Origin of the sequence: Bartonella sp. TT29SHDZB, from assembly GCF_042193395.1 — a bacterium.
Taxonomy (GTDB): domain Bacteria; phylum Pseudomonadota; class Alphaproteobacteria; order Rhizobiales; family Rhizobiaceae; genus Bartonella.
Map to the genome: position 1 here is coordinate 1 of NZ_JBHILQ010000003.1, position 57,671 is coordinate 57,671.

54 protein-coding genes and 4 pseudogenes (1 of these 58 running past the window's edge) are annotated in these 57,671 nt (G+C 36.9%); 49 read left to right on the forward strand and 9 right to left on the reverse strand.

The annotated features are described in order from the left end of the window. The 32 genes and pseudogenes from ACFIJJ_RS02360 to alaS form a co-directional block, all read left to right on the forward strand. Positions 1–63 (forward strand): annotated as a pseudogene (locus ACFIJJ_RS02360) (elongation factor Tu); the annotation flags it as partial. 61 nt (positions 64–124) lie between these two features. Continuing rightward, positions 125–433 (forward strand): 30S ribosomal protein S10, encoded by a 309-nt coding sequence (gene rpsJ / locus ACFIJJ_RS02365; RefSeq protein WP_005773267.1) that lies wholly within the window; start codon positions 125–127, stop codon positions 431–433. Between the two features lie 27 nt (positions 434–460). Continuing rightward, positions 461–1,198 carry a 50S ribosomal protein L3 gene (gene rplC / locus ACFIJJ_RS02370; protein WP_273791404.1) on the forward strand — a complete coding sequence of 246 codons (738 nt, stop codon included), beginning with the start codon at positions 461–463 and terminating at the stop codon, positions 1,196–1,198. A 2-nt stretch (positions 1,199–1,200) separates the two neighbouring features. Beyond that, on the forward strand, positions 1,201–1,821 hold the full coding sequence (rplD, locus tag ACFIJJ_RS02375) for a 50S ribosomal protein L4 (RefSeq protein WP_273791405.1): 621 nt from the start codon (positions 1,201–1,203) through the stop codon (positions 1,819–1,821). Then, positions 1,818–2,111, forward strand: a complete 294-nt coding sequence (locus ACFIJJ_RS02380) for a 50S ribosomal protein L23 (RefSeq protein WP_273723987.1) — start codon at positions 1,818–1,820, stop codon at positions 2,109–2,111. The genes rplD and ACFIJJ_RS02380 overlap by 4 nt, the downstream gene beginning before the upstream one ends. A 20-nt stretch (positions 2,112–2,131) precedes the next feature. Then, a complete protein-coding gene (rplB, locus tag ACFIJJ_RS02385) occupies positions 2,132–2,965 on the forward strand; it encodes a 50S ribosomal protein L2 (protein WP_375645804.1) in 834 nt (277 codons plus the stop codon). A 15-nt stretch (positions 2,966–2,980) separates the two neighbouring features. Then, positions 2,981–3,259: a 30S ribosomal protein S19 gene (gene rpsS, locus ACFIJJ_RS02390; RefSeq protein ID WP_004855734.1), complete on the forward strand. Its 279-nt coding sequence runs from the start codon at positions 2,981–2,983 to the stop codon at positions 3,257–3,259. A 2-nt stretch (positions 3,260–3,261) separates the two neighbouring features. Next, a complete protein-coding gene (gene rplV / locus ACFIJJ_RS02395; protein ID WP_375645805.1) occupies positions 3,262–3,651 on the forward strand; it encodes a 50S ribosomal protein L22 in 390 nt (129 codons plus the stop codon). Continuing rightward, positions 3,651–4,361: a 30S ribosomal protein S3 gene (gene rpsC, locus ACFIJJ_RS02400; RefSeq protein WP_273791408.1), complete on the forward strand. Its 711-nt coding sequence runs from the start codon at positions 3,651–3,653 to the stop codon at positions 4,359–4,361. The genes rplV and rpsC overlap by 1 nt, the downstream gene beginning before the upstream one ends. Positions 4,362–4,396: 35 nt before the next feature. Continuing rightward, positions 4,397–4,810, forward strand: a complete 414-nt coding sequence (rplP, locus tag ACFIJJ_RS02405) for a 50S ribosomal protein L16 (RefSeq protein ID WP_375645806.1) — start codon at positions 4,397–4,399, stop codon at positions 4,808–4,810. Between the two features lie 13 nt (positions 4,811–4,823). After that, positions 4,824–5,024, forward strand: coding sequence for a 50S ribosomal protein L29 (gene rpmC / locus ACFIJJ_RS02410; RefSeq protein ID WP_273791410.1), 201 nt, complete (start codon positions 4,824–4,826; stop codon positions 5,022–5,024). A gap of 11 nt (positions 5,025–5,035) precedes the next feature. Continuing rightward, positions 5,036–5,275: a 30S ribosomal protein S17 gene (gene rpsQ, locus ACFIJJ_RS02415; RefSeq protein WP_012231991.1), complete on the forward strand. Its 240-nt coding sequence runs from the start codon at positions 5,036–5,038 to the stop codon at positions 5,273–5,275. A gap of 144 nt (positions 5,276–5,419) precedes the next feature. Beyond that, complete coding sequence (gene rplN / locus ACFIJJ_RS02420) at positions 5,420–5,788, forward strand: 50S ribosomal protein L14 (RefSeq protein ID WP_004859184.1); 369 nt, start codon at positions 5,420–5,422, stop codon at positions 5,786–5,788. 12 nt (positions 5,789–5,800) lie between these two features. After that, positions 5,801–6,115: a 50S ribosomal protein L24 gene (gene rplX / locus ACFIJJ_RS02425; RefSeq protein WP_375645808.1), complete on the forward strand. Its 315-nt coding sequence runs from the start codon at positions 5,801–5,803 to the stop codon at positions 6,113–6,115. Next, positions 6,108–6,665 carry a 50S ribosomal protein L5 gene (gene rplE, locus ACFIJJ_RS02430; protein ID WP_375611477.1) on the forward strand — a complete coding sequence of 186 codons (558 nt, stop codon included), beginning with the start codon at positions 6,108–6,110 and terminating at the stop codon, positions 6,663–6,665. The genes rplX and rplE overlap by 8 nt, the downstream gene beginning before the upstream one ends. 24 nt (positions 6,666–6,689) lie before the next feature. Then, entirely contained in the window at positions 6,690–6,995 is a 306-nt protein-coding gene (rpsN, locus tag ACFIJJ_RS02435) for a 30S ribosomal protein S14 (protein WP_005773283.1), read from the forward strand. A 14-nt stretch (positions 6,996–7,009) separates the two neighbouring features. Continuing rightward, a complete protein-coding gene (gene rpsH, locus ACFIJJ_RS02440; RefSeq protein ID WP_015856577.1) occupies positions 7,010–7,408 on the forward strand; it encodes a 30S ribosomal protein S8 in 399 nt (132 codons plus the stop codon). A 39-nt stretch (positions 7,409–7,447) separates the two neighbouring features. After that, positions 7,448–7,981: a 50S ribosomal protein L6 gene (gene rplF / locus ACFIJJ_RS02445; protein ID WP_273791413.1), complete on the forward strand. Its 534-nt coding sequence runs from the start codon at positions 7,448–7,450 to the stop codon at positions 7,979–7,981. A gap of 12 nt (positions 7,982–7,993) precedes the next feature. Continuing rightward, on the forward strand, positions 7,994–8,356 hold the full coding sequence (rplR, locus tag ACFIJJ_RS02450) for a 50S ribosomal protein L18 (protein WP_375622342.1): 363 nt from the start codon (positions 7,994–7,996) through the stop codon (positions 8,354–8,356). 111 nt (positions 8,357–8,467) lie between these two features. Further along, positions 8,468–9,016 carry a 30S ribosomal protein S5 gene (gene rpsE / locus ACFIJJ_RS02455; protein ID WP_375622343.1) on the forward strand — a complete coding sequence of 183 codons (549 nt, stop codon included), beginning with the start codon at positions 8,468–8,470 and terminating at the stop codon, positions 9,014–9,016. Positions 9,017–9,047: 31 nt separating this feature from the next. Further along, the gene (rpmD, locus tag ACFIJJ_RS02460) at positions 9,048–9,254 is read left to right on the forward strand and encodes a 50S ribosomal protein L30 (RefSeq protein WP_375611481.1); all 207 of its coding nucleotides are present in this window, start codon (positions 9,048–9,050) and stop codon (positions 9,252–9,254) included. 20 nt (positions 9,255–9,274) lie between these two features. Beyond that, positions 9,275–9,742, forward strand: a complete 468-nt coding sequence (gene rplO, locus ACFIJJ_RS02465; RefSeq protein ID WP_375622344.1) for a 50S ribosomal protein L15 — start codon at positions 9,275–9,277, stop codon at positions 9,740–9,742. Between the two features lie 161 nt (positions 9,743–9,903). Continuing rightward, positions 9,904–11,250, forward strand: coding sequence for a preprotein translocase subunit SecY (gene secY / locus ACFIJJ_RS02470; protein WP_375622345.1), 1,347 nt, complete (start codon positions 9,904–9,906; stop codon positions 11,248–11,250). Beyond that, on the forward strand, positions 11,247–11,825 hold the full coding sequence (locus ACFIJJ_RS02475; protein ID WP_375622346.1) for an adenylate kinase: 579 nt from the start codon (positions 11,247–11,249) through the stop codon (positions 11,823–11,825). The genes secY and ACFIJJ_RS02475 overlap by 4 nt, the downstream gene beginning before the upstream one ends. A 180-nt stretch (positions 11,826–12,005) precedes the next feature. Next, a complete protein-coding gene (gene rpsM / locus ACFIJJ_RS02480; protein WP_375622347.1) occupies positions 12,006–12,374 on the forward strand; it encodes a 30S ribosomal protein S13 in 369 nt (122 codons plus the stop codon). A gap of 113 nt (positions 12,375–12,487) precedes the next feature. Then, positions 12,488–12,877 (forward strand): 30S ribosomal protein S11, encoded by a 390-nt coding sequence (gene rpsK, locus ACFIJJ_RS02485; RefSeq protein WP_007347762.1) that lies wholly within the window; start codon positions 12,488–12,490, stop codon positions 12,875–12,877. Positions 12,878–12,971: 94 nt separating this feature from the next. Continuing rightward, a complete protein-coding gene (locus ACFIJJ_RS02490) occupies positions 12,972–13,985 on the forward strand; it encodes a DNA-directed RNA polymerase subunit alpha (protein WP_375622348.1) in 1,014 nt (337 codons plus the stop codon). A gap of 24 nt (positions 13,986–14,009) precedes the next feature. After that, on the forward strand, positions 14,010–14,438 hold the full coding sequence (gene rplQ / locus ACFIJJ_RS02495; protein ID WP_375622349.1) for a 50S ribosomal protein L17: 429 nt from the start codon (positions 14,010–14,012) through the stop codon (positions 14,436–14,438). A 266-nt stretch (positions 14,439–14,704) separates the two neighbouring features. Continuing rightward, the gene (locus ACFIJJ_RS02500; protein ID WP_375622350.1) at positions 14,705–16,099 is read left to right on the forward strand and encodes a DegQ family serine endoprotease; all 1,395 of its coding nucleotides are present in this window, start codon (positions 14,705–14,707) and stop codon (positions 16,097–16,099) included. An 8-nt stretch (positions 16,100–16,107) separates the two neighbouring features. Beyond that, the gene (locus ACFIJJ_RS02505) at positions 16,108–17,433 is read left to right on the forward strand and encodes a replication-associated recombination protein A (protein ID WP_375622351.1); all 1,326 of its coding nucleotides are present in this window, start codon (positions 16,108–16,110) and stop codon (positions 17,431–17,433) included. A 987-nt stretch (positions 17,434–18,420) separates the two neighbouring features. After that, positions 18,421–19,464 carry a recombinase RecA gene (gene recA / locus ACFIJJ_RS02510; protein ID WP_375622352.1) on the forward strand — a complete coding sequence of 348 codons (1,044 nt, stop codon included), beginning with the start codon at positions 18,421–18,423 and terminating at the stop codon, positions 19,462–19,464. Positions 19,465–19,669: 205 nt separating this feature from the next. Beyond that, positions 19,670–22,336 (forward strand): alanine--tRNA ligase, encoded by a 2,667-nt coding sequence (gene alaS / locus ACFIJJ_RS02515; RefSeq protein ID WP_375645809.1) that lies wholly within the window; start codon positions 19,670–19,672, stop codon positions 22,334–22,336. A gap of 1,235 nt (positions 22,337–23,571) precedes the next feature. Here alaS and ACFIJJ_RS02520 read toward each other — a convergent pair. Continuing rightward, positions 23,572–25,353 (reverse strand): glucan ABC transporter ATP-binding protein/ permease, encoded by a 1,782-nt coding sequence (locus ACFIJJ_RS02520; protein ID WP_375645811.1) that lies wholly within the window; start codon positions 25,351–25,353, stop codon positions 23,572–23,574. Between the two features lie 196 nt (positions 25,354–25,549). On the opposite strand from ACFIJJ_RS02520, the gene ACFIJJ_RS02525 reads away from it, so the two are divergent. From ACFIJJ_RS02525 to ACFIJJ_RS02560, 8 genes are all read left to right on the forward strand, one after another. After that, on the forward strand, positions 25,550–26,533 hold the full coding sequence (locus tag ACFIJJ_RS02525) for an RluA family pseudouridine synthase (protein WP_375622355.1): 984 nt from the start codon (positions 25,550–25,552) through the stop codon (positions 26,531–26,533). Between the two features lie 794 nt (positions 26,534–27,327). After that, on the forward strand, positions 27,328–28,347 hold the full coding sequence (locus tag ACFIJJ_RS02530; protein WP_375622356.1) for an ATP-binding cassette domain-containing protein: 1,020 nt from the start codon (positions 27,328–27,330) through the stop codon (positions 28,345–28,347). Beyond that, positions 28,322–28,531, forward strand: coding sequence for a hypothetical protein (locus ACFIJJ_RS02535; protein WP_375645812.1), 210 nt, complete (start codon positions 28,322–28,324; stop codon positions 28,529–28,531). Before ACFIJJ_RS02530 ends, ACFIJJ_RS02535 begins: the two co-directional genes overlap by 26 nt. After that, positions 28,528–29,145 carry an ABC-2 family transporter protein gene (locus tag ACFIJJ_RS02540; RefSeq protein WP_375645813.1) on the forward strand — a complete coding sequence of 206 codons (618 nt, stop codon included), beginning with the start codon at positions 28,528–28,530 and terminating at the stop codon, positions 29,143–29,145. The genes ACFIJJ_RS02535 and ACFIJJ_RS02540 overlap by 4 nt, the downstream gene beginning before the upstream one ends. Further along, positions 29,129–29,917 (forward strand): ABC-2 family transporter protein, encoded by a 789-nt coding sequence (locus tag ACFIJJ_RS02545; RefSeq protein WP_273791430.1) that lies wholly within the window; start codon positions 29,129–29,131, stop codon positions 29,915–29,917. Before ACFIJJ_RS02540 ends, ACFIJJ_RS02545 begins: the two co-directional genes overlap by 17 nt. A 2,844-nt stretch (positions 29,918–32,761) precedes the next feature. Further along, positions 32,762–33,121: a hypothetical protein gene (locus tag ACFIJJ_RS02550; protein WP_375645815.1), complete on the forward strand. Its 360-nt coding sequence runs from the start codon at positions 32,762–32,764 to the stop codon at positions 33,119–33,121. Between the two features lie 912 nt (positions 33,122–34,033). Then, a complete protein-coding gene (locus ACFIJJ_RS02555; RefSeq protein WP_375622359.1) occupies positions 34,034–34,390 on the forward strand; it encodes a hypothetical protein in 357 nt (118 codons plus the stop codon). Between the two features lie 536 nt (positions 34,391–34,926). Beyond that, the gene (locus ACFIJJ_RS02560; RefSeq protein ID WP_273724078.1) at positions 34,927–35,292 is read left to right on the forward strand and encodes a response regulator; all 366 of its coding nucleotides are present in this window, start codon (positions 34,927–34,929) and stop codon (positions 35,290–35,292) included. Positions 35,293–35,595: 303 nt separating this feature from the next. On the opposite strand, the gene rpsI is transcribed toward ACFIJJ_RS02560, so the two are convergent. Continuing rightward, positions 35,596–36,081, reverse strand: a complete 486-nt coding sequence (rpsI, locus tag ACFIJJ_RS02565) for a 30S ribosomal protein S9 (protein ID WP_015856545.1) — start codon at positions 36,079–36,081, stop codon at positions 35,596–35,598. Between the two features lie 2 nt (positions 36,082–36,083). Beyond that, a complete protein-coding gene (gene rplM / locus ACFIJJ_RS02570; RefSeq protein WP_375642563.1) occupies positions 36,084–36,548 on the reverse strand; it encodes a 50S ribosomal protein L13 in 465 nt (154 codons plus the stop codon). 294 nt (positions 36,549–36,842) lie between these two features. On the opposite strand from rplM, the gene recJ reads away from it, so the two are divergent. Further along, entirely contained in the window at positions 36,843–38,627 is a 1,785-nt protein-coding gene (recJ, locus tag ACFIJJ_RS02575; protein WP_375645816.1) for a single-stranded-DNA-specific exonuclease RecJ, read from the forward strand. A 17-nt stretch (positions 38,628–38,644) separates the two neighbouring features. On the opposite strand, the gene parE is transcribed toward recJ, so the two are convergent. The 4 genes from parE to ACFIJJ_RS02595 form a co-directional block, all read right to left on the reverse strand. After that, positions 38,645–40,711 carry a DNA topoisomerase IV subunit B gene (parE, locus tag ACFIJJ_RS02580; protein ID WP_375622361.1) on the reverse strand — a complete coding sequence of 689 codons (2,067 nt, stop codon included), beginning with the start codon at positions 40,709–40,711 and terminating at the stop codon, positions 38,645–38,647. Between the two features lie 81 nt (positions 40,712–40,792). Further along, positions 40,793–41,530 (reverse strand): lipoyl(octanoyl) transferase LipB, encoded by a 738-nt coding sequence (gene lipB, locus ACFIJJ_RS02585; RefSeq protein WP_375622362.1) that lies wholly within the window; start codon positions 41,528–41,530, stop codon positions 40,793–40,795. A gap of 146 nt (positions 41,531–41,676) precedes the next feature. Beyond that, on the reverse strand, positions 41,677–42,528 hold the full coding sequence (locus ACFIJJ_RS02590) for a TPM domain-containing protein (protein ID WP_375645817.1): 852 nt from the start codon (positions 42,526–42,528) through the stop codon (positions 41,677–41,679). Next, positions 42,528–43,154, reverse strand: a complete 627-nt coding sequence (locus tag ACFIJJ_RS02595; RefSeq protein ID WP_375633780.1) for a LemA family protein — start codon at positions 43,152–43,154, stop codon at positions 42,528–42,530. Before ACFIJJ_RS02595 ends, ACFIJJ_RS02590 begins: the two co-directional genes overlap by 1 nt. 422 nt (positions 43,155–43,576) lie before the next feature. Here ACFIJJ_RS02595 and ACFIJJ_RS02600 point away from each other — a divergent pair. The 8 genes and pseudogenes from ACFIJJ_RS02600 to ACFIJJ_RS02635 all read left to right on the forward strand — a co-directional run bounded on the left by ACFIJJ_RS02600 (position 43,577) and on the right by ACFIJJ_RS02635 (position 56,132). Beyond that, positions 43,577–44,346, forward strand: a pseudogene (locus ACFIJJ_RS02600) (class I SAM-dependent methyltransferase). Positions 44,347–45,663: 1,317 nt separating this feature from the next. Next, positions 45,664–47,202, forward strand: coding sequence for a histidine ammonia-lyase (hutH, locus tag ACFIJJ_RS02605; RefSeq protein ID WP_375622366.1), 1,539 nt, complete (start codon positions 45,664–45,666; stop codon positions 47,200–47,202). 421 nt (positions 47,203–47,623) lie between these two features. Further along, complete coding sequence (locus ACFIJJ_RS02610) at positions 47,624–47,983, forward strand: hypothetical protein (RefSeq protein WP_375622367.1); 360 nt, start codon at positions 47,624–47,626, stop codon at positions 47,981–47,983. A 449-nt stretch (positions 47,984–48,432) separates the two neighbouring features. Beyond that, the gene (locus tag ACFIJJ_RS02615) at positions 48,433–49,809 is read left to right on the forward strand and encodes an amino acid permease (protein ID WP_375645819.1); all 1,377 of its coding nucleotides are present in this window, start codon (positions 48,433–48,435) and stop codon (positions 49,807–49,809) included. 1,045 nt (positions 49,810–50,854) lie between these two features. After that, positions 50,855–51,236, forward strand: a pseudogene (locus ACFIJJ_RS02620) (hypothetical protein). Between the two features lie 362 nt (positions 51,237–51,598). Next, positions 51,599–52,000, forward strand: a complete 402-nt coding sequence (locus ACFIJJ_RS02625; RefSeq protein ID WP_375645820.1) for a hypothetical protein — start codon at positions 51,599–51,601, stop codon at positions 51,998–52,000. A 167-nt stretch (positions 52,001–52,167) separates the two neighbouring features. Further along, a pseudogene (locus tag ACFIJJ_RS02630) lies at positions 52,168–52,638 on the forward strand (hypothetical protein). A 740-nt stretch (positions 52,639–53,378) separates the two neighbouring features. Then, positions 53,379–56,132, forward strand: a complete 2,754-nt coding sequence (locus ACFIJJ_RS02635; protein ID WP_375645821.1) for an autotransporter outer membrane beta-barrel domain-containing protein — start codon at positions 53,379–53,381, stop codon at positions 56,130–56,132. Between the two features lie 259 nt (positions 56,133–56,391). Here the strand turns inward: ACFIJJ_RS02635 and ACFIJJ_RS02640 are convergent, their stop codons facing one another. Both ACFIJJ_RS02640 and ACFIJJ_RS02645 read right to left on the reverse strand, forming a co-directional pair. After that, the gene (locus tag ACFIJJ_RS02640; RefSeq protein WP_375622371.1) at positions 56,392–57,654 is read right to left on the reverse strand and encodes an acetyl-CoA carboxylase biotin carboxylase subunit family protein; all 1,263 of its coding nucleotides are present in this window, start codon (positions 57,652–57,654) and stop codon (positions 56,392–56,394) included. Continuing rightward, on the reverse strand, positions 57,651–57,671 hold the 3' portion of the coding sequence (locus tag ACFIJJ_RS02645; protein ID WP_375622372.1) for a DMT family transporter. 927 nt of this gene lie beyond the right edge of the window; the window shows 21 of its 948 coding nt (coding positions 928–948); its start codon lies off the right edge, out of view; its stop codon occupies positions 57,651–57,653. Before ACFIJJ_RS02645 ends, ACFIJJ_RS02640 begins: the two co-directional genes overlap by 4 nt.

The following is a 57,671-nucleotide window of genomic DNA, read 5'->3' on the forward strand; positions in this document are numbered from 1 at the left end:
TTTGCTATTCGTGAAGGTGGTCGTACTGTTGGTGCCGGTATCGTCTCTAAGATCATTGAATAAATAATGCTTGTTGAGTGCTTTGATTATTGAAGGCACTTTGTATAACAGGGAAATAAAGAGCATGAACAGTCAAAATATTCGCATTCGCTTGAAAGCGTTTGATCATAGAATTCTTGATACGTCGACGCGTGAGATTGTATCGACTGCTAAACGTACCGGTGCAAATGTCCGTGGTCCCATTCCGCTTCCGACGCGGATTGAGAAGTTTACGGTCAATCGTGGACCGCATATCGATAAGAAGAGTCGTGAGCAGTTTGAGATGCGAACACATAAGCGTCTTCTTGACATTGTTGATCCAACGCCGCAAACAGTGGATGCGCTTATGAAGCTCGATCTTTCTGCTGGTGTGGATGTAGAAATTAAGCTCTGAGGTTTGAGGACGGAAGGAACAGACCCGATGCGTTCAGGTGTAATAGCACAGAAGCTGGGCATGACCCGTATTTATAATGATGCTGGTGAGCATGTGCCGGTGACGGTACTTCGTTTGGAGAATTGTCAAGTCGTTGCTCAGCGTACAGTTGAAAAGAATGGTTATACTGCTGTTCAATTAGGTGTAGGCTTTGCTAAGGTTAAAAATACTTCGCAAGCTCTTCGTGGACATTTTGCTAAGGCTTCTGTTGAGCCTAAAGCCAAAATAGCAGAGTTTCGTGTAAGTCCTGATAATCTTCTTGATGTTGGTACTGAGATTACAGTGGAACATTTTGTTCCAGGGCAAAGAGTTGATGTGACTGGTACCAGTATTGGTAAGGGGTTTGCTGGTGTTATGAAACGACATAACTTTGGTGGGCATCGTGCTTCCCATGGTAATTCGATCACACATCGTGCTCATGGTTCTACAGGACAGTGCCAAGATCCTGGTAAAGTTTTTAAAGGCAAAAAAATGGCTGGCCATATGGGGCAAGTGCGTGTAACAACACAGAATATTGAAGTTATTTCCACTGATAGTGAGCGTGGTTTAATTTTGGTGCGTGGTGCTGTTTCTGGTTCTAAAGGTTCTTGGATTTTGATACGGGATGCTGTGAAAAAGCGTCTTCCTGATAATGCTCCAAAGCCTGCCGGTATTCGCCGTCTTGTGAAGGAGAAAGCGGAAATGGTTACTCCGGTGACGGAAACCTCTGAAGTTGAGGGAGCCTAATAATGGATCTTGTAATTAAAACTCTTGATGGTAATGAAGCTGGTAAATTAAAGGTTTCTGAAGCTATTTTTGATCTTGTTCCGCGTGAGGATATTTTGCAACGTGTTGTTCGTTGGCAGCTTGCACGTCGTCAGCAGGGAAGTCATCAATCTCAAGGTCGTTCTGATGTGTCGCGAACAGGGGCAAAAATGTTTAAACAGAAAGGAACGGGACGTGCTCGACATTCATCTGCACGTGCACCGCAGTTTAGAGGTGGGGGTAAGGCACATGGACCAGTGGTTCGTAGCCATGCGCATGATCTTCCTAAAAAGATTCGTGCTCTTGGGTTGCGTCTTGCTTTATCTGCAAAATTAAAAGCAAAAGATTTAATTATTGTAGATGAGTTGACTGTTAAGGATGCTAAAACGAAAATGCTTGTTTCTCATTTTTCTAAGCTTGGATTTAATAACGCTCTCTTAATCGGTGGTAAAGAGATTGATATTAACTTTTTTCGTGCAGCCTCTAATATTCCGAATATTGACATTTTGCCTATTCAGGGAATTAATGTTTATGATATTTTGCGTCGCAGCAAACTTGTTTTATCAAAAGCAGCTGTTGAGGCTCTTGAGGAGCGTTTTAAATGACAGATCTTCGCCATTATGATATAATTATTAGTCCAGTTATTACTGAAAAGGCGACAATGATTTCTGAATATAATCAAGTTGCTTTTAATGTCGCGCCGAAAGCGACGAAGCCTGAAATTAAGGCTGCTATTGAAGCGCTTTTTAGCGTAAAAGTTAAAGCAGTTAACACGATAGTCCGTAAGGGTAAAGTGAAGCGTTTCAAAGGTATAGTTGGTCGGCAGAGTGATGTCAAAAAAGCGATCGTGACTCTGGCCAGTGGTCAGACTATCGACGTTTCGACAGGTCTTTAAGAGGCTCGGAGATAGGAATAATGGCACTTAAGCAATTTAATCCAACGACACCTGGGCAACGTCAGCTTGTTATTGTGGAACGTTCTTGTCTTTATAAGGGAAAACCTGTAAAGATGTTAACTGAAGGTTTATCTTCAAAGGGTGGACGTAATAATCGCGGTCGTGTTACTGCTCGTTTTCAGGGTGGTGGACATAAACGAAGTTATCGGTTTGTCGACTTTAAGCGTCTTAAACGTGATGTTTCAGCAAAGGTTGAGCGTTTAGAATACGATCCTAATCGTACCGCTTTTATTGCTTTAATCCGCTATGAGGATGGGCAATTGAGTTATATTCTTGCGCCACAGCGACTTGGTGTTGGTGATTCTGTTATGGCTGGTTTAAATGTGGATGTTAAACCGGGTAATGCTATGCCTCTTGCTAATATGCCTGTAGGTACAATTATTCATAATGTTGAGATGAAACCAGGAAAAGGCGGACAGATTGCACGTTCAGCAGGTGCTTATGCGCAGTTGGTTGGACGAGATCACGGTATGGCTATTCTTCGTTTAAATTCTGGTGAACAGCGTTTGGTTCCGAGTAGCTGTTTTGCAACTGTTGGCGCTGTTTCAAATCCTGATCATGGGAATATTAATGATGGTAAGGCAGGTCGGTCGCGTTGGCGTGGTAAACGACCACATGTTCGTGGTGTTGCTATGAACCCTGTTGATCATCCACATGGTGGTGGTGAAGGTCGTACATCGGGGGGGCGTCATCCAGTGTCTCCTTGGGGTAAGTCTACGAAAGGTAAGCGTACGCGCTCCAATAAAGCCACTGATAAGTTTATTATGCGTACGCGTCATCAACGCAAGAAATGAGAAAGGTAGTCTGAAGTGGTTCGTTCAGTTTGGAAAGGTCCGTTTGTTGACGGCTATCTTCTTGGTAAAGCAGAGAAGGTACGTGCAAGTGGGCGCAATGAAGTTATAAAAATATGGAGTCGTCGCTCTACTATTTTGCCGCAATTTGTTGGTTTAACTTTTGGTGTTTACAACGGTAATAAGCATATTCCTGTTTCTGTTTCTGAAGAGATGGTTGGGCATAAGTTTGGTGAGTTCGCTCCTACCCGGACTTATTATGGTCATGGTGCCGATAAAAAAGCGAAGAGGAAGTAGGAATGGGAAAAGCTAAAGTTTCGCGCCAGCTTAAAGATAATGAAGCAAGAGCTGTCACACGGACAATTCGTGTTAGTCCGCAGAAGCTTAATTTAGTTGCTGCAATGATTCGTGGTAAAAGAGTTAATGTCGCTCTGGCTGATTTGATGTTTTCACGCAAGCGTATTGCTGGTACTGTGAAAAAAACGCTTGAATCAGCAATTGCAAATGCAGAAAATAACCACGATCTTGATATTGATTCGCTTGTTGTGGCGGAAGCTTATGTTGGTAAGTCGATAGTGATGAAGCGCTTTCATGTTCGTGGTCGAGGGCGTGCGAGTAGAATTGAACGTCCGTTTTCGCATCTTACTGTTATTGTTCGTGAAGTTACCGAAAAAGTGGAGGCCGCGTAATGGGTCAGAAGATCAATCCAATAGGACTTCGTCTTGGTGTTAATCGGACTTGGGATTCTCGTTGGTATGCTGATAGTGGTGAATATGGGCGCCTTCTTCATGAAGACTTGAAAATTCGTTCATATGTGCTTGAGGAGCTTAAACAGGCGGCTATTTCTAAGGTCGTTATTGAGCGTCCTCATAAAAAGTGTCGTATTACGATTCATTCTGCACGTCCTGGTTTGATTATTGGTAAAAAAGGTGCTGATATCGAAAAGCTTCGTCGTAAACTCTCAGAAATGACGGATGCTGAAACTTCATTGAATATTGTGGAGATTCGTAAACCGGAGATTGATGCGACAATTATTGCGCAATCAATTGCTCAACAGTTAGAGCGTCGTGTTGCTTTTCGTCGTGCAATGAAGCGTGCTGTTCAGTCTGCTATGCGTCTTGGTGCGGAAGGTATTCGTATCAATTGTTCTGGCCGTCTTGGTGGTGCTGAAATTGCTCGTATGGAATGGTATCGTGAAGGTCGTGTTCCACTTCATACCTTGCGTTCTGATGTTGATTACGGTACAGCAGAAGCTAAGACCGCTTATGGTATTTGTGGTATTAAAGTTTGGGTCTTTAAGGGTGAGATTCTTGAGCATGATCCGATGGCTTCAGAACGTCGTGCTACGGAAGCTGATCAATCTGGTTCTTCATCGAATCGTCGCCGCGAAAATGCTTAGTTTTGAGATTGAACTAAAATTTGGAGTAGAGAACAATGTTGCAGCCAAAGCGCACAAAGTTCCGTAAACAGTTCAAAGGCCGTATTCACGGTTTTTCGAAGGGTGGTACGGATTTGAATTTCGGTGCCTACGGTTTGAAGGCTGTTGAGCCGGAGCGGGTTACGGCTCGTCAAATTGAAGCGGCGCGTCGTGCGATTACACGTTATATGAAGCGTTCTGGTCGTGTGTGGATTCGCATTTTTCCAGATCTTCCGGTTACATCTAAACCGACTGAAGTTCGTATGGGTAAAGGTAAGGGAAGTGTTGATTATTGGGCTGCGCGTGTTGCTCCTGGGCGTATCATGTTTGAGCTTGATGGTGTTCCGGAGGATGTTGCACGTGAAGCACTAAGATTGGGTGCTGCAAAGTTGCCTATAAAAACGCGTTTCATCCAGCGTATTGCTGAATAATTGAGGTTAAGCGATGAGAGCCACAGAATTACGGGCGCAAACGCTCGATCAAATGAAAGATGAATTGGCTAAGTTAAAGAAAGAGCAATTTAATTTGCGTTTTCAAAAAGCAACAGGTCAATTAGAAAAGACTGCGCGCGTTAGACAAGTTCGTCGTGATATTGCGCGTATTAAAACTTTTCTGCGTCAAAAGATAAGTGAAACTAAGGTTTAAGGAAATAAGAGATGCCTAAACGCGTTTTGCAGGGTGTTGTTATTAGCGACAAAAGTGATAAGACTGTTGTTGTCAAAGTTGAGCGCCGTTATTCTCATCCGCTTCTTAAGAAGACTGTTCGGCAGTCTAAAAATTACAAAGCGCATGACGAAAACAACCAATTCAAGATTGGGGATCAAGTTTCTATTCAAGAATCTAGACCAATTTCGAAAGATAAATGTTGGATTGTTGTAAAAGACAATGTAGCGTAATGAGTTGAGTTTATTGTTTTAGAATTTAACAGTGTTTTTATCATTGATAAATTTGAAAGCGATGACTTTATCGTTATTTGGCAGGCAAATCCGAGTGTGTAAAAGGTACAGTCGGATATATGTGTTAAGAGAAGGTGGCCAGTCATGATTCAGATGCAAACAAACCTCGATGTTGCTGATAATTCTGGAGCGCGTCGTGTCATGTGCATCAAAGTGTTAGGCGGTTCAAAGCGAAAATATGCTTCGGTCGGTGACATTATTGTTGTTTCGGTTAAGGATGCAATTCCTCGTGGCCGTGTTAAAAAAGGTGATGTTATGAAAGCTGTTGTGGTTCGTACTGCTAAGGATATTCGTCGCGCAGATGGTAGTGTCATTCGTTTTGATGGTAATGCTGCGGTTTTAGTGGATAATAAAAAAGAGCCGATCGGCACTCGTATCTTTGGACCTGTTCCTCGCGAATTGCGTGGTAGGAATCATATGAAGATCATCTCGCTTGCTCCTGAAGTTCTGTAAGGAGTGAATGTTATGCAGAAGATTCGAAAAGGTGATAAAGTTGTCGTTTTGTCCGGTAAGGATAAAGGATGTAGTGGTGAAGTAATTAAGGTTAGTCCAAAAGAGAACAAGGCTTTTGTTCGTGGGGTTAATATGATTAAACGTCATCAACGTCAAACGCAGAAGCAAGAAGCTGGAATTATTTCTAAAGAAGCTCCGATTCATCTGTCTAATTTGGCGATTGCTGATCCTAAAGATGGTAAGCCTACACGTGTAGGCTTTCGTATGAATGCAGATGGTAATAAGGTGCGTTTTGCCAAGCGTTCGGGAGAGTTGATTAATGGCTGAGGAAAGACAAATACCGCGTATGAAAGCGCATTATTTTGAAGTAATTCGTAAAGTGCTTCAAGAGAAGTTTAATTACAGAAATGCGATGCAAATTCCGAGGATTGATAAAGTTGTAATAAATATGGGGATAGGTGAAGCAACTGCTGATTCGAAGAAGCCTTCCCTTGCTGCTGAGGATTTGGGGCTAATAACGGGTCAGAAGGCTGTTGTTACGCGTGCACGTAATTCTATTGCAACCTTTAAGGTTCGTGAAGGAATGCCTCTTGGAGCTAAAGTTACATTGCGTAAAGATCGTATGTTTGAGTTTTTAGATCGTCTTGTTACGATTGCTCTTCCGCGGGTTCGTGACTTTCGTGGTTTAAATCCAAAGAGTTTTGATGGTCGTGGCAATTTTGCTATGGGTATTAAAGAACACATTGTGTTTCCAGAAATCAACTATGATAAAGTTGATCAAATTTGGGGCATGGATATTATTGTTTGTACGACAGCAAAAACGGATGATGAAGCTCGTGAGTTATTGCGTGCTTTTAATTTTCCTTTTCGTTCGTAACGGCAAACGTAGTGAGGTGAAATTATGGCCAAAGTAAGTGCCGTTGAAAAAAATAAGCGTCGTGAGGTGATGGTAAAACGTTATGCTGCCCGTCGTGCACGTTTGAAAGCAATAGTTATGGATCAGAAGGTTTCTCTTGAAGAACGTTTTAAAGCTTCTGTTCAGTTGGCAGAGTTGCCGCGTAATTCTTCGAAAGTTCGTATTCGTAATCGCTGTGAGGTTTCAGGTCGTCCGCGAGCTTATTATCGCAAATTAAAAATGTCGCGAATTGCGTTGCGTGAGCTTGGCTCTATTGGCCATATTCCTGGTATTGTAAAGTCTAGTTGGTAAGAGGAGATTATTTAATGTCTATGTCAGATCCTCTTGGTGATATGTTAACACGTATTCGTAATGCACTTGGTCGTAAAAAAGGTAAAGTAGTTACTCCAGCTTCGAAGCTTCGTGCGCACGTTCTTGATGTTCTTCAGTCGGAAGGTTATATTCGCGGATATAATCAAATTGATTTAGGTGATGGAAAAGCGGAGATTGAAATCGAATTGAAGTATTTTGAAGGGCTGGCTGCTATTCGTGAGATTTCACGTGTATCAAAGCCAGGGCGTCGTGTGTATGTTTCTGCTAAGTCACTTCCTCAGGTGGCAAATGGCCTTGGTATTTCGATTTTATCGACTCCTAAAGGCGTTATGGCAGATCATGAGGCGCGTGAACAGAATGTTGGTGGAGAACTCCTTTGTCGTGTTTTCTAAGTTATGTCAAGAAAACGGAAGAAAAAGTAGGTTAGAACAATGTCTCGTATTGGAAAGAAACCCATTTCAATTCCTTCTGGAGTTACTGCTACTGTTGAAGGTCAGCTGGTTAAGGCAAAAGGTCCAAAAGGTGAGCTGAGTTACGTCGTCAATGATGAAGTCTTAGTCAAACTTGAGGAAAATATCATATCAGTTATGCCGCGGGATCAGTCAAAAGATGCGCGTTCTAAATGGGGTATGTCGCGCTCAATGATTGAGAACATTTTTTGTGGTGTGAAAGATGGCTTTGAAAAGAGGTTGGAGATTAATGGGGTTGGTTATCGTGCTGCTTTGCAGGGTAAGGATGTTCAACTATCTCTAGGCTTTTCGCATGATGTGGTTTATAAAGTTCCTTCGGGTGTTACTGTGACTGTTCCTAAGCCAACGGAAATTGTTGTTTCTGGAATTGATAAACAGCAAGTTGGACAGGTTGCAGCGGAAATTCGTGAGTATCGTAGGCCTGAGCCTTATAAAGGTAAAGGTGTTAAGCATGCAGATGAGCGTATCTTCCGTAAAGAAGGTAAAAAGAAATAAGGATTTTGTATTATGGTTTCATCTAAGGACATTATCCAACGTCGTGCAAGGCGTGTTCGTCGTAGAATTAAAATGGTTTCTCATGATCGTCCTCGGCTTAGTGTTTATCGTTCAAATCAGAACATTTATGCTCAAGTTATTGATGATTCGCGGGGATGTACACTTGTTTCAGCCTCTACTCTTGAAAGTGATTTAAAAAAGTCGTTAAAGAGTGGTGCGGATAAAAAAGCTGCTTTTGCTGTTGGTAAGTTAATTGCTGAGCGTGCGAAGAAAGCGGGTGTTAATGAGGTGGTTTTTGATCGTGGAGCGTATGTGTACCATGGTCGAGTCAAAGCTTTAGCTGAAGCTGCTCGTGAAGGTGGTTTGAATTTCTAAAATTTCTTATTTATGAATGAGTAAGGAGTGTTTAGAGTATTTCGTTTGAGTTCTTTCAGTTTGATGAGGGACTTTGTTATCGTGCTTCCGGAAAAGAAAAAGGAATGAGGAATGGCACAAAAAGAACGTGGTGATAGAGAAGAACGCGATAGTGAATTTGTCGATAGGCTCGTGCATATCAATCGTGTTGCTAAAGTTGTAAAGGGTGGTCGGCGTTTTGGTTTTGCTGCTCTTGTTGTCGTTGGAGATCAAAAAGGGCGTGTGGGTTTTGGACATGGTAAAGCCCGCGAAGTTCCAGAAGCCGTTCGTAAAGCAACGGAATCTGCAAAACGTGGGATGATTTATGTTCCGCTTCGGTCTGGGCGTACATTGCATCATGATCTTGAGGGTCGTCACGGAGCTGGGCGTGTTTTGCTACGTTCGGCTTCTGCTGGTACTGGTATTATTGCTGGGGGACCGATGCGTGCTATTTTTGAAGCTCTTGGTATGCAGGATGTCGTTGCAAAATCGCTAGGATCGTCGAATCCTTATAACATGGTTCGTGCAACATTTGATGCATTGAAACATCAAATGCATCCTAGAGATATTGCTGCTCAACGTGGTATAAAATATTCGACTTTGCAGGCGCGTCGTCGCCATTTAGTCGACCTAGAAGGGTAGTTTCTGAGATTATCAGAAAAGGAATTAGAAAATGGTTCAGAAAAAATCTCAGAGTGGTAAAACTGTGACGGTGGAGCAAATTGGAAGCCCTATTCGAAACTCACAGATTCAGCGTGCAACCTTAAAGGGGCTTGGACTAAATAAAATGCGTCGTCGGCGCGTTTTAGATGATACACTTTGTGTGCGGGGTATGATTGCTCGGGTTCGGCATCTTGTTCGCGTTATAGATGAAGGTTAAGGGTTGCGGGAGTATTAGATATGAAACTCAATGAACTGCGTGACTGCGAAGGCGCAATAAAAAATCGTAAGCGTGTTGGGCGTGGTATTGGTTCCGGTACGGGTAAGACTGGTGGTCGTGGTGTAAAAGGGCAAAAATCACGTTCTGGTGTTTCCCTTAATGGTTTTGAGGGTGGGCAGATGCCTATCTATCGTCGTTTGCCAAAACGTGGGTTTAGAAATTTCTTTGCCAAAATCTACAATGAAGTTTCACTAGGACGTATTCAGTTGGCAGTTGATGCAGGTAAGTTGAATATTGAAAAGCCTGTTGATATGATTGCTTTGAAAGAGGCTGGTATTATTCGTCGTGAAAAAGATGGGGTTCGTCTTCTTTCTGATGGTGATTTGACGGCTAAGATTACCTTTCATGTTTCTGGTGCTTCACAAGCTGCTCGTGTTAAGATTGAAAAAGTGGGTGGTCAAGTTATTCTTCCTGATATTGCTCGATAATTTTTTAATATGAATCGAGACCTAAAGAAGAATTACATCTGCTTTGTGGAATCTTTTGTGGAGAATTGTTTAATTTCTGCATTTATTTGTGTATGCATATATGAATTTTAGGATTATACTTCTGTGATTTAAAGAACTGGAGTGTGAAGTGGAGACGTTTTATGGCATCAGCAGCAGAGCAATTTGCTTCCAATATAAACTTCGGTACCTTTTCGCGTGCAACTGAATTAAAAAAACGCATCTGGTTTACTCTGGCGGCACTTCTTGTATATCGTTTTGGCACTTATATCTCTCTTCCAGGTATTAATATTGATGCTTTACGGCAAACATTTGAGCATCATGCATCGGGTGTATTAGGACTCTTTAATATGTTTGCTGGGGGTGCTGTTGGGCGTATGGCAATTTTTGCTCTAGGCATAATGCCTTATATTTCAGCGTCTATTATTGTACAATTATTAACATCTATTATTCCTTCTTTGGAAACTCTTAAAAAAGAAGGGGATTTAGGTCGTAAGATTATTAATCAATATACGCGTTATGTAACAGTCGTATTGGCAATTCTACAAGCTTTTGGTATCGCGGTTGCGCTTGAAAGTGGTATAGGGACAGGGCTTCAAATTGTTTTAGAACCAGGTCTTATGTTTCGTGTCTCTTCTGTTATTACACTTGTTGGTGGGACAATGTTTCTCATGTGGCTTGGCGAGCAAATTACGTCACGCGGTGTTGGTAATGGAGTTTCTCTTATCATTTTTACAGGGATTGTAGCTAACTTTCCTTCTACTTTTGCTCAGCTTTTGACAGCTCATAGCCAGGCTGATTTATCAACTTTTCTTTTAATAGCAATCGTTCTTATTGCGGTTTTGGTTATTGGGCTTATTGTTTTTATAGAGCGCGCCCAACGGCGAATTCTTATCCAGTATCCGAAACGTCAGGTCGGTAATCAAATGTTTCAAGGAGATATGTCGCATCTTCCTTTAAAGTTGAATACTGCTGGTGTTATTCCACCTATTTTTGCTTCATCTTTATTATTATTACCTGCCACTATTAATAATTTTTCTGATAAAATGCCACAATGGGTTCAGGCAATTTCTTATTCTCTTGGTCATGGACAGCCACTTTATATGATTATTTATGCATCTTTAATGGCGTTTTTTTGCTTTTTTTATACAGCTATTGTGTTTAATCCAAGTGATACTGCAGATCAGTTGAAAAAGCATTCTGGCTTTATTCCAGGGATTCGTCCAGGTGAGCGTACAGCCGAATATATTGATTATGTTTTGACGCGTATTACTGTTGTGGGCGCTGTTTATATTATCTTGGTTTGTTTGTTACCTGAATTTATGATATCTGCATTACAGGTTCCTTTTTATCTTGGGGGAACATCCTTGTTGATTGTTGTTACTGTTACACTTGATACGGTTTCTCAAATTCAGGGGCATCTTGTTGCTCACCAATATGAAGGGTTGATAAAAAAATCAAAACTTCGTGGAGGTAGAAGGAATCGATGAGAGTTATTCTTTTAGGTCCTCCTGGAGCGGGAAAAGGTACGCAAGCAAAAATGTTGACTGAGGAATATAACATTCCTCATTTATCAACAGGAGATATGTTGCGTGAGGTGATTGCCAAAGAAACGGAGATTGGTAAAAAAGCTAAAGCTATTATAAGTTCTGGTGCTTTGGTTCCTGATAGTATTGTTAACCAAATCGTATCAGATCGGATTGATGAAGCTGATTGTGTCAATGGTTTTGTTTTGGATGGGTATCCGCGAACTGTGGGGCAGGCGGAAGCGTTGCAACAGATACTAGATTCAAAAAATATGCGGCTTGATGCTGTTATTGAGTTGTGTGTTGATGAAGACATGTTGATTGAACGTATGAAGAAGCGTGTTGAGGAAACAATAGCGGCTGGTGAACAGGCTCGTTTAGATGACAATCCTGTTGCTTTTGCAAAAAGATTAGTAGAATATCGTGAAAAAACAGCTCCCTTATCAAAATTTTATTCAGAGAGGGGAATGTTGAAGGTTATTGATGGAATGATTGGTATTGCTGAAGTGACACGTATGATTAGAGGTTTTCTTTCATGAGATTTTTTTTAGAAATAAATGAAAAGAGTTGACTTTTGAGATGAAATCTATCAGAAGTAAATTTAATTTATTTTAGTGAAATAAGAGGATTCGGAAGAATTTTTTCTGAGTCTATTTTTTTTCTGTAAGGTATATCAGGTATTTTATAACAATTTGTCAAAATAACTAAGGAGAGTAGGCGTGGCTCGTATTGCTGGCGTCAATATCCCGACAAATAAGCGTGTAATTATTGCGCTTCAATATATCCACGGGATTGGACCAAAATTTGCTCAAGAAATTATTGAAAGAGTTGGTATTCCTTTGGGGCGTCGTGTGCATGAGCTTTCAGATGCTGAGGTGCTGCAGATTCGTGAGGCGATAGATCAAGGTTATCAAGTTGAAGGTGATCTTCGTCGTGACGTTGCTATGAATGTTAAGCGTTTGATGGACCTTGGTTGTTATCGGGGATTGCGTCATCGTCGGTCTTTGCCTGTTCGAGGGCAGCGTACGCATACGAATGCTCGTACGCGTAAAGGTCCGGCTAAGGCAATTGCTGGTAAGAAGAAATAAGGGCCTTTGTGGAAGGTTTTTATATATTCTTTTTCTTGTTTGATTTGTTTGACAAGGAAAAAAGGTGGAGCTGCTGATGTTACGGCAGTGATGAGATCGTTGAAAGGGAAATTATGGCCAAGGAAGCCACACGTGTTCGTCGTCGCGAACGTAAAAATATTTCATCGGGTGTTGTGCATATTAATTCAACATTTAATAACACAATGATTACGATTACTGATGCTCAGGGTAATGCAATTGCTTGGTCATCTGCGGGGGCTCAGGGGTTTAAAGGTGCACGTAAATCGACACCTTTTGCCGCTCAAGTTGCTGCGGAGGATTGTGCAAGAAAAGCGCAAGAGCATGGTATGCGTTCTTTGGAAGTTGAAGTTTGTGGACCTGGATCAGGGCGTGAATCTGCTCTACGTGCATTGCAATCTGTTGGTTTTGTCATTACTTCTATTCGCGATGTAACACCAATTCCTCATAATGGATGTCGTCCGCGGAAAAGGCGGCGTGTTTAATTGGGTGTTGTTTTTTGTTGTCGGAGATTTCTCTGATGTTCACATTGGTCGTTACGATTGAATGGTAACGGAACTAAAGAACGGGAATAAAAATATGATCCAGAAAAACTGGCAGGAACTTATTAAACCCAATAAGGTTGAATCATGTGCGCATGATAATCCAAATATTATAAGTGTGATTGCTGAACCTCTTGAGCGTGGTTTTGGTTTAACGTTAGGAAATGCGCTTCGTCGCGTGTTGTTATCTTCGCTTCGTGGTGCTGCTATTACTGCTGTGCAGATTGACGGTGTCTTACATGAATTTTCATCGATTCCAGGTGTGCGTGAGGATGTTACGGATATTATTCTGAATATAAAAGAAATTGCGCTTCGTATGGAAGAAGAAGGGCCTAAACGTGTCGTCGTTTATAAAGAGGGGCCTGGTGTCGTGAAAGCGGGAGATATCAGTACAGTTGGGGATATGGAAATTCTAAATCCAGATCATGTTATTTGTACTCTTGATGAAGAAGCTGAAATTCGCATGGAATTTATTGTCAACACAGGAAAGGGGTATGTTCCATCTGATCGTAATTGTGTTGATGATGCACGTATAGGGCTTATTCCAATTGATAGTCTTTATTCACCAATCCGTAAGGTATCTTATAAAGTAGAAAATACACGCGAAGGTCAAGTTCTCGATTATGATAAATTAACGCTCACGATTGAAACAAACGGTGCTGTTAATGGTGAGGATGCTGTTGCTTTTGCAGCGCGCATTCTTCAAGATCAATTATCGTTATTTATTAACTTTGAAGAGCCACAGAAGGAGCCTGTTGAAGAGGCTGACTCTGAGCTTTCTTTTAATCCTGCACTTCTCAAAAAAGTGGATGAATTAGAACTTTCAGTTCGTTCGGCAAATTGTCTTAAGAATGATAATATTGTCTATATTGGTGATCTGATTCAAAAAACAGAAGCTGAAATGCTTCGGACACCGAACTTTGGTCGCAAATCGTTGAATGAGATTAAAGAAGTTTTGGCGTGTATGGGTTTACATCTTGGGATGGAAATTCCGGCGTGGCCGCCTGAAAACATTGATGATCTTGCAAAACGTTATGAAGATCAATATTAGAATTAGAATTTAAGGAGAGGGCTTATGCGCCATAGTAAGTCAGGACGTAAGTTAAATCGTACTGCCAGTCACCGTAAAGCGATGTTTGCAAATATGGCAACTTCGTTGATCGAGCATGAGCAGATTGTGACAACGCTTCCAAAGGCTAAAGAAATTCGTCCTATTGTTGAAAAACTCGTTACTCTTGGTAAGCGTGGTGGTTTGCATGCGCGTCGGCAAGCGATTGCAGCACTTCGTGATGCAGGAAAGGTTGCAAAATTATTTGATACGCTTGCGCCGCGTTATGCGTCACGCAACGGTGGGTATTTGCGTATTATGAAAGCGGGGTTTCGTACCGGAGATAATGCACCAATGGCTGTTATAGAATTTGTTGATCGTGATGTTGAAGCGAAGGGTGCTGGGGATCGTGCTCGTATAGAAACTTCTGAGAATGAAAAGGGGACATCTTCATAAAGTTTTTTTATCTGTTGGATTTTTAAAGGCCGCCTTGTCTTGGGCGGTTTTTTTGTGAGCATTTTTAAGTTTGTTTTAGTTGAGAAATAGGTGGAGAGAGAAAATTATAGAATATTGAATTATCTTATTTTTATAATATTTATTGTTCAAATAGGTTGTTTTTATTCTCTATTATGAAATATTAATAGAAGTCCTTAGTTTGCGGGGATGCGTTTTTTATTCTATTAATCTTCAACAGAATGTGCTGATTTTATAAGGAGTGGATTATGAGGTATTCTTTTTGGGTGCGGATTTTTTTTGCAATTATGATGCAGATATCATTTGATCATGTATATGCTCATGTTCCTCAAACACAAACAGAAATCACTCTTTCATTTGCTCCTTTAGTTAAAAAGACAGTTCCATCTGTTGTAAATATTTATGCCGCTCGACAAATTAGAGCACGATCACCTTTTGAAGGTGATCCATTTTTTGAGCAATTTTTTGGTCGTTTTCAAAATAATTTTCCTGTCCGTAAGCAATCGTCATTAGGATCAGGGGTGATTGTTGATGCACGTGGTTTGATTGTTACAAATTACCACGTCATTAAAGATGCAAGCGAAATTAAAGTGGCTTTTTCTGATGGGCGAGAGTTTGAGAGTAAGGTCGTGCTCAAAGATGAAGCGACTGATATTGCAATTCTTGAAGTTAAGGAAAAAGATGCTCAATTTCCCGTTTTGCCTTTGGGAAACTCTGATACTGTTGAAGTTGGTGATCTTGTTCTTGCTATTGGTAATCCTTTTGGTGTTGGTCAAACAGTTACAAGTGGTATTGTTTCAGCGCAAGCGCGTACACGTGTTGGGATTTCTGATTTTGACTTTTTTATTCAAACAGATGCTGCCATTAATCCAGGGAATTCGGGTGGCGCTTTGATTGATATGAAAGGTGAGTTAATCGGGATTAATACGGCTATTTATTCGCGTTCCGGTGGTTCTGTAGGGATTGGTTTTGCTATTCCGGTTAATCTTGTAAAAGTGATGCTTGATACTGTTAAACGCGGTGGAAAATATTTTGTACCGCCTTATATTGGGGCTTCTTTTCAAAATGTTACAGCTGATATTGCTGGTGGTTTAGGTTTAGAACGTCCCTATGGTGCTTTGATTATTGAGGTTATCAAAGATAGTCCTGCTGAAAAAGCTGGATTGAAAGTAGGTGATGTTATTTTAAGTGTGCAGGGGGTACGCGTTGACAGTCCAGATAGTCTTGGGTATCGTTTGATGACAGCTGACGTTGATCATAGTCTTGCTTTGGAATATTTACGGAGTGGAAAAACTTTAAAAACACAAATAACAGTTTCATCGATATCAGAAACTGCATTTTTAAAATCTGAAAAAATTACGGGTGACAGTCCTCTTGCTGGTGCTGAAGTGTTAGATTTAACACCGCAAAATAGTCAACGTTTTCATCTTCCTATATCGGCAAAAGGGGTTGTGATTACCAATCTTGATGAAATGAGCAATGCTGCTGGAATTTTTCAGTCAGGAGATATCCTACGTGTTGTAAATGGCCATAAAATTCAAACAGTTCATCAGTTGAAAAAGATTCTTATGCAAGCGCGTTCGCGTACTTGGCAATTGGAATATGAACGTGATGGGATGTATATTCGCCAATTTATTCGTTGAGGTTTTTTTTGAAGAAAGATTTTTTTACTTCGTCGTTTGATCTTCAAGTTAATAAAAGTCAGCCACTTGCAGAAAGAATGCGCCCTTGTTCTCTCAATGATGTTGTAGGACAAAAGCATTTGATTGGAGAGGATGGTTTGCTTTCACGTATGGTGGCAGCTGGCTCAATTGGATCGATGATTTTTTGGGGACCTCCAGGGACGGGAAAAACAACCGTTGCACGTTTGTTGGCCCTTGAAACAAATTTCGCGTTTGAACAAGTTTCTGCTATTTTTACAGGAGTTTCTGAACTTAAAAAGATTTTTGAAGTTGCGCAAAGACGTTTTATGTCTGGGGATAAAACACTTCTTTTTGTTGATGAAATTCATCGGTTTAATCGTGCACAGCAGGATAGTTTTCTTCCTGTTATGGAAGATGGTACTGTGGTCCTTATAGGTGCAACAACCGAAAATCCTTCTTTTGAACTTAATGCTGCCCTTCTTTCGCGTGCACGTGTTTTAACATTTCTTTCTCATGATCATGAAAGTTTGGATATGCTTTTGAGGCGTGTTGAAGAAGTGGAGGGAAAATTTCTTCCCTTGGATAATGATGCCAGAGACGTTTTGATAGAGATGTCTGATGGTGATGCACGGGTAGCGTTGACATTGGCAGAGGAAGTTTGGTCTATTGCGCCATTAGGAGAGATTCTTGATGTTGTTGCTTTGCAAAAGGTTATTCAGCGTCGTGCACCCATTTATGATAAAGGACGAGAAGGGCATTATAATCTCATTTCAGCTTTGCATAAATCTGTTCGTGGATCTGATCCTGATGCGGCGCTTTATTATTTGGCACGTATGTTGGATGCTGGTGAAGATCCTCTCTATATTGGGCGAAGATTGGTTCGTATGGCTGTTGAAGATGTTGGTTTGGCAGATCCTCAAGCTCTTGTCATCTGTAATGCGGCAAAGGATGCCTATGATTATTTAGGGTCTCCTGAGGGAGAATTGGCGTTGGCACAAGCTTGTCTTTATGTTGCAACTGCGCCAAAGTCAAATGCAACATATCTCGCGTATAAAGCAGCATTGCGTTGTGCACGCAAAAGTGGTTCTTTGCCGCCACCTAAGCATATCCTTAACGCACCTACGAAATTTATGAAGGAAGAAGGGTATGGAAGTGGTTATTGTTATGACCATGATGAACCAGACGCTTTTTCAGGACAAGAATATTTTCCCGAAAAACTTGGACGTCAGAGTTATTATAAACCAGTTGAGCGTGGTTTTGAGCGTGAAATTGTGAAACGTCTTGAGTGGTGGCAACAGTTGCGCAAAAAACGTAAAGATCAAAATAAAATTTGAGTTGAAATACGTTTTTTCTTGATCTTGGATTTATTGTTTTATCTCTTATATTATTGTATGAGAGATTTAGCTTATATTTTAAACATTTATTGCATTGCTTGTAGAGGTTTTTTTTGATATCTTCGAAAGTACATATTTTGTCAAATTTAAATATATCATTCAACTTTTAAGCTGCTTTATTTTTTTGTTTTTATTAAATAATATATTGATTTATAATGATAATTTACTGTTTCGTAAGTTGAATGAAGGTCTCAAATACCGTAAATTTTTCTCATTCCAAGCCTGTTATTTGTTGAATCAATCAAATCATTCGCTTGCAGGTTACAAGCAGGATTAGCGTGTAATAAAAACTGTACAAGAAAGGACTAAAAAATCCCTCTTATGAATTGTCTCAAGTGCCGAGAGCTGTCGCAATATTGGAGGATGATAAATAGTGTGATGGTTCCAGCTTTCTCCTTCTATAGTGTAAAGATGGTGGCGCCCAAAGGGTTTTGCAGTATACCACATTCATAGGTGTTGTCACAAAATGAGCTTAGAAGTTTTGAGAGATGTTTCTTAAATCAAGTGTATGAATATGCAACACAATGGCGTTTTGTTCTTCGATGCAATAGGGTATGAGGTTGATTGATGATGCGTTTTTTTTGTGATCAATAGCAGGAGAATTCTTAGTCTCTCAAGTATTTAATCAAAGGGATAAGCAGAAGGGCTGTAGAACATTGTGTTTAAAATTAAATTGTTCCTTTTCTAGAGAGATATAAATATGTTAACTTGCTCTCCTATGGAAGTATTGTTTTATTGGAATTTATTTTGTGTCATAAGATAAGCAATGCCAATTCTTTATTGTGATGGTCATGAATGTTTATGGGCATAATGTGAAGATAAGAATGAAAATAGTCTGTGAAAATCTAAACTCAAGCCTTTAGTTAAATTAAAAGTACAGTGTACACTAAGGTTTTAGGTTATTATGAATCGGTCAAGGATATAATCGTGGATAAAACAAAAGCTCTCGATGCTGCTCTCTCACAAATTGAACGTTCTTTTGGTAAAGGCTCGATTATGCGTCTTGGGCAAAAAGAGCAGGTTGTTGAAATCGAAACAGTTCCAACAGGGTCGTTATCCTTGGATATTGCTTTAGGGATTGGTGGATTACCGAAGGGGCGTATTGTTGAGATTTATGGACCAGAAAGTTCTGGGAAAACAACATTGGCTCTCCATGCTATTGCTGAGGCACAGAAAGGTGGTGGGATTTGTGCTTTTATTGATGCAGAGCATGCGCTTGATCCTATTTATGCACGTAAACTTGGTGTTGATTTAGAGAATTTGTTCATTTCTCAGCCAGATACCGGTGAACAGGCATTGGAAATTACGGAGACATTGGTTCGTTCTGGTGCAGTTGATGTGCTTGTTGTGGATTCTGTTGCAGCTTTAACACCGCGAGCAGAAATTGACGGTGAAATGGGTGATGCTTTGCCCGGATTGCAAGCTCGGTTAATGAGTAAAGCGTTACGAAAATTAACCGCAGCAATTTTTCGCTCTAACTGTATGGTTGTTTTTATTAATCAAATTCGCATGAAAATTGGTGTGATGTTTGGTTCTCCTGAAACGACAACGGGTGGAAACGCTTTAAAGTTTTATGCTTCTGTTCGTTTAGATATTCGTCGCATTGGATCCATTAAAGATAGGGATTCAATCGTTGGTAATCAGACGCGCGTTAAAGTGGTGAAAAATAAATTGGCACCTCCATTCAAACAGGTTGAGTTTGATATTATTTATGGTGAAGGTATTTCCAAAGTAGGTGAATTGATTGATTTGGGTGTCAAGGTTGGCATTGTGGAAAAATCTGGTGCATGGTTTTCTTATAATTCTCAGCGTTTAGGACAGGGACGTGAAAATGCAAAGCAGTTTTTACGTGAACATGCGGAAGTCGCAGCAGAAATTGAAGCGGCTTTGCGCCAAAATGCTGGTTTGATTGCCATTGAACTGCTAGAAAATGCAGGGTCAGAAAATACAGAAAGTGATGAAGCTATTTGATGGGGCGTTTTTTTCGTCTATATTTTTTTTCCTTTAAGATTTTTCTGTTTTTTGTTTGAGTTTTTAAATACGCAGTCATTTTATTCTCAATTTTTTAAAACAAATATTCCATTTTTGATTAAATTGACTCCATGCGTGGCGAAGAGGATTTAATGAGGGGGAATTTTTCTTTTATGGTTTTGTGCTGTATTGAGCAGGTGTCAACATGAATAGTGTTAATAATATTCGGTCAACATTTTTGGATTATTTTCATCGTAATGGGCATAAAGTTCTTTCTTCTAGCCCTCTCGTTCCACGTAATGATCCTACACTTATGTTTACAAATGCAGGGATGGTGCAGTTTAAAAATGTTTTTACTGGGCTTGAACAGCCCCCTTATACGCAGGCAACAACGGCACAAAAATGTGTTCGTGCAGGTGGAAAGCATAATGATCTTGATAATGTTGGTTATACGGCGCGCCATCATACATTTTTTGAAATGCTGGGTAATTTTTCTTTCGGTGATTATTTTAAAGAAGAAGCCATTTTTTTATCATGGAATCTTTTAACAAAGGAATTTTGCCTGCCAAAAGATAAATTATTGGTGACAGTTTATCAGAGTGATGATGTTGCTGCCGAACTGTGGCGTAAAATTTCTGGTCTTCCAGATGAAAAAATTGTTCGTATTGCGACGGCTGATAATTTTTGGTCGATGGGAGAAACAGGACCTTGTGGACCTTGTTCGGAGATTTTTTATGATCATGGTGATGAAATCTGGGGCGGTCCTCCTGGAAGTGCTACTGAAGATGGGGATCGCTTTATTGAGATTTGGAATCTTGTTTTTATGCAGTATGAGCAAGTTTCCAAGGAAGAACGTGTTAACTTACCTCATCCTTCTATTGATACAGGCATGGGATTAGAGCGTATTGCTGCTGTTTTACAGGGTGTTCATGATAATTATGACATTGATCTTTTTCGTGCATTAATTGCTGCGTCAGAAGAAATTACAGGGATTGAGGCAAAGGGTGATTTTATTGCCAGCCATCGTGTTATTGCTGATCATCTTCGCTCATCTGCATTTTTGATTGCTGATGGTGTGCTTCCTTCTAATGAAGGAAGAGGATATGTTTTACGTCGTATTATGCGCCGTGCTATGCGTCATGCCCATCTTTTTGGTGCTAAAGAGCCCTTAATGTGGCGACTTTTGCCTGCTTTAATTCGCGAAATGGGACAAGCTTATCCTGAATTGGTGCGTGCAGAATCTTTGATTTCAGAAATTTTGAAGTTAGAAGAAATACAGTTTCGTAAAACGCTTGAACGAGGACTTGGTTTGTTGAACGAAGCAAGTACTAATCTTAAAGAAGGGGACTATTTGAATGGTGAAGTTGCTTTCAAGCTCTATGATACCTATGGTTTTCCGCTTGATTTGACGCAAGATGTTTTGCGGCGTCGTGGAATATCTGTTGATGTTGATACCTTTGATAAAGCGATGGAACGCCAAAAAGAGGAAGCGCGTGCCAATTGGTCTGGTTCTGGGGAAGCTGTAACAGAAAAGATCTGGTTTTCTGTTCGTGATCAAGTGGGGGCTACAGAATTTTTGGGTTATGAAACAGAAAAAGCTGAAGGAATTCTTACAGCTCTTGTGTGTGATGGTAAAATTGTTGATCATATTTCTTCAGGTCAGAAAGCTATGCTTGTTGTTAATCAGACGCCTTTTTATGGTGAATCTGGTGGGCAAATTGGTGATAGCGGTATTATTTCTGGTGAAAATTTTATTTTTGAGGTGCATGATACCCAAAGAAAGGGTGATGGTGTTTTTATCCATATTGGGGAGGTGAAATCTGGTCAGGCATCGAGGTCTGATTGTGTCGAATTAACGGTTGATATTGTTCGTCGTAAGAAAATTCGTGCGAATCACTCTGCTACTCATTTGTTACACGAAGCTTTACGCCAAATATTGGGGGATCATGTTACTCAAAAGGGCTCTCTTGTATCGCCAGATCGGTTGCGTTTTGATTTTTCTCATCCAAAATCCGTTTCACCAGAAGAGTTGAAAAAAATAGAAGATTTAGCCAATGAGATTGTTTTGCAAAATAGTAAGGTCGTAACGCGTCTCATGGCTGTAGATGATGCAATTTCTGAAGGAGCCATGGCATTGTTTGGGGAAAAATATGGTGATGAAGTTCGCGTTGTTTCTATGGGGGAGCTCCTTGAACTGGGAGGATTAAAAAAGCGTTGGTCAATTGAGCTTTGTGGAGGGACTCATGTGGAGCAAACAGGTGATATTGGTTTAATTCATATTGTTTCTGAAAGTTCTGTTTCAGCTGGAGTGCGGCGTATTGAAGCTTTAACAGGCAAAGAAGCACGTCTTTATCTTAGCCGCCAAGATGAGCGTATTCATGAAATTGCTGATCTTTTAAAAACTTCTTCTGCTGGTGTGGAAGAACGGGTGCGAATTTTGCTTGATGATCGTCGTAAACTTGAAAAAGAGTTGAATGATGTACGCAAGAAAATGGTGTTGAGCGGTGGAGTAACAGAAAGAAGCCAAGGTGATATTACCATCATCAATGGGCTTTCTTTTACTGGACGCGTTGTTAAAAATATTTTACCACGGGATCTTAAGGCACTCGTCGATTCTGAGAAAAAACAAATTGGATCTGGAGTGGTTGCTTTTATTAGTGTCACGGAGGATGGAAAAGGGAGTGCTGTTGTCGGCGTTACAGATGATTTAACGGATAAGTTAAATGCTGTAGATCTCGTTCGTATTCTTTCAGCGATTCTTGGTGGTAAAGGTGGAGGTGGCCGTTCTGATATGGCACAGGCTGGTGGTCCTGAGGGGAACAAAGCTGATGAGGCATTTGCGGCATTAAAAGATTTTCTTGAAAAAAATTAAATTAAATCATTCTGCATAGGTGTTTTTCACATTGTTATATTGGGTTGGCATCTATGTATCATGAATATCTGTCTGGTGTATTTCTGAAATGCAGATACAGCGTAATTGGGGAAAATACAATTGTAAAGATAAAGACAGTGTTTGTCTTTATCACCACTGTATCATTTGGCTTTATAGCTTCCAAGCGTTTCAGGAGTCACTTTTTTAAGATAAGATAGATTATGCAGCACTTCATGCTTTGCTGTGTATTCTTTTACTGGGAAGAATAGTTATTATGTTGCTCTTATAGATTTTTTGAAGAAATATCTCTTTTTATGAAAGGAATAGTACAAGATTTATTGCATACGATTATCCTTATAAAGTTATAAGCTGTCATTATTCTATTAGTTTTCAAATGAATAAAATCTCTTTCCTTGAAAAGACTTATAAAAGAGTTGTTATATCTTAGAGCTATTGTTTTCATTTTGCTTGTTATGTACACAGTTTTTGGTTTATTATTAAAAGGTTTTGAAAAGAATATTCTCCTATCTTTATAAATCTTTATTTCAAGTTATAAAGTAATGAATTATCAATATAAATCAAAGGAATATCACATAAATCTAAAGATTTAGATTAATATTTAATTTATTTATGATAAAATTGCTTTAATACATTGAGTTATAATGATAATTTATCATTTTATCTTTTGAATAAGAGCTACGAATATTCGTAGGATTTTATTATTTCAAATTCTGTGTATGTTAAATTAATCAAAACCACTCACGAATGTCGTTGTGAAATGGGCTTAAGAGCATTGAGAAATGTTTCTTAAAAAAATCATATGAATGTGCAAAACAATGATGTTCTGTTCTTTATGCGAGGACTATAAAGAACGTGATAAACAAAAGTGCAAAGCAATACATAATATTCATTATTTAAAAGATATTTCTTTAGTTCGTTTTGAAATTCGTAAAGCTGAGTAAAAAGAAGACGGTAAAACTGGAAATTGTTTTTACCTTTACATTTTCCCTAAATGAGAATGTATACTCGTCAATATATACAGATATAGGGAAATATTTTTGTCCCAATCTAGTAAAATTGCAATAGCAGAGAAAATACTAAACTGTTTTAATATTTGTCTTAAATACCTAAAATGGATTGTGGCATTTTTAGAAATCTTTTTACTTGTATCATATAAGCACTCTTATTGTATTGAAGAGACAGTTTTTGCATAAGATCTATGAAGAGTATCGTTTTTATGAAGCTATGGCTTCATGTAAGGGAATAACATTTTCTCCTTCTCTTTCTAGTGGTTTGATTGTTAAACCACTTGCCTTTAAAAAATTAGAGAAACGTCCCCCTTTATCGATTAATTCTTGAAAGTTTCCTTTTTCCATTAAGTGACCATGATCCAGAAAGAGTATCACATCAGCATTGCGTACTGTTGAGAGGCGATGTGCTATAATAAAAGTAGTACGGTTATGGCTTATGCAATCGAGAGCATCTTTGACACGTGCCTCTGTTTCAACATCAAGAGCGCTTGTTGCTTCATCTAGAATGAGAATAGGGGCATTTTTTAAAACAGCGCGTGCAATTGCTAGTCGTTGTTTTTCTCCACCTGATAATTGAGATCCTCGTTCGCCCACCATTGTATTATAACAGTCAGCTTTTTTTAGAATAAAATCGTGAGCTTCTGCTATTTTTGCGGCTTCATAAAGTTCTTCATTCGTTGCGCTCGCTTTTCCTATTGAGATATTGTCATGAATAGTACGGTTGAAAAGACCCGAGTCTTGAAATACTGTTGCTAAAGATTTGCGTAAAGATTCGCGATTGATCGAGCATATATTTATTCCATCAATGGAGATATGCCCAAGGGTAGGGTCGTATACGCGCTGCAACAGATTGATCAATGTTGTTTTTCCAGCCCCTGTTGGTCCTACAATCGCAACAGTTTGTCCTGCTTTAACCTCAAAGGAAATATCAAAAACACCTTGAGAAGAATTTGGGAATTGATAGGTCACGTGATGAAATTGTATGGCGCCTTTAACATTTTGGAGGGAAGGAAGATTTTGCGGTTCGTTAATATGAAAGGTTGAGTCTTCCATTTCAAAAAATTCTTGCAGTTTTGCTTGTGAGGATATTGCACAATTAATAAAATTGCTCATTTGGTCTAGGCGGCTAATCATGAGTTGTGCAAATCCAACAAAAGCAACGACTTCACCTACCCGTAATTGATCTTTTGCAACAAAAAAAGCTCCAAGGAGAAGAACACAAACGATTGAAATTGTTGAAGCCATTCGATTTAAGCCACTGGCGAGCGCCCACCAATTGAGAACAGGATTTTGTGCTTTAAGAAGAGCATTTGTATGTTGATGCAGTATAGAAGTTTCTTCTTTTATTCGGTTATAACTTTGTACAATGGAAACATTAGAGATTGAATCACTGACATGTTTAAAAAGGTTGTGGTGGTAGCATTCTACAGCGGCTTGTCCGTCTTTTGTTTTTCGCATCACTAAACGTGCAATTAATACATAAATGATGGCAAGCACAACCAAGACTATTGAAAGACGCCAATTCATATTAAAGGCTATGGGGATGAGAACCAATAAGGCGACAAGTGTTGAGAGATGTTGGCGCATAAAATCAAGCCATATGGTTGACATGGAATCTATAGCGCGCAAAAGTGTATGGAGTGCGTTGGAAGTCCCACGTTGTTGATGCCAAATTAAAGGCATGGCAATGATACGTTCGAAAGATTCCGTTAAAACTGTTAAGCGACGTCTATGGGCTAAGCGGTCTGCACCGCGAGCAACAAGGACATAAGCGATAATATGTGAAAGTCCAAAACCAACCCAAATGGCAAGAGTAGGGAGGATAGCTAATTTTTCTGTAATAGAATCAATAACGCGTCCAAATAAAATAGGTTCTGCAATGGTGATAATCGCTAACATAACATTAGCAGTACAGATTAAAAGGGATGCATTTTTTTCTCTGTTTAGGTAAGTGAGAACACGTGCATAGGTTTTGAATAAGGACACTGTTAATTATCTCCATTCGCTGTTAAGCGTAAAGGCTGTTGATTTTTATAACGCTTAATTTTTAGCTAATAAAATTTGAACGTTAAGAAAAGGCAATTTTGGATACTAACTGTAATATGGTGTGATAAAGCCAACTAAAATATGAATTTTTGTGTTTATAAAGGCGCAAAAATAGACATCAGGCAAGGGAACTTTTATGGCAGGCGTAGAAATAAAAAAAGTTGAGGCAGATGAAAATGGAATGCGCTTAGATCGCTGGTTTAAAGTGCATTATCCAGGACTTGGGTTTGGAATTTTGCAAAAATTGTTGCGTTCTGGTCAGATACGGGTTGATGGTGGACGTGTTAAAGCCGATACGCGTCTTTGTATAGGGCAGTCTGTTCGTATTCCACCTCTCCCTATTGATGACAAAGAAAGTCTTCCAATAACGGATAAAACCCTCCGTGGGCAGGATGATGGAACCGTTTTGAAAAAAATGCTGCTTTATGAAGACCCAAAGGTATTTGTTTTTAATAAACCAGCTGGGTTGGCTGTACAAGGAGGCTCTGGTTTAACACGTCATATGGATAGTATGCTTGAGGTATGGCGCAATAAAAAAGGTGAAAAGCCACGTTTGGTTCATCGTCTTGATCGTGAGACGTCGGGGGTGCTTATTGTTGCGCGATCAAGGGGAGCTGCTCAGTCCTTAACAGCTGCTTTTAGAGCGCGAGAAACAAAAAAGACTTATTGGGCGTTGGTTCGGGGTGTGCCTAAAAAAAAGCAGGACAAAATTTCAACGTGGATGGTTAAGGAAATGACTGCACAAGGTGACAAAATGCGTGTTTGTGAACATGGGGAGCCAGATTCACATCATGCGGTTTCCTACTATCGCGTTTTAGATACGCGAGGGCGGACTCTTTCGTGGCTTGAAATGGAACCCTATACTGGGAGAACACATCAGCTTCGTGTGCATGCTGCCCATATGGATCATCCTATCATTGGCGATACAAAGTATTTTTTTTCTGATAGTAATTGGACATTACCAGGAGGAATTCAAAATCGTCTTCATCTTCATGCACGTCGTATTCGTATTCCTCATCCTTCAGGAGGAATATTGGACATTGTTGCACCTTTACCACCTCATATGGTTCAAAGTTTTAATCTTTTGTCTTTTAATGAGAGTGATGCTGAAACCGACTAAACAAACTTCATTTGTTCTTTTTGATTGATACAAATTTTGTCTATAAATTTGATAAGATGAATAGGGCATCATTTGAAGAAAGTTTTTGATAAGTCAATCGCTATGAGAAAATTATGTTTTTGAGTGATGAAATTTTCGAATATCATGGCTTTCTTTCTACAGCTCTTTATCCATATTGATTGTATTGTTATTTTTTGGATATGGTGTATCGTTTAATAATCTGAGTTTATGAAGCTGCTCCTTTGAATTATCTATAGAGGTCATATTGGGAAGGCGTGTCTGTTGAGGGAGATGAGTTAGATAAAATCTGAAAGATATTTACTAAAATAGAGAAAGCGATTTTAGTTTTTTTATGGGGAATAATGGAGGCGTTTTATAGTAATGCTGAGGAAAAGTAACCTCTCAAAAAATTCCTGTTGTCAAGGAAGTTTGTTTTATTATCAATGTGGTTTGATATGCTTATAGTATAGATTTATGCTTTGTATCTTTGCTTACACAATGAAGCCTTCTTAGCAAAGTTCTCCTTTCAATGAGCAATTATTTTTCTACTTACTTAGTTGATCCAAAAGACTATCTTTCATAAAAGAAGAAATAAGTTTTTAGTATCTTAATGCTTCATTGAAGTGAACTCATCACATTGAAAAAATATCTAGACAAAAAATTGGAGATAAAACGTCAGGCGCGTTTTATTGCTCTAGGGAGGGCTTGAACACTTTTGTTTTTTCTAGTGAACAAAACAGATATTTATTATGGGAACATTCAAAAGGGGGATAAATTGAAATTAGGAGTGACTGATGGGATCATTATTGATTGACGTTAATAACGTCTCAAAAATATATCGCAACATTGACAGAGGAATTGGTTTTAAAAACAAGGTGTTTTCTCTCTTCAAGCCGGTTTATACAAATCATCATGTGTTAAAAGATATGAGTTTCACCCTCTTTTCAGGGCAATCGTTAGCAATTCTTGGCCCTAACGGAGCGGGTAAATCGACACTGATTAAAATACTTTCTGGTATACAATACGCTGATGAGGGATGTGTTAAAGTCCTTGGTGTTGATCCTTATAAAGCGAAGAAAAATCTGTTCAAGTCTTTGGGTGTGGTCTTTGGTCACAAGAATTGTTTATGGTGGGATTTGCCCTTACGCTACAGTCTGGATATGGTTCAACCATTATATGGTCTTGAACGCTCCTCTTTTACCCGTGATCTTAAAGAGATCGCTGAGTTGCTGGGTCTTGAGCATATTATGGATAAGCCAGTGCGGATGCTTAGTCTGGGTGAGAGAGTGAAAAGTGAATTGGCATTTAATCTCTCCTTTAGACCTAAACTGTTGTTTCTCGATGAGCCAAGTATTGGTCTTGATATTACATCTAAGCATGAAATCAGGGAGCTTCTTAAAAAACTGAAAAAGGAGCGTGGCACTGGGTATATCATTACAAGTCATGATATGGGAGATATTGATGGATACGTCGATGATATTATTCTTTTGCATAAAGGAAAGAAACAGTTTCATGGTAATCTTCATGCGCTTAAAAATGTCATTCCTTCTTTGGTGAGAATGACACTTTTTTGTGAACACATGGCTGCACCTTCAGCTGTTGTAGAAAAAATTGATGAGATTGCGTTGAAATTATCTACTCCTTTAAAAGATAAGCACTTTAACGCTGAAGAATGCTCGCTGGAGGTTTCGCTGCCCCGTGAGGATTTTGCGCGTTTTGTACGCGAAATTACAACCGAATTGAACTGTACGTTCTCTGTATCCACTCCCTCGCTTGAAGAGATGCTCCGTGTTAAATTTAAAGAATTTATCTAACCACTGCTTTGGTATGTTTCTTTTTGCCAAGAATGGATTACTCACTGTTCTAAGTGATAGAGCAATGTTTTTTACCGATATTATCATTGGGACACTTTCGCCATTTGTTATTCAACTTCTATTATGGAATGCACTTTTCTCTGATACGGCAACACCATCAATGGCTTTAGCTTTTATGATATGATGTATTATTATGCTTTTGCTTTAGTCCTAGGTCGCTTAAATAATGGTTATAATGTGATTAAGTTTTTCTCTCATCATGTTAAAGAAGGTCAATTAGAAGTATATCTTACAAAGCCCTTTAGTTATATGACACAAATGCTTTTTACTTTTTTAGGGGAGAGTGTATTATATAGCATCCCGTTATTGGCTCTTTTTGTTGTTAAGCTTGTTTTATCCTATGAAAATATTCTGGAATTGGTCATCGCTTTTCTGTTCTTTTTTCTGGTTGTTATTCTATCACAATTGCTTTGTTTTTTACTCTCTTTTGGAATTGCCTTATTAAGCTTTTGGGTGATTGAGTACAATATATTACTCTCTTTCAGTATTCTCAGTTCAGCGCTTCTTGGGGGTGTTCTTTTACCACCATCTTTTTGGCCGGTGTGGCTTATTCCGCTTATGCAATTTAATCCTTATCGTTTCATGATATCCGCTCCTGCCGAGTTTTTCGCGACGCAAAATTTAGCGTTGTTTCAGCAGTTTATTTTCGGAAGTTTTACTTATATTTTGTGTTTTTTATGCTTAATTCATATTGCTTGGAATAAAGGGATGAAAGCATATAATGGAGCGGGTGGTTGAGATGAAAATAATCCTTCATTTTATCAGTTTGAATATCCGCCGACAGATTGTTTATGGTAAGAATTTGGCTGGGGAGTTTATTCTTTCTCTATGCTATTATTTTATTCAATTCATATTTATTGATAGAATATCTTCTTTTTCAGGAAAGATCGGTAACTATAGCAGAGATGAAATCCATTTTATCTTTGTTGTCTTTGTTTTACTTGGAATATTTTTGAATATTTTTACTAATTCTATTGAAACGTTTTTTGAAAAAGTAGCGGATGGTAAAATTGAACCATACTTGATAAAGCCCGTTTCAATCTGGTTGTTGATGTTATTTGGTTGGTGTAAACCTCTTAATCTGATCAAGCTCTTTGTTCTTTATGTTAGTGCCTATTTATTTGTATCATTACCGAATATATCCGATCTTAAGCTAAGATGGATCTCTTTTATTGTTGCAATATTTTGTGTTTTTATTGTCAATATTTGTTTTTTCATGATGTTTAATTTTGTAACATTTATTATTAGCCGTAAGATGCCTGTCGAATATTTTCATGAAATGATTTACGAGCTTTCATTTGTACCAATAGGAATTTATCCTTTAAGCATCGTAAAATGGCTTTTGTTTATGCTTCCTATGGCTTTTTCTGCTTCCTTGCCTGTGTCATTGTTGCTTGGTAAAGGCGAATGGAATATTGGATATCTTCTGTTGAGCGCTTTTCTTTCCATGGTCATGACTTTCATAAGTTATAAGAAAACAATGCGTAAATTTAATGGATTAGGGGGATGAGATGAAAGTCAGCATGATTATAAAAATAAAAAAAATTGAGTGAATAATTCTATTGTACCATAAATTATCGTTATTTATTCTGGCGATATAAGGCATGTAGAATTTTCACATGAGGATTTTTTTATTGTTAGATAAGATTGAACAATAATATAGGCCGCATTCCCACGGTTACTGGCAAGGAGCGTGAAACAGAAATTAGAGGTTTAAACTGTTCGATTTTAGATGGCAGCTTGATGACAAAAGCCAATGGTAAGATGGCATACAATTTAGTATCATTCATAATACGAGCCAGATGTGTTCTTTTTCGGTTATAGTGCTAAAAAATTGTCAAAAGTGGGTAATTTTTATATGTGTAGAATGTGGTTATTCGTGCGGATTTTGTTGGTGCATTCAATATATTATTACGTGGATGAGTTTTTGCTTAAACAATAAGAAAATTGATAGAATAAAGCTTTTAAGTTGCTCAATAGAAAGCTAAGAGCTGTGCGAAACAACATGATAGTAATTATTAAGATAACGATCACATAGAGATTTTCAGCATGCTGAGTAGGCAAAATCCCATCAATAATTGCTTGAAAAATAAAAGTATTCACCAAGTCAAGTAGCTGTAAAACGATAGCAAAAAGATTAATTTCAATAACGTAATAAATATATTTTTTTGTTGTGCGAGTAAATCAAGAGAAGGCTCTTAATTTTTCTTATGAAAACTCATTTTAATTTATGATTTTGTTAAGAGAAAGAAAAATTAATGTGTTATATTTTAATAGTATTTGCGAATATTATTTTTTTGTACGGTGTTTTTATTTTATTTTAATTTAAAATTAGGTTTGACAATTGTCTAAAACGCGTAATAATCAAATTTAATTGTATCGATATGATGCGTTTTTCTATAAAAGAAAAAGGAGAGTTCAAGCTCATCACGTGCTTCAGGTAATTCATGTCGTCCTTCGGGTTATTATTGGGATACAATAAAATCTACAGGACAAACAGGAGTAATGATAGTGGCGCTTGTTGGGACAGTTGGAGGTGCTGTGCTTGGAGAAATCGTAAGTATAGCGGGTGCAGTTGCAATAGAAAATAGATGGTATAGTTCCTGTTAATCGTAGCTGCTGCTGCGGAGGGGGCTACACTAAGAGAAGGCAGTAGGCAGCACTATAAATGGTGCTCTAGGAGGGGGGCCTTTAGAGTTGTGCATCATTTTTATAATTGTGTACGGTAATTTATAGAATATCTGCAATGTATCTCTAAAATCATAACAATTTTGTAGATATGTTAATAAAAGTAGATATGTTAATGAAAAATGTGTCTAAGAATATTATTAGAATATCTTTTAATGGTATATTATTTATAATTCTATATATTTTATTTCATAAATTTTAAGTTTTATGGATAATAAATTTATTTAAATTATATTATGCTTCTAAAGAGAGTATTAAAACTGATTTTATAAAAAACATCAATAATAGTCATTTTATTTTTTATAGCATTCTTTATTTAAGTATCTTTTTATAAAGATTATGAGATATGTTATTAATAAAATTATGTTTTTAAATTTGGCTAAAAAATAAAGAGAAATCCAGACAGCTTCTTTTTCAATAAACCAAAATAATGCTTTAATTTGATGTTGTAAAATAACTTATAAAGATCATATATTTATGATTATCAGTGATGAAAATAATGTGATTTTTGATATCGAGATTGAAAAGATTGAAAACTTTTTTGCATTTAACAATGCATTAACAACATGTGTGGTCCATTCTAAAGTTTTGTTTAAAATTACGTAAGTAAGTTTTATTTTGATTTGTTATTGCATCGCTTGTATTGATGTATAACAAAAAGCGTTTTGAGACAATATAAGATCACAAGAATAAATTTCTGATTGGGTATATGAACTACTGACTGTTTACAGATAAAAAAATCTATGCATATCAAAGTTACGTAAGTTTTTCTCTTCAAAATGCGTATTTGAGTTAATTTATTGAGATTCATTAGATACTTATGAATTTTACATATCCACTTAAAAATATAGAATAATATAATTTTACGATTATTGTGGAGTTCATTTTGACAAACTGAAAAACATAATGCTGAGCATTACAAATATTTGCAAAAAATGCTTTTATTAGGTGTTATTTTGTTTCTTTATGGTTTGCATTTTTTATCTTTTTAACCTTGGTTAGAGAGAGAATGTGTATTCATTATCTATTTCTCTATTTTATTTTGAAAGCGTGAAGCATATCAAAAAGTCATGATCGTGGAAGATAAAGAGCTTAAACTGAGGTTATTCCGTGATTCTGTAGAAACGAATTGTTGTAAAATCGTTGAAATTTTTAATGGCTTTATGGATTAAAGTTGGTCTTTTCATCAATATTATCTCTTATCTTATCTCCTTTAGCTTTTCTAATCAAAGAGTTACATTTTTACTCGGTTAGCTATTTCCTCTCAACATACAATAAGAAAAAAATTGCTTACTGTATGCTAACAACATAAAATCCATTATGTGTAAAAACAATTTAGTAATATTTTTTATGTTGTGATTTAAAAATGTTGTGATTAAAAAAATCAATCTTTTTGAAGAAAAATACAATTTAAACAATATTATAATCGTATTATTGTAAATACAATCTTATCACCTAATCAGTCAGTTTTAAAAAAAACAAAAACAGAATAATTGACAAAATAAATTAAATATGAAAAAGACAAAACAATAATACAAAATGACAATTATTTTTGTATTATATTTATCCATTCTCTTCTCATAGGAAAATATGAAACATCGATAATGATGTAATGTGTTCTGTTTAGAGAGTAAGGTTTTATTAAATATTGTAATAGGTTATTATAATGAAAATATTTAAACATTGTATATCGTGTGTTGTTGCAGTAGCTATTTTCTTTTCACAGGTTTTAGGAGTCAATGCCAATTCTTTAAATGGTAGATCTCAAAACGCTGATTTTATTTCTGTAATGGAACAAAAGGATAGAGTTATTAAAACTGTTAAGGCGATTATTAGTCAATTTTCGGAACAAAGCAGAGAAAAAGATGTCCAAAAGGTGGCTGGTTTGATAGGAATGGAGCCAGCGATTTTTGGTTTAATCGCATATCTTGTATATTTCTTTACTAGACAGCCACCGGATCCTAGAAAAAGCGCAGGTGAAAAAGCATTCGATGCTTTTGCTCGAAGTGCATGGGCTCTTACTTAAAAAATGTTGATTGGATAAACTTTAAATTATTTTGTTTTTGAATCTTTCACAATTAATAAACCGTGATTTCAAATCACGGTTTAGCTATTTTTATATTTATTAATATGCCCATTAAGCTTTAATTTTGTAGCTTGGACTCTTTTTTAATATTATTACAGAAATACTTTATTGGGCATAATATAGTCTTTTTGAGGTTTGCACTTTTTATCATTCTCTTATTTTGGTTAGAGAGAATGTGTATTCATTATCTATTTCTCTATTTTATTTTGAAAGCGTGAAGCACTATTAATAATATCAAAAAGTCATGATCGTGGAAGATAAAGAGCTTAAACTGAGGTTATTCCGTGATTCTGTAGAAACGAATTGTTGTAAAATCGTTGAAATTTTTAATGGCTTTATGGATTAAAGTTGGCTTTTTCATCAATATTATCTCTTATCTTATCTCCTTTAGCTTTTCTAACCAAAGAGCTACATTTTTACTAGGTTAGCTATTTCCTCTCAATATACAATAAGGAAAAATTATTTTATATAAATTATTTATTTTACTATATTATAAAAAAATAAAAACATTACATGCAACTAAAAACAACATATTTATATATTATAAAATCATAATAATAGTTATGATAATAAAGCTAAATTTATAATAAAAATAATAAAATAATTTCATCTTAATATATTTTTACCATTAACTTACACAATATAAAATACAAATAAAACAATTGACAATACTAAAATAAACACGTAACGTATATATTTTATATATAATATAATACAAAATAATAATTAAAAATTTTTTGTTATATTATTATTCTTAGAAGATAAAAACACATTATCGATAGATGATGTGATGTTTTTTTAGAATATACAGTAAAAAATTATTTTATTAAATATTGTAATAGGTGTTATATAATGGAAATATTTAAAAATTGTATGTTATGTGTTGTTGCAGTAGTTATTTTCTTTTCACAGGTTTTAAGAGTCAATGCTGATTCTTTAAATGATAGATTTCAAAATGCTGGTTTTATTTCTATAATGTCACAGGAAAATAGAGTTATTAAAGCTGTTGATATGATTATTAACCAATTTGGAAGACCAAGTACTGAAAAAAATGTCCACAAAGTTGCGGCTTTAATGGGGCTGGAGGGGGCGATTTTTGGTTTCATCGCATATCTTGTATATTTCTTTACTAGACAGCCACCGGATCCTGGCAAAAGCGTAGGTGAAAGAACATTCACTGCTTTTGTTCGAAGTGTATGGGCTTTGTAGTAAAAGATATTTCCTTGATAAATTTTGAATTGTTCTGTTATTGAATGTTGTATATTAAATAAACCGTGAGGTTTAATCACGGTTTATTTATTTTTACTTTTAATAATATTGGTAAATTTATCCTTTAATATCATTAAGATATTGTTGGGGGGATGGCAGCATAGGGGTATTAAATTTAAATAATCAGCTGCTTTTTAAAGTTAATTAAATTTTTTCTCTTCAAAATATGCATTTGAGCTGAGTTTGTATTTGATATTTTTTCTATGATGAAAATGTATATGCTTTAATTGAGATATTCATAAACGGTGCTTATTCACTGAAAAAATATAGGGCAATACAATACTTATGGTTATTGTGGATTTTGTGCTGATGAACTGAAAAAGTATAGCGATGCGTTTTATAAATATTTGCAAAAAATGCTTTTATTGGAAGCTTTTAATCTCTTTGTGGTTTACAATTTTTTTTATCATTTTATCTTAAGCAAATAGAATGTAGATTCATTTCTATTTTGTCTAAGAAGGGTGGAAGTTATACTAATGTCAAAAAAAGTCATGATCGTGGAAGATAATGAGCTTAATATGAAGTTATTCCGTGATCTTGTAGAAGCGAGTGGTTATGAAACTGTTGAAACGCGTAATGGTCTTATGGCATTAGATTTAGCGCGTTCATCAATGCCATCTCTTATCCTTGTGGATATCCAGTTGCCAGAGGTCTCTGGAATAGATGTTATTAAACAATTAAAAGAAGATGAAGAACTTCGATCAATCCCCGTTGTTGCTGTAACAGCTTTTGCTATGAAAGGCGATGAGGAGAGAATTCGTGCCAGTGGATGTGAAGAATATATGTCAAAGCCTATTTCTGTTCCGCATTTTATCACAATGGTAAAGCACTTCTTGGATTAAAGCTTTGTTAAGTGATGATAGAAAAAAACATTGAAAAATTTATAAGATTGCTAAAGTTATCGTGCAAATATTTTTGTGCTTTAGCAGGTGGATATGCCTATTAGCAAAATAAATTTAAAAAATTGAAACTGAGGTTTTGAATTTTTTGATCTACTTTTTAGTCCTTGTCTAAGGAGATGCGGTTGTTTTGCATTCTTGTTTTCTTCTAACAGATGTAAATTTGTCTCTACGAAACGTTTGTTTTAGCAGTTTAAAAAAGCCCCGTTTTTGTTCGAGGCTTTATGCATTGTACAAAAATTGAAATTAACGCTTTGAGAATTGGAAAGAACGACGGGCTTTTGCTTTACCGTATTTTTTACGTTCAACAACACGGCTATCGCGGGTAAGAAACCCACCTTTTTTCAAGATTGAGCGAAGTTCTGGTTCGTAATAGGTTAAAGCTTTGGAAATGCCATGGCGCACTGCACCGGCTTGTCCGGAAAGACCACCGCCTGCAACGGTTGCAATAATATCAAACTGGGTATCCCTATTTGTTGCAACAATTGGTTGACGAAGAATCATTCTAAGAACAGGACGAGCAAAATATTTGTCGAATTCCTTATTGTTGATCGTGATTTTTCCAGAACCTGGTTTAATCCATACACGTGCAACAGCGTCTTTACGCTTTCCTGTTGCGTAAGCACGTCCTTGTGAATCAAGCTTTTGCACATGAACAGGAACAACATTTTCATGTGTTTCTGTAATACTTGTTACTATGCTAAGCTCAGAAAGAGAATTAATTTCAGCCATAATCAAGCAATCCTTTTGTTTTTGCGGTTTAAAGCACCAATGTCAAGAGATTCAGGCTGTTGTGCTTCATGTGGATGTTGGCTTCCAGCGTAAACACGTAGATTCTTCAATTGACGGCGACCAAGAGGCCCACGAGGAATCATACGTTCTACCGCTTTTTCAATAACGCGTTCAGGAAAACGCCCCTCAAGAAGTTGACGTGCTGTACGTTGTTTGATTCCACCGATATAGCCGGTATGCCAATAATATTTTTTATCCGTATATTTTTTGCCAGTGAGAGCTATTTTATCTGCATTAATGACAATAACGTTGTCACCATCATCAACATGTGGAGTAAATGTAGCTTTATGTTTGCCACGTAAGCGGTTCGCAACAAATGTGGCAAGACGACCTAAAACAAGGTTTTCTGCGTCAATAATAACCCATTTTTTCACCACTTCAGTTGGCTTTTGTGAAAAAGTTGCCATAGAAGTATCCTTTATTAGAACCCTTTATATAAGGGAATTTTTACTGTTTTGCGTTGAAAATTGTTACCATAGCGAAATATTTAACGCATACTACTTGCTCTGATATAATGTCTTTTGATTGACGTCAAGAGAAAATAAAAACTTTATAAAACAGCATGTTATGAGAGGGGTATTATAATACCATATGAAAAGAAGTTTGTGGACCATTTAAACTTAAAATGAATGTTGCAAAAGACTATTTTATCTTTAACACATGATTGTATTTTATCGTTCTTCATTATAAAATAAACAATAATGCAGTGGCCTCGTTATTTTCTCAATGTTGAATCTTCTGCTTGTGGTCAAGCTTGGTTAGATGCCCTTGATGTTCAAGGGATAAATAATGCGCGCGCTATTTCTCAAAAATTTGGCTTTCCAGATCAGTTAGCTCGAGTACTTTCAGCAAGAGATGTGGATGAATCGGAGGCTGTTGATTTTATTAATCCAACATTGCGTACGCTTATGCCTGATCCAGAAAGTTTTAGAGATATGCAATGCGCAGCAGAGCGCATTGTTAAGGCTCTTCTCGATCAAGAGCAGGTTGCTGTGTTTGGTGATTATGATGTTGATGGTGCTTGTTCATCGGCACTGATAGCGCGTTTTTTTCGTTATTTTGGTATTGAAGTCAAAATTTATATTCCTGATCGTATTGTTGAAGGCTATGGTCCGAATGAACAAGCAATGAGGATGCTTGTGCAAGAAGGCGCCCAGTTAATTATCACTGTTGATTGTGGCGCAAACAGTCCAGATGCCGTAAAAGCAGCGAGGCTTGCTGGTGCTGATGTGGTGATTTTAGATCATCATCAAATGTCAGAGATTCATCAAGAAGCTGTTGCTCTGGTCAATCCTAATCGCCCTGATGATTTTTCTAAACAGGGGCATTTATGTGCAGCGGGTGTTGTTTTTGTTACGTTAGCTTGGGTTCATCATTTGCTGCGGAAAAAACAATTCCAAGGGCAGCTGCCTGATCTTTTAAGTATGCTTGATCTTGTTGCATTGGCAACCATATGTGATGTCGTTCCATTACAGGGGGTTAACCGTGCTTTTGTGATAAAAGGGCTTCAAGTTGCTCGTTCTATGCATAATCTAGGAATAACAGCTTTAACAAAGGTTGCACGAATAGGGGAGCCGCTTAATAGTTTTCATTTAGGTTTTTTGTTAGGTCCTAGAATTAATGCAGGAGGGCGCATTGGTGATCAAGCTTTGGGAGCACGTTTGCTTAGCTGTGAGAATAAAGATGAAGCGGACAGAATAGCAGAACAGTTAGATCGGCTTAATCAAGAACGCCAAGAAATGGAGAACATTCAATTAGCACAAGCGGAATCTTACATTACTTCTCTTTATCAAGATCAAGAAATACCATTATCGCTTGTCATTTCACATAAAGAATGGCATCCGGGAATTATTGGTATTCTTGCTTCCCGTCTCAAAGAGCGTTTTTTTTGCCCTGTTTTTGCTATTGCTTTGAAAGAAGATGGAAATGGCGTAGGGTCGGGACGCTCAATTAATGGTATAGATTTAGGAGCACTCGTTCGTGAAGCTGTTACACTCAATTTATTAGAAAAAGGAGGGGGACATAGTATGGCAGCAGGAATTACAATTCAATCAACAAAAATTGAAATTTTTCGAAAATGGCTAGAAGAAAAAGTTTCTTTAATGGTTTCACAGTTGCGTGCAAAAAAATCTCTTAGTATAGATGGTTCTCTTTCTGCTTCTGGTGTTAATGAAGCGCTGTTTGAATTGCTTGAAAAAGCAGGGCCATTTGGGGCAGGGAATGCAACACCTGTTTTTGTTCTTCCCTCTCATCGACTGGTGAATCTATCTGAAGTTGGTAAAGGGCATCTTCGCCTCGTTGTCTCTAATGTTGAAGGAAAAAAACTGCAAGGAATAGCTTTTCGTGCTGTAGGGACATCACTTGGTGATTTTCTTTTTGAAAATATTGGTGAAATGATTCATTTAGCTGGTCATCTTAGTTTGAATTATTGGAATGGAATGATCAATCCGCAACTGCGCGTGATTGACGCAGCCGCAGTGGTTTGAAAGGGATATTTTTTACATTAGATGTCAAGATTAGAAGCAAAAGTAGAATTTTCTTGTATGAAACGAAATCGTGCTTCTGGTTTTGTTCCCATGAGACTTTCTACAGTCTTTTTCGTTTCTTGCATTTCCACGGCATCAATAGAAACACGAAGCAATGTACGTTTTTGAGGATGCATAGTCGTTTCTTTAAGTTGTTCTGCGCGCATTTCACCTAGCCCTTTAAAACGCCCGATTTCGATTTTAGCTTTTCCAGTAAATTCAGTTTTGAGCAATTCATCCTTATGAATGTCGTCACGAGCATAAGCAACTTTTCCTCCTTGCGATATTCTATAAAGGGGAGGGACGGCAAGATATAAATGTCCCTGATGAATAAGGTCAGGCATTTCTTGAAAGAAGAAGGTAATGAGCAGTGACGCAATATGAGCACCATCAACATCAGCATCTGTCATGATGATAATACGTTCATATCTGAGATCTTTTTCACGATACTTGGAGCGTGTTCCACATCCAAGAGCAAGGATAAGATCGCTAATTGTTTGGCTTGAGTTCATTTTTTCATGTGCAGCACTGGCGACATTTAAGATTTTACCACGAAGAGGTAAAATTGCTTGGTTTGCTCTATTTCTTGCTTGTTTAGCAGATCCTCCTGCAGAATCCCCTTCAACAATGAATAGTTCAGCACCCAAAGCATGGTTCTGGCTACAATCTGCAAGTTTACCGGGCAGACGTAATTTACGGACAGCAGTTTTTCGACTTATTTCTCTATCTTGGCGTCGTCTAACACGTTCTTCAGCACGGTCGATAACCCAATCGAGAAGTTTAGTTGCTTCTTGTGGGGAATTTGCTAACCAATGATCAAAAGGATCGCGGATTGCATTCTCAACGATACGCTGTGCTTCAATGGTTGCTAATCGATCTTTTGTTTGTCCAACAAATTCAGGGTTACTGATAAAGACTGAAAGTATTGCGGCTGTTGAAATCATAATATCGTCAGACGTAATAATCGCTGCGCGCTTGTTTCCTATTAACTCAGCGTAGGATTTCAATCCACGCAAAAGAGCTTGACGTAATCCTATTTCATGTGTTCCGCCTTCTCCTGTAGGAATCGTATTGCAGTAAGATTGCACACAAGAATCACCACCATGCCAAGCGATAGCCCACTCAACGGAGCCATGGCCATTATTGTGTTGTGTTTTGCCAGAAAAAATTTCTGACGTTACTCGATATTCATCTTTTAGTGACGCAAGTAAATAGTCTTTAAGCCCATCGGGAAAATGAAAAACAGCTTTTTCAGGAATATTTTTTGCGCCTTCAAGTATGACGGGATCACAAGACCAGCGAATTTTTACGCCACCAAAAAGATAGGCTTTGGAGCATGTCATCTTATAGATTTTTTCTGGGTCAAAAGCTGCTTTTTCACCAAAAATTTCATGATCAGGATGAAAACGAACGCGCGTACCACGACGATTATAAACATCTCCCAGATCTTCCAATCCAGATTGAGGAATACCGCGTGAGAAACGTTGGCGGTACAGTTTTCGTTCTCGGGCAACTTCAACTTCCATATCATCAGAAAGAGCATTGACGACAGAAATTCCTACTCCATGAAGTCCACCAGCAGTTTGATAAGCTTTTCCATCAAATTTTCCCCCAGAGTGGAGTTGTGTCATAATAACTTCAAGAGTCGATTTCTCAGGCATTTGAGGATGATTTTCAACAGGAATACCGCGTCCATTATCTGTAACGGTTATATAACCGTTCCTATCTAATGAGACCTCAATAGAATCTGCATAACCCGCAACAGCTTCATCCATCGCGTTATCAATAATTTCGGCAAATAAATGATGAAGTGCTTTACTGTCTGTTCCACCAATATACATTCCAGGGCGTAAACGTACCGGCTCTAAACCCTCAAGAACTCGAATAGAGAGGGCATTATAGTCATCTTCTTGCGTATCTTTTGCACTTTTTCTTGAAATCATCGCGTTTGATTTCATTGGAGACTGCAGAGTGTTTTCTTTTGTATTTACCCGAGATTGGGCTTTATTTAAAACACTAAAAAGATCCTTTTTGTTATCGCTCATAGCGTTTAACTATCCACCTCATAAAATCAAATATTTATTAAAATAATTTTATGCCTGTTTTTTATTTAAAAATCAATGCACTTAGGAAACATCGATTGTTGGACCAAAAATTTTTTCAAAAGCGTGTTTGAGAGCAATATCAATATCATGCATTGTTACAGGGCAACCTAGATCAAGAAAGCTTGTTACACCGTGGTTTGTAATTCCACAAGGAACAATTCCTGAATAATGGGCTAAATTAGGATTAACATTGATAGAAACTCCATGAAAACTTATCCATTTGCGCACTCGAATGCCAATAGCTGCAATTTTATCTTCGGAAGAAAGATCATTTTGTTTTGATGGGCAATGAGACTGTTTAACCCAGACACCAACGCGATCTTCTCTGCGTTCGCCTTTAATATTAAAGTTGGCAAGCATCTGTATGATCCATTCTTCTAATGCACTAATGAAAGCACGAATGTCTTGTTTCCGGCGTTTAAGATCAAGCATGATATAAGCAATACGCTGTCCTGGACCGTGATATGTAAATTCACCTCCACGTCCTGCTTCATAAACAGGGAATAAATTAGGCGCCAAAAGATCTTTTTTATTTGCACTCGTTCCCGCTGTATAAAGGGAAGGGTGTTCAAGAAGCCAAACTTGTTCATGCGCGGTTTTTGCAAGAATTTTTTCTACACGTTCTTGCATATAACGCAGAGCTTCAGGATACTCAACTAGATGATCACTTATCTTCCATTCAACGGGTGGATTGCCTAGAATTGCATTAAAATGATGTGATAAGTGATTACGATCTGTATGTTTCAATTCAAATGTCATTGGTAATATTTATCTTGATGTTTGAGTTTGTATTGTAATCAATAAAAGTGATTACAGAGTAAGGTATAGAATTGTTGAATAAAAGAGAATACGTTCATAAATTTTATCTTAAGAAGATTTGCTACGCTTAAAAATCCACGTTCCTTTTACCATCTTCCTGTTGCACCACCACCACCAGATGATCCACCACCACCCCTAAATCCCCCTCCACCTCGAGGACCTCCGAACCTTCCACCAGGATATCTGCCACCGGCACTTAAGTTAAGAAACCAAGGTGTGAAGATGATCCCCAGCCAGAGATACTTTTGTGGCCCCACTTTTTTACCAAAAATCATTGCAAGAATGGGCAAACCAACGACTATAAAGAGAATGAGAAACATGATTGTATTTATAATCATTTCTTCTTTTTCAGCTTGTTTACGTTGTTCTTCAACGATTTTAGCTTTTTCTTTGATGCGAAAAGTAAAATCAGAATCACTTTCTGTAATAACTTTGATAATTGCATCAACTGCTTCAGCAATTCCTTTTTGATAATTTCCTTCGCGAAAATTAGGAATCATGAAGCTATTAATAATGACAGAGGAAAGAGCATCTGTTAGCTCTCCTTCCAAACCATATCCAACTTCGATACGTGCTGTGCGTTCATTCGGTGCAATGACCAGTAATACACCATTATTGATCTTCTTTTGGCCTAATCCCCATGTACGAAAAAGAGAATTGCTGTATGTTTCTATATCGTTGCCCGAAAGAGTAGGGAGTGTCACAAGAACAATTTGATCTCCCGTTTTCTCTTCGAGTGCTGCCAGTTTTTTTATCAAGTCTTCCTTGGTTGCATTATCGAGCAAATGAGCCACATCATTAACATAACCTGTTAAATGAGGAAATTTTATTTGCGAACAAGCGATACTTCCCAATGCAGCAACTAAATACAGAGAGCAGATAAAAGCCCATAATTTTGGAAATACAATACGTTGCAAAGAGTATCGAAATGATTTCATTAATTAAAATTAACCTTTGGTGTTTGTTGGCTATCTGTATCGATGGTAAAAGTTGGCATAGGTTTAGCATCACGAAACCATAATTTTGCCCAAATCATCGTCGGCATTGTTTTGAGTGCAGTATTGTAGGCACGTACTGTTTCAATATAATCGCGGCGCGCAACGGAAATACGGTTTTCTGTTCCTTCTAATTGTGATTGAAGAGCAAGAAAGTTTTGGTTTGCTTTAAGATCCGGATAGTTTTCAACAACAGCCATAAGTCGCGAAAGTGCACTTGATAAATTTGCTTGATTTTTGAGATATTGCTGCATAACTTCTGGATTATTCAGCATATCTGCATTAATGTTGACTTGTGTTGCTTTAGCACGTGCTTCAATTACATTTGTGAAAACACTTTGTTCATGAGCTGCGTAAGCTTTAACTGTTTCTACAAGATTGGGGATGAGATCTGTACGACGTTGATATTGATTGAGCACTTCACTCCATGCTGCATGTGCTTTTTCTTCATTTGTTGGTATCGTATTAAATCCGCACCCACTTAAAAATGGCACTAACCATGCCAAAAAAATCACGATTGGAAATTTTTTTAATATTTTAAACATTGAAGAAGTTTGTACATTTAACATAAAGATGTCTCCACAGATATTTTATGTATTATATAGGGTTTATTTTCTTGGTGGAAAGTATTTTGAAATTTATAAACAGGCGTATTTATCAATAAACTGATATCTCTATGCGTTTTAGGTACGCTTAAGTGACTTGTTGATATTAAAATAATAATAGTAATATAGATGTCATCTTATAAAAGATCAATAATATTTATATCAATTATTATTACAGAAAATTATATTATTTTCGTAGGAGTTTTGGGTTTCAAAACGTGCAGATAACAATTGGAAAAGAGAAAAATGTAAGTATCAATCTTATGGAAAGATAGAAGGTCAGGGCAGTTCTTATTTTCCTCCTTTAGAAGTTATGTTTAATACATTGGATAAAAAAGGCTTTTTAATTATGTATGGTAGTAATTGAGAAGGAGGGTGAAAGTCCTATGATAGAAAGTGTTCAGCGGCAAAGTGAAAAGTTTGATGGATTGGCTAATGATTATGATCGTCCTCGCTATCCCCTTACTTTATTTAAAACCATGCTCCATCCTTTTAAGAACAAAAAGCATTTGTCCATTGTGGATGTGGGTGCTGGGACAGGCATCGCATTAGAGGGAATTGTTAATTTTTTAGGAAATGAGCACCAATATCATGCTATCGATGTATCGGCAGATATGATTAAGAAAGGGCGGAAAAAATTTCCTACAGTGCAGTGGTATCAGGGCCGTGCCGAAGAGCTTTTGCCTCAAATTGGCGAGGTTGATCTTGTCATTGCAGCGCAAGCGTTTCAGTGGATGGAGCGTCCTAAGTTGCTTTGTTCTGTTTCAGATCAACTTCGAGCCAATGGTGTCATGGCAGTTATTCAAAATAATCGCGATTTCAAGCATAGCGAATTTCTAGAGGCTTATGAGACCTTGTTAGAAAAAATGAGTCCGAACTATTCCCGTTATTATCGTAATTTTGATTTTTTACAGGAAATGAGTGATGGCTTTGGGGTAGATCCAGAAAAGATTTTTTTCATACGCATAATTGGACGATGATGATCCCTTCTGAAGCTTTTATTGGAATGAGCCGCTCTTCAACGCAAGCGCAACGCGCTATTGCTTGCTATGGGGAAGAATATTTGCGGCAATTGGTCGCATTGATAAAGAAATATGAAGTGCAAGGCAATTTGGAGCTTTTGTATCGAAGTGAGCTCTATATGTATGCAGGATAATCCCATATCGATGATTGCTTTTGCTCTTTTAGCACATCAGAGTGGGCGGTATTCAGGAAATTAACGCCTTATTAAGGCAGGTTTTGAGGGGGACGTTTTTTTCTTCAGCATTCACGTTGACATCTTATTACGTCTGATTTTCATTGTTTACTTGATATGAGAGAGTTTAAATAGAAAATTTATGCACTGCATTATAGTATCGAAGCGCTTTCTTTACTGCAGTTTAACAACAGATTATTTTATAAAATAAGAAGAGGTAGATTGAATAGAAATATTTGATAATTCTTTGTTTTTATGATTGTTTTTTATTATTAAATGAGAGTGTTTTTAATAAATTTTGACAAAAACAACTGAAAAAGTACAAAAAATTATCATAATCAGAAATTTGTAGTAAAAAAGGTAATGACTTGGAAGCACCTTTAAAAAACAACTCATTTTGAAATTATCTCTAAATTCAGATTCAATATAACAAAAAAGTAAAATATAAATATGTTATATGGAGCATTTCTCTTTTTTAAAGATATAATATAAAAACAATATGTTAATTAAATTTTTTGATATAAGAAAACTTCTTTTATTTTTATTTTAAATAACGGGTTAGGGCGAGTCTTGTGTGGTTTTATTGAAGATGTGCTTTTTAGGTTTAAATCTGGCGCTTTAAATACAATTTTAGAAGTAGCAAAAAAGCTCAATTTCTTCTCTGTTGTGATGTGTTGAATAAGTTCTTTAATTTTCTATAGAGTTTAATTTTTGCAATCATGATAGATTGTGACAGCTATCTATTTAAGGTTTTTATAAGTTTAGTAGGAATAGCTTGATGATAAATCCATTGAGCTCTCCATCTTTACGCTTCATAAAAGAATAAGCCTGCACCATCACACACTTTGTCATTTCCCAATGTTGCGACAGTCCTTGACATGGTTTATAAAAGAGGTTTTTAGTCCTTTTTTGTACAGTTTTATCCATACGACAATCTCGCTTATGACGTGCAAGCGGATGGTTTTGATTGATTCAACATACACAGATTTGGAATGAGAGAGTCTTAAGATATTCCGCTCTCTCATTTAATATTAATAATGCTAGATTATGATTATAAATTAATGCGTTATCTATTTTTGAAATCCATGACCTTGGTTGTGTTTGTCAATATTTCATTTTCATTTATCGTCAACTATTCTACTTTTGGATAATGACTTCATTGTAAGGAATACCTTTAAGAAAGCATTCTCGCTTTAAAGAGTCGTTATAGTTTTTTTTGTTTTATAGAAGGATCAATAATGCTAAACATTATACTTTGATAAAAAAAGAAAGTAAATTATGACTATTATACTGAAACCGAGCGAGGTGACGCTTAGTGAGCTTGCAGCTATTTATTTTAATGGTGAAGTGAGTAAACTTCATAATGACACGCATTTAGCTATCGAGAAAGGGGCTCAGCGCATTGCTGAAATTGCTGCTGGAAGTGAGCCTGTGTACGGTATTAATACTGGTTTTGGGAAGTTGGCTTCCATTAAAATTGATGCGGACGATGTCGCTGTTTTACAGAGAAACCTTATTTTGTCCCATTGTTGTGGGGTAGGAGAGCCTTTAGCTGAAAATATTGTGCGTTTGATAATGAGCTTAAAGCTTATCTCTTTAGGAAGAGGAGCTTCAGGAGTTCGTCTAGAATTGGTAAATTTGCTGGAAAATATGCTTGAAAAGGGCGTCATTCCTGTCATCCCTGAAAAAGGGTCTGTTGGTGCTTCAGGTGATCTAGCTCCACTTGCTCACATGGCGGCTGTTATGATGGGAGAAGGGGAAGCATTTTTTCAAAATATTCGTATGAGTGGGGCGGTTGCATTAGAGAAAGCGGGATTGTCCCCTATTATTTTAGAGGCAAAGGAAGGTCTAGCTCTTATTAATGGGACTCAAACATCAACAGCCCTTGCACTTGCCGGTCTTTTTCGAGGTTATCGGGCATTGTGTGGTGGATTGTTGGCCGGGGCTTTGACGACAGATGCTATCATGGGATCAACGGCGCCATTTCATCCTGATATCCATATTTTACGAGGACATTATGGGCAGATTGCTGTATCGAAAACATTAGAAAAGCTTGTAGAGGATTCAGAAATTCGTGCAGCACATTTACGGGGTGATGAGCGTGTACAAGATCCTTATTGTATACGTTGCCAGCCACAGGTCATGGGGGCATGTTTTGATATTTTGCTGGCAGCAGCAAAAACACTGATTATTGAAGCAAATGCTGTTACAGATAATCCATTGATTTTAAGGAATGGTGAAGTTGTATCAGGTGGAAATTTTCATGCTGAACCTGTAGCGTTTGCTGCTGATCAGATTGCTCTTGCTTTATGTGAAATAGGATCTATTTCTCAACGGCGTATTGCTCTTATGGTTGATCCAGCAGTTTCTTATGGACTTCCAGCTTTTTTAGCGCATAATGCGGGTCTTCATTCAGGTTTTATGATTGCTGAAGTAACAGCGGCAGCTTTAATGTCTGAAAATAAGCAAATGGCCCATCCTGCTTCCGTTGATTCAACACCAACTTCAGCCAATCAAGAAGATCATGTTTCAATGGCTTGCCATGGAGCTCGTCGGTTATTGGTAATGAGCGAAAATCTTTTTACACTTATTGGCATTGAAACGCTTGTTGCAGCACAAGGAATTGAATATCGTGCACCTTTAAAAACAAGTACTTTCTTGCAATCTGTTATGGGATGTTTACGCAAAAATGTTGCTTCTCTTAAAGAAGATCGCTATCTGGCTCCAGATCTTCATCAAGCTCATATACTTGTGCGCGAAGGGCACTTATTATCTGTTTTACCAGAAACAATTTTTCCTTCATTAAGTTTTCAATAATACTTGTTTTAAGGACAATGATGAAGAGCGGATATTGAATTTTGAAACTTCCTCATATGAAAATATAGAAGATCAATACTATATTTGAATTATTTAATAAATTATGTATATGTATATGTATGTTATTTATAGTCAACTAGATATTTTATTATTTTATAGGGATCTGACTTAGCATCATAATTTTATAGAAACTATAAATTTAAAGCACCTATACTTTCTGATTTCTATCAGAAATTTTAATATAGTTAAATAATATTCACAAATTGTATGTTGTAATATTATATTTTTATAAGTACAAATATATAATATATGTATTATATTAAGTAAAAATAAAAAAATTATTGTAGATTCTTCTTATTTGTTAATACTTTATGAATTTTATATTTCATTTTTGATATTTTAAATAAAAAAGGAGAAAGAAATGTTTAAAAGTGCTAGATTATGTGTATCAATAACAGTTATTTTTTTCTCTCAAATTCTTGAGATTCATGCAAATTGTAGGAGAGGAGGCTTTCCAGAGGAAGTTTTCATTACAATAGTGGCCCAAGAGAAGGAGTCTCTGATTTTAGCGAAAAACAAAGATTTTATTGCTATCTCAGGGCAAAATCCTGAAGATAAGGAGAATGCTATTATTGGGCCAACAGTCAAAGATTCTATTTTTAGCGCATATTTTTTTTCCATTGGAAAGTTTATCTTTAAGACAGTTGGAGTCCTTAAAAAATGGGTTGTAAATACAATTTCTCATACTTTTGAAGGCTTGCGAGATTCGTATTATCATTGATTGAGCTATTCAATTGGCGTAAAAAGTTTGCTTTGTGGTCTCAAAGAGAGTTTTCTTAAAGTAACAAAAAATTAATTGTACGCATAGTTAATGCGTTTGTTATGAATTTTTAGGCTTCTATTTCTGTGCACGGAAATAGAAGCCTAAAAGTTTAGATTACATTAAGATTAATTTTCTCTGTAAAAAACTAGAGAATACGAAATGAATTAAATGACAATTATAAAAAAATTCATTATCACTTTATTTGAATAAAATAATACAAAATTGCAGGCTATAAAAGCTGAATAATTCGCAATAAAAGTATTTTTTCATTGTTTAGAGCAAAGTGTTTGACGGGCTGGTCTTCGATGTTTTTTGAAATATATTTGTGAAAGAAACATGAGGCTTTATTTATCATAAAGCTGTTATCGTGGTGTGGAGTGTCAGCATTTCAAAAAGTAAGGAAAGAAATGGCAATAAATGAACTGAAAAGAGGGATGAGTAAGCGCCAAGTTATTTTTTTAGCTCTTGGCTCTGCTATTGGAACAGGTCTTTTTTATGGGTCTGCACAGGCAATTAAGCTTGCGGGTCCCAGTGTTTTGATTGCTTATTGTATTGCTGGTTTAGCTATTTTTATGGTTATGCGGGCTTTAGGAGAGATGATACTTCATAATCCATTACCTGGTTCTTTTGCTCGTTATGCGGCAAATTACATATCGCCATTAGCAGGTTTTTTAACGGGATGGACATATGTATTTGAAATGATTCTTGTGGGTTTGGCTGATATTACAGCTTTTGCAACTTATATGGGGTTTTGGTATCCTGATGTTGCTCCTTGGGTATGGGCACTGAGTATTACATTAATCATCACAGGTATTAATTTAGCTGCTGTAGAAGTCTATGGTGAACTAGAGTTTTGGCTATCTTCTATTAAAGTTATCGCTATCATTGCGATGATTATTTTAGGAATAGCAATTATTTTTTTTGGGGGGGGGGAAGGGGCAGATTTTTCTACCGTTACTGTTCATAATTTATGGAAAAATGGTGGACTTTTTCCCAATGGTTGGTTTGGTTTTTTAGCTTGCTTTAGTGTTGTTGTTTTTGCTTTTGGTGGCATAGAAATTATTGGCATGGCAGTTATGGAAGTTCAAAACCCTCATCAAACGATTTCAAAGGCAATTAATTCTACTCCAGTTCGTATTTTGCTTTTTTACGTCATGACGTTAGCTATTTTAATGTCTCTTTATCCTTGGAATGAGATTGGTCTTATGGATAGCCCTTTTGTATCTATTTTTGAAAATCTTGGGATTTCGTATGCAGCAAATATTTTAAATATTGTTGTTGTTACAGCGGCTATTTCAGCAATGAATAGTGGAATGTATGGTGCTTGTCGTATGATCCATGGTTTATCGCAGGAAGGTTATGCTTTAAAAAAGTTTCAATATTTATCAAAAAATGGTATACCAGTTTTTGTTATTTTAATGATCTTTGGTATCTTTCTTCTTGGTGCTGTCCTTAATTATTTTTACCATGAAAAGCTTTTTTTTCTTATTGCCGCAATGGCAACATTTGCGACAGTTTTTGTTTGGATGATGATTTTACTTTCACAATTTTTTATGCGAATTAAGATGCCTAAAGAAGCACAGAATGGTTTAAAATTTCCCATTCCATTTTGGCCAATAGGGTCGATTTTTTCTATTTTATTTATGGTTTTTATTTTTATTCTCTTATGGTATTTTGATGAGACACGACCGGTTTTAATTATAGGTGTTAGTTGGATTGCTTGGCTTGTTGTTTGTTTCTATGCACTTAAACTTTATAATTTTAAGAAAAAGAAACAGCAATAAAATGTGAATAGAGATAAAGCTCAAAACAAATAGCTGATGTCATCAGGAAAACAGATGTTTGATTGTTATTCTCTAAAGGTTAGAACAATCTAGATTGAAAAAATCTGCTCGTTATTATTTTGCTTTGGAAGTTTTTGTGAGCCATTGCTTACGGTAACGACAAAATCATATAAATATTAGGCGTTTTTTGATGGTGAGCTGTGCCATCAATATAAGTCTTTCAGGTTAAAATGCCTAACAGCGCAAATAGATTTTACCAGATACAAGATTATAGGCAGATATCTTTTTCTAAACGTATTAATGAAGTTCTGTTTCACAAGAGAAGTTATTGTAAGATTTGTTTTTTTTTAGCTCTTAAAAAAATTGGCTGTTTAAATTTTGTTGTTTAGGAAACTACTATCTCTTTTAGAAGCGAAGATAAAGCTCTTTATGTCTTTTCTTGAAAAGAAGGGTTGAAGTTTTTTATTTCTATTATTTTTTCTCAAAGAGAATTGGCGTTGGTAGAAAATAGTGGATAACAAAGTCATTAGAGGTATTGTATCATTGTGTTTGCAAAAACTTTAATAAAGAGCAGCAAGGTATTACAATAAAATCTCATAGGAAAAGTAAATTAAAGAGAACAATGAACGTGTGACAGTTTTACGTCTCTTGTTGTTATTGTGCTCACAAGAGTAAGGATCAAACTTATTTTTTATAATATTGATACGAGAGTAATTTTTATCACAAGTGGAGGTGGGAAAATGCACTCCGCAACTGTATTACGGGTGTAAAATTATTCAATATTGCCATAAAAGGTGCTCAAGAACACTACAACCAACAACAATCGTTGGCAAACAGTTTTTACACGAGAAATCTTTCAATAAATTTGAAGTGCATACCACAACCGTCTTATCCATTTGGGGGACAGCTGGCAACATTGTGTTGGACGTGCAAGGTCCATGTTTCCTTCAATAGCATCTTTACTTTTCTGTGAAGAAGCAGCTGTTTATGCAGTACAGCATGCTGACAATTTAAGGAGGAAAAAATGAAATGAACTTTAAACTTATTGAGTGTCTTAGCTCTATTCGTCATAATTGGTTGCCAGTTTAGGAAGTCTCTTGCAGGATACTTGACTGCATGGGAGAATCCAGATGAAGATTTTACTGAGATAGGAAAAGCACTGTTAGAGTGTGGAATGCCCCCCTTATGATGTCTTTCCAGAAAATAAAAAGTTTTAAGTATCAATGCAAAGGCTTCTATTGATGCTTGCATGTTTCAAGCAAAACTTCACTACAAATGGGGAGGATTATATTGGTGTTATATCTTATAAAGATGAAAATCTCTCCATTTGTTGTCTTGGTGCTGTTATCCCACAACGAAGTGTCAAGAAGCGTTTGAACAGCCCGTTTTGTAAAAAATATAAAACCGCACCTGAATGTCAGCCTTAATTTTTGCTGGTAATGATCTCGATCCCTATCTTCATGTTTCTCATGCTTGTGCGCGAGGGGACCTTAATTCAGCATGTCAATGCTATTTATTTATGGGTACCACAACTGTTGGCGCAATAATATAAAAATATCTATTTTGATTGTAATCAAAATATTGATAATAATTATAAGCATATCATTGTTAGACATATGATTTTAGTAATAATTTTACCGTATTTTTGATATAATAATTACGGCATAATCTTCGGAAAGATAAAATAATATAGGTTGATAATGTTCATCATTGTTTTGGAAGTGAAAAAGCAGCATGTACAGTAATTTATGGATTGTTTCATAATATCAAATTATTCAAGGACAGGAAAATGAAGCAGATTTTAAAATTATTCAGCGGGATGACCTTATTTGTTATGGCTGGATGTTACCCAGAGCAGCCTTCTCGAACAGCTGTAGATGCATGGGAAAAGTCTGGTGCTGATCAAATTGAGATCAAAAAAGCTCTGTTAGAATGTGGAATACAGCATCTTGATGGTCGTCTTGATACAGAAACAAGTACTGATGAGAAATTAAATGCTGAGGAGTCTGTGAATGCATGCATGATACAAGCAGGTTTTCAAGATAAATTGGGAAGGGTGAAGTGGTGTGAAAAGTATGAAAATCTTCCAATTTGTCAGCCTGATGCTGTTATTCCTCAGCGAAGTGTAGAGAGGCGCTTGAATAGTCCTCATTGTGAAGAGCATAAAGAGCAACCAGAATGTCAACCTTAAATATTGATGCTGTTTGTAATCAATAATCTTTATATTCTTGTTCTCGCATGGGGGGAGGCGGGATTGTTTTTCAATGGACTAACCATCTTACATGCGAAAAAATATTAGCACAGGCTTATAAGCTTTTTTATCGTGAATATTGAGAGAATGGGGGAAAATAAAAAAAATTGAAATTATTGAGTGCTATAACTTTGTTAAGCTTTGCGGGATGTGTTAGCAAATCTCCTCCATCGACGTTGGCATTATGGGAAACGCCCAGTGTCAATAAATCTATGGTTCAACAAGCACTGTTAAAATGTGGCTAGAAACCATTCTATGTTTCTTCTGAAAATATGGATTCGCGTGCAAGTGAATTTGTAGTAATTTATGAGTGCATGACTAAAGCAGGTTGTGGGTACAAACTACAGGATTCAAAGGGAATTTATTTTTCATCAGCACTGCGAAGTGATTCATTTTTAGTCAATTTAATGGTAGCAGGGTATCAGCAGGTTATGGACAATGATACTTTTGGAGTAACCAATTCGACAAAATAAGAGCGAGATTTGATGTTACGTTTTGAAAATGATAACAAACGCCAGAAAATAAAAAAAATTGAAAAAGTGATCATTGACAGTAAAATATATTCAACTTTCAAGTAATAATTCAATGAAAATATTAATGGGGAGAGGGAGTAAAAATGCAGCTCTTTTATCCTCGATATAGTTATATTCATCAGAGACTAGCTTAGTGATGTGTTATTGTCAGATGATAATAATATTGGGGGATGGTGAGTTATTGTTTGGAGAAGGTTATTCAATATAAAAAATGGCAAAGAATAGCTTTGCTAAAATACCTTCTTTAACGATCATAAATAAATTGCTTTTATAGAAATGATTTTGATGTTTTTTACAGGAGAGTGAGTGTTTTATTGTATTTAGATTTTATCAGAGGATATGAAAGTGTTATGCAGGTAATTTTGATGTAAATAGCTTTTTGTTTTATGATCTATTTTGAGATGATATGTTCTAAAGTAGCTCATTGATTAATTCTAAATATTGATGATAGGGCATTAAGAGAGGTTTTGTTTATTTATTCAATTTTTTGTTAGATGGCTTACAGTTCCTTAGGTTTTTGTTGTGGTTTAGTTGTCTGGCGCTTATATTACAGTTCTCAGAACTTTTAGGGGGTAATTCTTTAAGAGATCGTAATCCTAAATGGTATCTTAAAACTGTTTGTTCTTTCTTTACATAAAACACAAAACATATTATAAGACCCTATCATTTATCATAAAAATAATAAAATCACTTTGTTTATTTTATTCTTATCGTATTTAATTTGTGATTTATTTTTGTACCAGCATTTTTTGTGTTTGTTGAGAAAAAGAAAGTTTTAAAAAACAATGATAAGCAAAGCATCTAAAAATCGCTTATATTCGTGTGTTTTTACAGCAGCTATTTTTTCTTTTTTGTTAAACATAAATATTGAGACACATTCTCATTCATTTGTATCACTGTCATGTGATGAAAACAAATTACCTTACGGATGCAGTGATGGTTCAAAGCATACAATTAGTGATAAAGTATATAAATTCACGGCACCTGTTAAAGAAAAGAATGGCGATGGTCGTTCTCACATGTTGCCTGCTGCTATAGTCGTACAGGAGTCAAATACAGTTATTGAGGCAATGCGTGTAGAGGTTGAAGGGACTGCAGGTGTAGAAGATATCTATGGTGCTGTGGTCTCACGAGGAGGAAAAGTTGTTTTGAGCGATTCAGCTTTTAAAAATGTATCAATAGGTCTTAAAGCTGATAGTGGAATGATTGAGGTTGATCGTGGAACAATTGAATCTTCTCAGATAGCTGCTTATGCAGAGAATCTAGGAGCATCTGTTACGTTAACGAATACAAAAATTAAAGTGGAAGGTCAGGGTATCGGTCGAGAGAGTGCTCTTTTCGTTAGTGCTAATGCGGGTATTCAGATGAAAAGTGGATTTATTGATGTGAATGATGCTGCTGCGCTTTATGTGGGGAGAGCGGGGAGTGCGACTTTAGATGGTGTTACCATTGCTTCAAAATATCAAAAAACAGAAGACAAAGAAAATACAAATGGAAAAATTACACATACAGTTTTCAATGTAAAACATCAGGGTTCTGTTTATGTAAAAAATACGAATATTATTTCTACGGATGTTCATGTTTTAACAGTTGGACAAGATTCTAACACACCATCCAATAATGGCAGGGAAGGAAATATTTTAATTTCACGGGTTAATATTGAAGATTCAACAATTAAAGCAATCGGTAACAAACATGGTATGTATTTTGAGAGGGATGGGGAAAATGATGCATATGAACAGGGGCTTGTCTTTTTGAAAAGGACGATTTTTGAGGTTCCAGATGGGACAGCTGTTCATAGTCATAACAGTCGTATTTATATTGGAGTAACAGAAGGTACAAAAATTTTTGGTGACTTATTATTAACAGCTGAAAAGGGGGGAAGTGTAGCGATTTTGGCTAATTCTTCTTCATTGATAGGAGGGACTCGTGTTGCCGATGATTCTATTGCTGAGCTTTATTTAACAGGGGGATCAAAATGGTTTTTGACAAAAAGAAGAGGGATAGATTTGCAAGTTGCAAACCCTACAAGTTCGTCTATTTCATTTGTGAAAGTTTCTGATAGTTTTATTGCTTTTGAGACTCCAATGTTTCAGGAGTATCAGACACTTTATATTGGGAAGGGAGAAAAAGAAGTTTATAGTGCGCAAGATAGGGCAGATATTTATCTCAATACACATCTCAGTCGTGAAGGTTTGCTCGATAATAAAAAAACTGATCGGCTTTTGATACATGGTGATGTTTCTGGAAAAACGACAGTTTATGTGCAATTTGTTTCAGGAAATCTGGGTGAGATAGCAACCGGTGAAAATGCTCATAGTATTTCACTTATTCAGGTTTCTGGAAAAGCGGCAGAGGATTCTTTTCAGTTAGATCGTCCTTATATCGCATTAGAGGGTTTGCCTTACCAATATTATCTTCATGCTTATGGTCCAGCTTCTGCTCTTGGAAATGCACAAACTTCTCAAAGATTGGTTGAAGGAGATGGAGATTTTTGGGATTTCCGCCTTGAAAGTAAATATATTCAGCCTGCTTTAGAGGTGTCTGCTATTCCTCCTTCTGCGTTAAAGGTCAGAGAGGTTGTTCCACAAGTTCCGACCTATCTTTTGTTACCAAATGCTTTATTTCATGTTGGACTTATGGATATTAGTCATCAACAAAAGCAGTTGCAAGTTACGCGGTCTATTCCTCGTAAATTATTAAAAAACGAAGAGAATTTTGCTTTATCTGTTCACGGTTATGGTGGACGTTATCGTTATATCTCAGATCTTTCTACACTTAAATATGGGTACGATGGACATGTTGATTATAACGCTATAGAAACAAATCTTTTGCTTAAAACGGTAGAGAGTGCACATAATACGACATCTTTTGGGATTATGGGAACCTATGGAAAACTTTCCTTACAACCTCATAATGTGGAACAAAGTCAAAAGAGTACATTTAATAAATGGTCATTTACGGCATACGCTAGTGTGGAACACAACACTGATTTTTACGTAGACGGTCTTTTATCTTATGGCTTGTTTAAAGGGGATGTGCGTAGCCATGTTTGGGGTAAGACGGCGACATTAAAAGCAAAACCTCTCAACGTTTCTTTTTCTGCTGGTAAAGTGTCTATGATAGGACGTGAAGGTCTTATTTTTGATCCGCAATTTCAGCTTATTTATCAACATCTGCAATTTGATAAGTTTCGTGATATTGACGGATTTGATGTTGAGATGAAAAAAATAGATCAATGGTTTATGCGTGTTGGTGGGCGTTTAAGTAAAACATTTACAGCCTCTGAAAAGGATCGTATCACTTCTTTTTATGGCAATATTCATCTTGCTCATTGTTTTGGTAAAGAACAATTTGTGCATTTTAAAGATGTTTTTCAGTTGAGTTCTTTTGGTTCTTCCTTAGAAGTTGGCTTGGGTGTCAATTCACAGTTTTCTTCTAAAGTCACACTTTACAGTGATCTTAGCTATCAGCACACGTTAACCAAGGCAGGTTTTTCTGGAATTCGTTTTTCTGGTGGATTGCGCTATCATTTTTAAGCCATCTTTTTAAAAATAATAAATGTGATTTTCAAAGTCTTGTTCTATTATCGGAATTAAAACCATTGTTTGTGCAGAATTTTTTAATAATGGTACCATGTGCTTTAATAAATATGAAAATATCATGTTGATTTATTTTTATCTGCTATAGCATTTCTCAAATGCTTTAAAAAATTTGTCCATCTGATAAACAGATTTAAAATGAGAAAATCCTACAATATCGGGGTTCTTATTCAATATGAATAAAGATAAATTATCATTATAAATCAATATTTTGCCATATGATGCTTAAGGTGTCATCGAGCCATTTGTGGTAATTGCGTGCTTCTTCGTTTGAGGCATGAACAGAGAAAATAAAACCGGGATATCCACCAAATGCTGGTGGCGGTGGTGAAATATGATCCGTTTCAAAGAAAATGATAGTTCTGCTAGTTTGTGGATGTTGTACGACCTTATCGAGACCTAAAAATCCAGAGAAGCGTCCATACCCATGAAGAGGAATAATATAATTTGCCGCCACTTTTTCAGCTGGGAGTATATCGGGAAGGTCTGGGGTTTGTTCAGCTAAAGCGGCATTCATACAGAGTTTTGCAAATGAAATTCCTGTACCTTGCTCCACAATAAAATGGGAAACACCTGATCCACCTATACGAGCACCGATCTCAATGATATAGGGTAAGTTATTGGCATCTAAGCGTAGTTCTACATGGGCAGCCCCCATATTTATACCAAGAGCTTTAACTCCAGAGCATGCAGCCTCACATAAAGCAATAATTAAAGGATCATCTATATCACAGCGTTGACGATAAATTGTTTCTTCAAACCATGGTCCCTCAGGCTGTCCCTTGTCTCCAACGGACAGAACATGTACACCTGCTGTATCAACAAAGCATTCTACGACAAACTCTTTTCCTGGCAAATACTGTTCTACGATTAAACCTACAGGTTTACTTTTATCATTAAAACGTGCCATGTCTTTATGCTGAACATTCCATACGGCTTTAATGAGATCAGAAAGTTCAGCGGAATTTTTAGCTAACATGACGCCTGTACTTGCCCATCCAGAGACGGGTTTAATAACGAGCGGATAGTCTAAGGCATGTGTTTTTGATAGGTCTTCTGGATGATCTATATAAAAGAATCCTGGTGTTCTTAAGCCTGCTTTAGCAAAAGCTTGACGCATGAGATATTTATTTCGGGTTAATGCTGCTACTTCTGGTTCAATACTTGGAGTATTGATTTTTTTTGCAGCCAAAGCTGTCCATAGGATAGCTTCTTCGCGAAGGGTCATAATCCCAGAAATATTGCGTTCTTTTGCTCCCGTTGCAAAAGTGTCTAGAGCTGCCTCTGGGTTATCAAAAACAGGAAGTTGCCAAGTTGAAGTGACTGCTGCGGGGTGTTGAGTGGGAGCGCTTTCAGCGGTATCATAGATCATTATTAATTCGATATTAGCTGCTTGTGCTGCTTCAAATATAAATGGTAGTTTTGCATTGCGCTGGCAAACTAACGCGAGTTTTTTCATTTTGTTTCCTCATTAAA

Bases quoted from the DNA above. Each gene is read 5' to 3' on its own strand.
- rpsJ (WP_005773267.1), top strand. From the start codon at position 125: ATGAACAGTCAAAATATTCGCATTCGCTTGAAAGCGTTTGATCATAGA.
- rplC (WP_273791404.1), top strand. From the start codon at position 461: ATGCGTTCAGGTGTAATAGCACAGAAGCTGGGCATGACCCGTATTTAT.
- rplD (WP_273791405.1), top strand. From the start codon at position 1,201: ATGGATCTTGTAATTAAAACTCTTGATGGTAATGAAGCTGGTAAATTA.
- ACFIJJ_RS02380 (WP_273723987.1), top strand. From the start codon at position 1,818: ATGACAGATCTTCGCCATTATGATATAATTATTAGTCCAGTTATTACT.
- rplB (WP_375645804.1), top strand. From the start codon at position 2,132: ATGGCACTTAAGCAATTTAATCCAACGACACCTGGGCAACGTCAGCTT.
- rplV (WP_375645805.1), top strand. From the start codon at position 3,262: ATGGGAAAAGCTAAAGTTTCGCGCCAGCTTAAAGATAATGAAGCAAGA.
- rpsC (WP_273791408.1), top strand. From the start codon at position 3,651: ATGGGTCAGAAGATCAATCCAATAGGACTTCGTCTTGGTGTTAATCGG.
- rplP (WP_375645806.1), top strand. From the start codon at position 4,397: ATGTTGCAGCCAAAGCGCACAAAGTTCCGTAAACAGTTCAAAGGCCGT.
- rpmC (WP_273791410.1), top strand. From the start codon at position 4,824: ATGAGAGCCACAGAATTACGGGCGCAAACGCTCGATCAAATGAAAGAT.
- rpsQ (WP_012231991.1), top strand. From the start codon at position 5,036: ATGCCTAAACGCGTTTTGCAGGGTGTTGTTATTAGCGACAAAAGTGAT.
- rplN (WP_004859184.1), top strand. From the start codon at position 5,420: ATGATTCAGATGCAAACAAACCTCGATGTTGCTGATAATTCTGGAGCG.
- rplX (WP_375645808.1), top strand. From the start codon at position 5,801: ATGCAGAAGATTCGAAAAGGTGATAAAGTTGTCGTTTTGTCCGGTAAG.
- rplE (WP_375611477.1), top strand. From the start codon at position 6,108: ATGGCTGAGGAAAGACAAATACCGCGTATGAAAGCGCATTATTTTGAA.
- rpsN (WP_005773283.1), top strand. From the start codon at position 6,690: ATGGCCAAAGTAAGTGCCGTTGAAAAAAATAAGCGTCGTGAGGTGATG.
- rpsH (WP_015856577.1), top strand. From the start codon at position 7,010: ATGTCTATGTCAGATCCTCTTGGTGATATGTTAACACGTATTCGTAAT.
- rplF (WP_273791413.1), top strand. From the start codon at position 7,448: ATGTCTCGTATTGGAAAGAAACCCATTTCAATTCCTTCTGGAGTTACT.
- rplR (WP_375622342.1), top strand. From the start codon at position 7,994: ATGGTTTCATCTAAGGACATTATCCAACGTCGTGCAAGGCGTGTTCGT.
- rpsE (WP_375622343.1), top strand. From the start codon at position 8,468: ATGGCACAAAAAGAACGTGGTGATAGAGAAGAACGCGATAGTGAATTT.
- rpmD (WP_375611481.1), top strand. From the start codon at position 9,048: ATGGTTCAGAAAAAATCTCAGAGTGGTAAAACTGTGACGGTGGAGCAA.
- rplO (WP_375622344.1), top strand. From the start codon at position 9,275: ATGAAACTCAATGAACTGCGTGACTGCGAAGGCGCAATAAAAAATCGT.
- secY (WP_375622345.1), top strand. From the start codon at position 9,904: ATGGCATCAGCAGCAGAGCAATTTGCTTCCAATATAAACTTCGGTACC.
- ACFIJJ_RS02475 (WP_375622346.1), top strand. From the start codon at position 11,247: ATGAGAGTTATTCTTTTAGGTCCTCCTGGAGCGGGAAAAGGTACGCAA.
- rpsK (WP_007347762.1), top strand. From the start codon at position 12,488: ATGGCCAAGGAAGCCACACGTGTTCGTCGTCGCGAACGTAAAAATATT.
- ACFIJJ_RS02490 (WP_375622348.1), top strand. From the start codon at position 12,972: ATGATCCAGAAAAACTGGCAGGAACTTATTAAACCCAATAAGGTTGAA.
- rplQ (WP_375622349.1), top strand. From the start codon at position 14,010: ATGCGCCATAGTAAGTCAGGACGTAAGTTAAATCGTACTGCCAGTCAC.
- ACFIJJ_RS02500 (WP_375622350.1), top strand. From the start codon at position 14,705: ATGAGGTATTCTTTTTGGGTGCGGATTTTTTTTGCAATTATGATGCAG.
- alaS (WP_375645809.1), top strand. From the start codon at position 19,670: ATGAATAGTGTTAATAATATTCGGTCAACATTTTTGGATTATTTTCAT.
- ACFIJJ_RS02525 (WP_375622355.1), top strand. From the start codon at position 25,550: ATGGCAGGCGTAGAAATAAAAAAAGTTGAGGCAGATGAAAATGGAATG.
- ACFIJJ_RS02530 (WP_375622356.1), top strand. From the start codon at position 27,328: ATGGGATCATTATTGATTGACGTTAATAACGTCTCAAAAATATATCGC.
- ACFIJJ_RS02540 (WP_375645813.1), top strand. From the start codon at position 28,528: ATGATGTATTATTATGCTTTTGCTTTAGTCCTAGGTCGCTTAAATAAT.
- ACFIJJ_RS02545 (WP_273791430.1), top strand. From the start codon at position 29,129: ATGGAGCGGGTGGTTGAGATGAAAATAATCCTTCATTTTATCAGTTTG.
- ACFIJJ_RS02550 (WP_375645815.1), top strand. From the start codon at position 32,762: ATGAAAATATTTAAACATTGTATATCGTGTGTTGTTGCAGTAGCTATT.
- ACFIJJ_RS02555 (WP_375622359.1), top strand. From the start codon at position 34,034: ATGGAAATATTTAAAAATTGTATGTTATGTGTTGTTGCAGTAGTTATT.
- ACFIJJ_RS02560 (WP_273724078.1), top strand. From the start codon at position 34,927: ATGTCAAAAAAAGTCATGATCGTGGAAGATAATGAGCTTAATATGAAG.
- rpsI (WP_015856545.1), bottom strand. From the start codon at position 36,081: ATGGCTGAAATTAATTCTCTTTCTGAGCTTAGCATAGTAACAAGTATT.
- rplM (WP_375642563.1), bottom strand. From the start codon at position 36,548: ATGGCAACTTTTTCACAAAAGCCAACTGAAGTGGTGAAAAAATGGGTT.
- recJ (WP_375645816.1), top strand. From the start codon at position 36,843: ATGCAGTGGCCTCGTTATTTTCTCAATGTTGAATCTTCTGCTTGTGGT.
- parE (WP_375622361.1), bottom strand. From the start codon at position 40,711: ATGAGCGATAACAAAAAGGATCTTTTTAGTGTTTTAAATAAAGCCCAA.
- lipB (WP_375622362.1), bottom strand. From the start codon at position 41,530: ATGACATTTGAATTGAAACATACAGATCGTAATCACTTATCACATCAT.
- ACFIJJ_RS02590 (WP_375645817.1), bottom strand. From the start codon at position 42,528: ATGAAATCATTTCGATACTCTTTGCAACGTATTGTATTTCCAAAATTA.
- ACFIJJ_RS02595 (WP_375633780.1), bottom strand. From the start codon at position 43,154: ATGTTAAATGTACAAACTTCTTCAATGTTTAAAATATTAAAAAAATTT.
- hutH (WP_375622366.1), top strand. From the start codon at position 45,664: ATGACTATTATACTGAAACCGAGCGAGGTGACGCTTAGTGAGCTTGCA.
- ACFIJJ_RS02610 (WP_375622367.1), top strand. From the start codon at position 47,624: ATGTTTAAAAGTGCTAGATTATGTGTATCAATAACAGTTATTTTTTTC.
- ACFIJJ_RS02615 (WP_375645819.1), top strand. From the start codon at position 48,433: ATGGCAATAAATGAACTGAAAAGAGGGATGAGTAAGCGCCAAGTTATT.
- ACFIJJ_RS02625 (WP_375645820.1), top strand. From the start codon at position 51,599: ATGAAGCAGATTTTAAAATTATTCAGCGGGATGACCTTATTTGTTATG.
- ACFIJJ_RS02635 (WP_375645821.1), top strand. From the start codon at position 53,379: ATGATAAGCAAAGCATCTAAAAATCGCTTATATTCGTGTGTTTTTACA.
- ACFIJJ_RS02640 (WP_375622371.1), bottom strand. From the start codon at position 57,654: ATGAAAAAACTCGCGTTAGTTTGCCAGCGCAATGCAAAACTACCATTT.